Source organism: Cupriavidus pauculus, assembly GCF_002858765.1.
Classification (GTDB): Bacteria; Pseudomonadota; Gammaproteobacteria; order Burkholderiales; family Burkholderiaceae; genus Cupriavidus; species Cupriavidus pauculus_B.
On the sequence record NZ_PJRP01000004.1, the window covers coordinates 193,415 to 250,553 of the forward strand.

Consider the following 57,139-nt stretch of genomic DNA (forward strand, 5'->3'; position numbering starts at 1 on the left):
GGCGCGGCCGTGCCGGCGTGGCGCTGGCCACGGCCGGTATCGGCTCGTTCTTTGCCGGCTGCGTGGCCACGCTGATCCTGGCCGCCTTCGCAGCACCGCTGTCGGAACTGGCGTTCAAGTTCGGCCCCGCCGAGTACTTCTCGCTGATGGTGCTGGGCCTGATCGGCGCCGTGGTGCTGGCCTCGGGTTCGCTGGTCAAGGCTATTTCGATGATCGTGCTGGGCCTGCTGCTGGGTCTGGTCGGTACCGATGTGAACTCGGGCGCTGCGCGCTTCTCGTTCGACGTGCCCGAGCTGACCGATGGCCTGAACTTCGTTTCGGTGGCAATGGGTGTGTTCGGCTTCGCGGAAATCATTGCGAACCTGGAACAGAAGGAAGCCCGCGAGACCTTCACGGACCATGTGACGAACCTGTTCCCGACCAAGGAGGACTTCAAGCGCATGATCCCTGCCATACTACGTGGCACGCTGCTGGGTTCGGCGCTTGGTATCCTGCCAGGCGGCGGTGCGGCGCTGGCGTCGTTTGCAGCCTACTCGCTGGAAAAGAAGACGTCGAAGTACGCACACGAGTTCGGCAAAGGCGCCATCGAAGGCGTGGCAGGTCCGGAGTCGGCTAACAACGCTGCGGCACAGACCTCGTTCATCCCGCTGCTGACCCTGGGTATTCCGCCGAACGCCGTGATGGCGCTGATGGTGGGCGCGATGACCATCCACAACATTCAGCCCGGTCCGCAGGTCATGACCAGCAACCCGGCGCTGTTCTGGGGCCTGATTGCCTCGATGTGGATCGGCAACCTGATGCTGATTGTGCTGAACCTGCCGATGATCGGTATCTGGGTGAAGCTGCTGAAGGTGCCGTATCGCTACCTGTACCCGGCCATCTTGGTGTTCTGCTGCATCGGCGTGTACTCTGTCCAGAACACCACGTTCGACGTGTTCCAGACCGCCGCCTTCGGCCTCATCGGCTACCTGTTCATCAAGCTGAAGTGCGAGCCCGCACCGCTGCTGTTGGGCTTCGTGCTGGGACCGATGATGGAAGAAAACTTCCGCCGCTCGCTGCTGCTGTCGCGTGGTGCCTTCAGCGTGTTCGTGACGCGTCCGCTGTCGCTGGGCCTGCTGATCGCCGCTGCGATCCTGGTGTTGATCGTGGCCATGCCATCGATCAAGGCGAAGCGCGAGGTGGCATTTCAAGAGGAATAGCTTTCGAGGCCACTGCGGGCGGGCATCAATCCGTGTATGAAACCCCAAACGCTCAAGCGCGTCCTGTCGCGCTTGTACATTCTGAAGCTCGTTCAGGCGGGCCCCGCGACTGTCCTCAACCTGGCAGAGAGTTTGCGCGAGCGGGGATTCAACGAGAACATTCGCTCGTTGCGGCCGATTCTGCGCAGCCTCATGATGGCGCGTGCGATTACGGCCCAACTTGTTGAAGGCAGCGGAAGGGTCTACAGCATTACGGACGAAGGACGAAAGGAGCTGAATACCTACTTAGTTCATCTCGAAATACTGCAGGACAGTGGGCGGGAGGTGGACTCCGATCAGAGCGAGAATTCCGCTACTTGATGGCCTTGTCACGTACATTTGCACGTTTGGTGAGATGGAGCGGAATATAGCAATGCAGCTTGCGCAGATCGGCCTCGCAAGTGACCTTCTAGGTTTGTCTACATCAGTGAAGCTTGGCCTGGAAGGTCATCCCTCCGTGTTGTGCGCTTCCATGATACGAGAGATCACCCGATTCCGTCCAAGTGCCTTGGCGCTATAGAGTGCCGCGTCCGCTGCCTGGAAGAACCCACGAAGGTCAGTGAAATCGGTTGGGACAGTCATGGTTGCGGCGCCAATGCTAACCGTAAGGTGTTGGCGTTGTGACGCTACATGGGGAATACGCGACGCAAGCACCGCCGTCCGGATAGCTTCTGCGACGCCAACTGCGCCGCTTGCATTGGTATTGGGCAGAATGACGGAGAATTCTTCCCCGCCATAGCGAGCAGCAATATCGCCAGGGCGCCGGATTGCGCCCCCGATGCATGCTGAAACGGAAGCCAGCGCATCGTCGCCAGCGATGTGCCCGTAGTGGTCGTTGTAGGCCTTAAACTCATCCACATCAATCATTAGCACCGAAAGCGGCATGCCATGGCGAAGAGCTCTTCGCCATTCCATGTCCGCGCGATCGTCCAGCGCTCGACGGCTAGCAAGGCCTGTGAGACCGTCGGTGCCGACCATTTTCTGAAGTTGGCGCTCAGAAGCAACGCGTTGCTCCCACTCCCGCGCAAGTAGCAGGGAGAGCGCAACGATGACAAGGTCCACTGCGACAATCAGTATTGAAAAGGCTGCCGCGCGCTTGCGCCAGGCAAGCAGCACATCGTCTAGGGAGCGACCGACGATAATTTTCAGCGGATAGCTGCCAATCTTACGGAAGCTGTACAGGCGCTCGACCGGATCGATTGCGCCAGTACCAAAACGTGTGCCCTGATCTAGATCCTTAAAAGTCGAAAAGACGGGGGACAACGAGATGTCGCGGCCAATGACGTCCGCTTCGAATGGTCGACGCATAATGACGATGCCGTCGTCGCGAACCAGTGTCAGGACGCCACCATCACCCAGTTCGACGCCTTCGAAGAGTCTACGAAAGAAGTTCAATCGCAGCGTACCGACGACGACGCCCCCGAAACTTCCGTCGGGATTGGCAATGCGGCTGCTAATGCCAATGGATGGCGCATCCGTCGTTAGCCGGGGCTGGAAAGGGCGGCTGACGAAGATCCCCATTTTCGGATCCTGCTTGTGGACGATGAAATAATCGCGATCACTGACGCTAACCGGGCGTGGTGGTGTTGAGCGCGAATCCAGCACGAGATTGCCCTTGTCGTCGGTGGCGAGCATAGACCCCAAATCCTCCGCACTGATGGAACGGTCGAAAAGCACCAGATTTCTTAGCGCGGGAGACAGCGACATGATTTCCGGATCCTTCATGCCGTCGATGACAGCGTGCATTGAGAGTTCGTACGTTTGCAGATTTCTCGCAATGGCTCGCTCAAGTGTCAATGACAGGTTCTCCGAAGCCTGTCGCGCGTTGTCAATGGCATCCCGCCGCATCTGGTACAGCGCGACGCTTCCAATGGTCGCAATGATGAGAGAGAGTGCGATGCCCGTGCCGACAATCAATATGGGCACAGCGCGTGAGGTGCGATCTCCCTTCGTGCCCGTTTGTACAGATTCATGCATGTGGCGTCATAGAAGCTTGGCTGTGCCCCGATAGACGTCACTAGTAGTCGCGGGGGCCGTGGATAGCTAGTTATGGTAGCCGATACGGCAAGACGGGGACTGCGTGGTGGATCGACGCCCGATGTCGTCAGCGCCATCGAGGACTTCTTTCATCGTTGTGAAGAGTCTCTGTCTTGCACATAAAGAAGATCATCCGACTGGCGCGCTCAAGATAGAAGCTCGCCTCTCACTTGATCGAGACCGTTCTCGCACGAGTTCAGCGTATATCGCCGTTACTGCCGCAGTACGAACGCGGAGCCGGGCTTTGCCAGGAAAACCGTCGATTCGCTGATCGGTTTGCCGGCGCCGGATTCAAGTTCTCGCGCCAGGTTCAGAAGAGCGCCAATGGTCGGATGAGTTCCCCCTTTCGTTATGGGAACCCTACGATAACGACAACCAGCAAGTGTGTCCGTCTCGCTGGCGAGAGAAGTAACTTCCGGAAAGATAGCGGGTTGTCCACTACTCAACTGTTCGTCCACGGGACTTGCCAAATGCCATTCGCGTTTAGCGAGAAGGGGTGTTCGGGCGGTTGAAGATGCGAACACACTTCTTCGGAGGCGGGAACCCGCTTTCCGTCGCGCACCGGCCGGATGAAATTCAGCACTTTTTTCTTCCCGCGCTTCAGGAAGAAGGGGCAAAGCGACAGCTTTCGCTACCCGGATCCGAAGCAGATTATGATCTCCTACGCCGTAGGTGCGTGATCTCCTCTTAACATTTTCACCAGCGCGTGTGCAGCGGGGTTGCCGCAGCTATGCGACCAGACGCAATGCAATATCGCCTCAATCGGGGCGGCTCGCGTGTGCTTCATGGGCGCGATGGGCCGATAGGCGACCTGGGATGCGCGCATCTCCGCTGCCGAGGCTGGTACCAAGGCCACGCCGATTCCGGCCTCGACGAGGGCAAGCATCGTGGGTAAAACACTTTCTTGCTCGATGCGAGGCTGCACCCCGGCTCCCAAAAATACGCGTGAGCACAAATTCCGAAAGTAAGGCGAGAGGCGCGGGCTAAATCCGACCATGCTGAGTCCATCAAGCTCGCGCATCGGAACCGCATCGAATCGCACGAGGGGATGCTCGCGCCCCATTGCCAACAGCATCGGTTCGCGCTCCAGCTCGAAGCTTTCTAGCGCGGGTTCGGCGATTTTCTGATCAGCGCGCACTATGGCCACATCGAGCTTGCCCGATCGAAGGTCAGCCAACTGGATGTCCGTGGTCAACTCGCGAAGAACCGTCTCGACTTCGGGGAATTCTCGGCGGTAGTTCGCCAGGATGCGTGGCAATACGCGATACGCGGCACTACTTGTGAAGCCTAGGGCGATGGCACCCACCTTACCCTCAGCGACCTGCCGGATCGCTCTTTCGGCCGCCTGCGCATCTGCCAGAAGTTGAGCGGCTCGCTCCAATAGCACTCGACCTGCCAACGTCAGCTCGACAGTTCGCGTTGTCCGCGTGAACAGGCGGGTACCCAAGAATTGCTCCAATTGCCGGATTTGTTGGCTAAGTGGCGGCTGTGCCATATTCAGCCGGGCCGCCGCACGGCCGAAGTGCAGTTCTTCGGCGACGACTACAAACAGGCGCAGCGCGTGGAGCGAGAGCATATTGATATGCGATATGTATGAATTCGCGTGAATTTTATATTGGATCGTTCTAATCGGTGGACCTAATCTGTGAGCATTCTCAACGTCTGGAGCAACGTCGTGCGCCTGATAAGCCTTCTACTCGCTGGTGGTATAGCTGCGTCTTTATTCTCGATTTCCGTGGGCGCACAAGCGCAGACGACGTATCCCACTAAGCCGATTCGCCTCGTTGTGCCCTTCGGCGCGGGAAGCGTCACCGACACGTTGGCACGCATTGTGGGCAACAAGCTGGGCGAGGCGTGGTCCCAGCCGGTCATCGTGGATAACCGTGCCGGTGCGGATGGGAACATCGGCACTGGTTATGTCGCTTCAGCCGAGCGCGACGGATACACGTTGCTCTTCGGCGCAGCCAGCACGAATGCCGTTAACCCCAGCCTGCACCGTAACTTGAAGTTCGACGCCATGCGGGACTTTGTGCCGGTCATTAACGTGGCAAGCGTGCCCAATGTGCTGGTCGTCCATCCCAGTGTGCCGGCTAAGTCGGTGAAGGGTTTGATTGAAATCCTTCACAAGCAGCGCTACGCCTTTGCTTCGGGCGGCGCCGGTGGTAGCCAGCACTTGTCAGCGGAACTATTTATGTCCATGACGAAGACTGAGATGCTGCATGTTCCATATAAGGGCGGCTCGCCTGCATTGACGGATCTATTGGCAGGCCGAGTGCAAATGATGTTCTGCAACTTGCCACTGTGCCTGCCGCAAATCCGGGCCGGAAAGCTGGTTGCCCTGGGCGTCACGTCTGCGCAGCGTACGCCTTTGCTGCCGGATGTGCCGACGATTGCGGAGGCCGGGGTGCCAGGATACGTCGTGGACGGCTGGTTCGGACTATTTGCTCCGACCGGTACCCCGGACGCTATCGTGCGGAAATTGAACGCCGAAGTCGCGCGCATCCTGCAAGAACCCGAGGTCCGTAAGCAGCTGCTCGATCAGGGTGCGGTTCCGGTCGCCGGTTCGCCTGACGCTTTCGCGAAGTTCGTGCGTTCAGAGCACGATCGCTGGGCCGAGGTCATTCGGCGGGCGAACATCACAGTGAATTGACGACATGACACAACTGAATCAGCTTGGCGCGCGGGAGGCTGTGCGACGTATGGCCGAAGGCTCATTAACGTCGGAAGCCTTGGTCAGGGCGTGTCTGGAGCGGATCGCCGAACGTGATGCCGCCGTCGGAGCGTTTGTTGACCTTGACCCTGAAAAGGCGCTTGCTTCAGCACGCACCGCCGATCGTTCCCGGGCCGGAACACTGTGTGGGTTGCCTTTCGCCGTTAAGGACATCATTGAAACAGCGGATCTCGGGACCGCTTATGGCTCGCCCATATATCGGGGGCATCGTGCCGTCGCCGATGCCGGATGTGTAGCGTCGGCGCGGGAAGAGGGCGCGATCCTGCTTGGGAAAGTGGCAACAAGTGAGTTCGCGACACAAACGCCCGCCAAGACGCGTAATCCATTGGACCTGGAACGAACGCCAGGGGGGTCATCCAGTGGGTCTGCTGCTGCCGTGGCTGACTTAATGGTGCCAGTGGCTTTTGGCACGCAGACCACGGGCTCCATTACACGTCCGGCATCATATTGTGGGGTGGTCGGGTACAAGCCAACATACGGGTTGATCAACAGCGCGGGAGTAAAGCATCTAAGCCATTCGCAAGACACGGTGGGTTTGCTGACCCGCTCGGTCGAGGATGCACTCTTCTTTGTCTTCGGTGAGCCGGCCGTCAATCGATTGGTGCGCGATGACCGGCTCCCCCGTATCGGGCTAGTGCGTTCATCGCAATGGGGTCACGCAAGCGCGGCGGCCATCAGCGAGATCGAAGCCTTTATCACCCGGATGGCCGCCCTCGGCGCGCAGGTTCACAACATCACCTTGCCGCAGGAGCTGGAGTTGCTTGCTGAAGAGCAGGGGCGTCTATTTGCCTACGAAGCGAGGCAATCGCTTAAGCATGAGTGGCTCACGGCGAGGGACCAGATGAGTCCACGTCTTATCCAGCGCTTGGCAGGGGGCGAAGGCATCACGGCGGAGGAATATCTCGAGATGCGTCGGCGAGTCGAAGAGGGGAAGCGGAAGACTGCCTTGCTTTTTGCGGATGCAGATGTGTTGCTGTATCCCGCCGCAGATGGTGAGGCGGAGAGAAGCATGATCGATTCCGGTTCGCCAAGGTTTGGCGCGCTGTGGACTGTTTTGCAACTTCCGACGCTCGCACTCCGGGTCGGAACGGGGGCAGACGGGCTGCCAATTGGTGCGCAGGTGATTGGCCGGCACGCAGATGACGTGTCGCTGCTGCACGCTGCGCATCTGCTGGCGTCGAAGGCGGGCTTCGGTCAATAGGGATCACAAGGAAATGGGGTCGAGGGAGGCGCTCGTCACCTCTCCCCATTCCGAGATCGAGTTCGCGTAGCGGACACGCCGTTGGCTGCAAAGTCTTCCATGACCGAAGTCGCGATCGGCTCTAGTCAAAGGGGCCGGGCGCCGCCCGTTCCACGCTCTCCGGGGCCTGGACGTCTTACGCGGCCAGTTTCAGCGCTTGCGAGAAATCTGCGATCAGGTCATCGATATCCTCAATGCCAGCCGACAGTCGCAGCATGCCATCGGAAATTCCCATTGCCTTGCGGGTCTCGGGGCCGGCTTCGAAGAAGATCGTAGGTGCTACGGGAATGATGAGCGTGCGCGTGTCGCCGAGGCCGGTTGCCTTGATCGGCAGCTCAAGCGCGTTGACGATGTCAATCATGCGCTCCGCTTTCTGCAGTTCGAACGACAGGAGCCACGATGCGCCAGAAAAAAGCGCTTGCGCGATTTCGTACTGCGGATGGCTCTTCAGGCCAGGGTAGTACACGTTTCCGATAGCCTTATGCCCCTCCAGAAACTGCGCGAGCGCGAGCGCGTTGTCGCTGCTTTGCTTCACGCGGAGCGCGAGCGTTTCGGCCCCAAGGGCAATCGTGTGCGCCTGCTCGGACGACAATGCCGCGCCCATGTCGCGCAGGCCCTTCTTGCGGATCTGCAGGAGCCCCTGTTCCTTGGCCGCTGAACGCCGATATTCCTCGGCAATGTTGGGATATGTGCTCCAGTCGAACAAGCCGGTATCGGTGACGGCGCCTCCAAGCGCAGTGCCATGACCGGCAATCGTCTTCGTCAGCGAGTTAATGACGAGGCTTGCCCCGACTGCCTTCGGCTTGAACAAGGCGGGCGAGGTGATCGTGTTATCGACGACATACGCGATACCGCGCTCGCGACACACGTTGCCGATGCCTTGCAGATCAGGAATTTGTGTGCCCGGATTCGCGATGGTTTCGACGAAAACCATGCGGGTGTTCGGGCGGATTGCTTGCTTCACATCCTCGACGTTGCACGCATCAACAGTCGTCACGTCTATGCCGAGCGTACGCAGCGTACCGAACAGACTGTTGGTGTTCCCGAACACGTAACGGCTCGCAACGAGATGATCTCCAGCACGCAAGAGCGTGAGAAACGTTGCTGTGATTGCGGCCATGCCGGTGCTGAAGCAGATCGTACCGACGCCTTCTTCCAGGCTCGTGATCTTGCGCTCAAGCGCCGCGGTCGTAGGCGTGCCCTGGCGCGCGTAGTTGAAACCACCCTTCTTTGTGCCTTGGAATACGCCGATCAGATCCTCGACGCGATCGAAACCATACTGCACAGAGGTATGAATCGGCTGGTGAACGCCACCATGCTCGGTGCCTGTGTTTCTGTCGCCGTGAACAATGGCGGTGGTGAAGCCCTGCTTTTCCATTCCTTGTGCCTCTTAATTCGATCAGTTGAGCCTCATTATCGCTGCTAACCCTTACTCTGCGAAAGCCTTATGCATCGTGGATCGGACGAGGCAGCTGTCGGGTGAACACGGGGCCGTCAGCGGACTATCTTGGTCATGAATACGCTATGTGGGTCCTCCGTGTATACCCCAAAAGGGCCACTGACTACGTAGCCACACCTCGCGTATAAAGCGATGGCATCCCGCTGCAGATAACCCGTCTCGAGCACGAATTTGCCGCATTCGCGAATCTGAGCCTCCTGCTCAAGGAACTGAAGCAGTCGTTTGGCTACGCCCTTTCCACGATGGGTCGGTTTGATGAACATTCGCTTGAGTTCACCGTAGGTGGATTCCAATACCATTGCGCCGCAACCCACTGCGCTTCCATCATTGTCCCGCACCACCGCGAAGATAACGTTCGACTTCGACAGGACGGCAATGTCGACGCCGTGATGGCTTGCGGCTGGATAAAGCGGCACCTGATACGCGTCCAACTCTTGAATGAGGGCATGTACTTCGGGCTGGGCGGCGGATTCTAGAGCGATGTGCATGGATAGCGTGAGGACTCTACGGAATGGGCGTGAACTGTAGTTCGTTCGATAAAGGTACGACTGAGGCCGGTGAGCCGGTTTGCACACGCGTCGCAATGCGCGACTGAGAGCGGCAACAAGGTGGAGGCCGTGCGGGGCACGTGCCCCTGTTTAGCCCCAATTTTAGCGATCTCGGAGAACCGCCGGTCAACGTCCAGGGCGTTACCTACGGTCGCTAGTTGAGTTGCCCCGGGGTATCATGCTGCGAGATTGCCACGGCTTCCACCTCTACCTTCAGCCCGAAGTGAAGCGGGCCGGTTGGTACCACCGCTCTTGCAGGCCTTGCCGCGCCTGCCCATGCCGCATAAATATTGTTAAAGGCGGGCCAGTTCTCGATGTTGTCAATGTAGACGCGAACCTGGGCCAGTTCCGATATGCCGCTGCCAGCGGCAACCAACGCCGCCTCCACGTTTGCCAGCACCTGCTGTGCCTGGGCCTCGAACGATGCGTCGACGAGCTTGTGGCCGTCGGGATTGATTGGGAGTTGTCCGGACACAAAGACCAAGCCGTTGGCGACGGTAGCGTGACTGTAATGGCCGCCCGGTGCGGCCACATTTGATGGTTCAATGGTGCGCACCAAGTTATTCGGTTCCTCGTGATTACCAACCATGCAAACGGCTCCATTCGGTGATCCCACCTTCTTCGTCAAGAGCCTGGTACGCAGGGAACTGCGCGCCGGTGGCGCACGCGTGGTTGGGCAGGATGCGCAGTAGCGTGCCGATCGGGAAGCGCGCGGCTATGTCTGTGTCCGGGGCATCTTCGCGCGAAAGGATGCCATGCTCTTGGTTCGCGCCGCTAAGGATGTACCCCGGAATCACCGCGCCATCGATCCCGCACACCTGACCGTAGCCGAAGTCGCGTTGTTGCTTCTGCGTGCCACGGTCGCGGCTCATGGCCATCCATCCGGCGTCGACGATAGCCCACCCTTTTTCGGCCTGGTGTCCGATCACGGTGGTCAGCACACTGAGCGCGACGTCCTCGGTAGAACACACACCGACATTGTGCATCACGAGGTCGAAGAAGACATAGACTCCCGCGCGCACTTCGGTCACGCCCTGCAGGTGCTCTGCACGGAGGGCCGTCGGTGTCGATCCCACGCTGACTACCGGGCATGGCAGTCCGGCTTCCCGCAGGCGTTCGGCCGCCCGCACGCAGCCGGATCGCTCCTGTTCGGCCATTGCGGCGAGCGCTTCGCGGGTATTAAGTTCATAGCTCGAACCGGCGTGCGTCATCACGCCACCCAGGCGTGCGCCGCCTTCATGCAGTACGGTCGCAACATCGAGCAATGCCGATTCATCCGGTCGGATGCCGGAGCGATGACCGTCGGTGTCGATTTCGATCCAGACTTCGAACACTTCGCCGTGCTCCGCTCCGAACGAGACAATGGCGCGAGCGGAATCCACACTGTCAGTCAGGATCTTGAGATCACAGCCCCTGCGGCGCAGCGCCAATGCTTGCAGTAGTTTGTTGGCCACCATACCCACGCCATATAGAATATCCGTGATGCCGTCGTCAAAAAAATGCGCGGCTTCCTTAAGTGTGGAAACGGTGATGCCGTTGGCGCCAGCCGAAATTTGCGCCTTAACGACAGGGGAACACTTGGTCGTTTTGACGTGCGGGCGGAAGCGTACGCCAAGCGCATCCATGCGTGCTTGCATGCGCTGGATGTTGTGTTGCATGCGATGCATGTCGATGATCGCTGCAGGCGTGTCGACGCCCGTTAGAGATTTGGGGTGGTTGGTCATATCGTCCCTGTTGTTCTTCAGTCCAGCAACTGACGCTTGGACTTAAGCGCCGGCACATCGTCGCGCAGGCCGCGCGTAATAAGTTCGGATACCACAGCGGGCACGGTCTCGCCAGCGGCAGGCAGGTCTACGCCAACCGCCTGCATCTGATGGCGAAACTGTGGATCCGCTGCTGCGCCCGCCATCGCTGTGTTTAATCGGGCCACGATGGCATCTGGCGTGCCCTTTGGCACAAACAGCGCGTTCCATGACCGTAGGTCGAGGGGGTAGCCGGCCTCCTTGGCGGTGGAGAGATTCGGCAATTGCTTCACGCGCTCCCCCGATAGAACGGCCAGTGCTTTGATCTTGCCCCCAGCCAGTTGCGGAAGCGCCGTGGTGGTCTGGTCGCACATGAAATCGATCTGACCGCCCATCAGATCGCTGATGGCGGGGGCGACGCCGCGGTAGGGCACATGGGTGACGTTTTGCCTCATGGCCGCCAGTAGCATGACACAGCCATAGTGCGAAACCGAGCCTACACCGGCACTGCCGTACGTTGCCTTGCTGGCGTTCTGTTGTAGCCAGGCATTGAAGTCCTTCAGATTGTTGGCGGGCATATCGGCCCGCACGAGCAGCAGCAATGGTGCGGAACCCGCCAGGCCGATTGGTCTAAAGTTCATCACCGGATCGTAGGGCAGTTTCTTGTACAGGGCCACGTTAGCTACATGCGTGCCGATGGTGCCCAGGCCAAGCACATAGCCATTGGGCTCGGCTTTGGCGACCTTACCCAAGCCAATGGTTCCGCCGGCGCCGGCAAGATTTTCGATCACGACCGGTTGGCCAAGCGTGTCGCTCATCTGTTTGGCGTAGCCTCTGCCCAGCGCGTCGCTGGGGCCACCGGCGGGGAACGGTACCACGAGCGTAATGGGACGTATCGGGAAGGCGGGGCTTTGTGCCATTGCCTGCGTTGCCACTGCGAACGCGGCTAGCGTCATCATTTGCGAAAGGCGAAATGCTAGGGAGGGCATACGGATCATGGCGGATCGCTCCTAGCGAGTTGCGGCGTGGAATGACCGCAGCCAAGGCAACGCCGTTTCCAGCGTCGCCGACTGGGCTTCCGGCATCGGTGCACCGGAAGGCATAGCGAGACCGACGCGGTTGTGCCAGTACGTGCGTAACCCCACTGCCGATGTGCCGAACATGTCGTAGCCCGAGCCGGCGACGAAGGCGGCCTCCGCAGCCTCGGTGCCGAGCTCTGTTAAGGCTAGCTTGTAGGGGCGGGGATCCGGCTTGTAGTAGCCGGCGGCTTCGGACGTGATAACGACATCCCAGTCGATCCCGAGCAAGGCTGCCGCCCGCCGGCCCAGGCGCTCCGAGCAGTTGGTCACGACCGCCAGTTGGCAATGCGGCCGCAGCGCATGCAGCAGTTTGCGCGCGCCGTTCCACGGCGGCAATTCGTCCCAATGCGCTTCTAGCGCCTCGGGCGCGGTTCTCGGCAGGCCGACCTGCTCGGCCGCTTCCCGCACCAATTGCTCATAGGGCACATAGCTGCCGCAGCCGTATGTTCGACGCAGGTACTCGGCGCGCCAGGCGCGGCCCGCGGCCTCGGAGCCGGCGGCCGCATTCCAAACGGTCCACGAATCCAGTAGCGCAGTGAGCAGGTCGAACAGTACGGCACGGGGCCAGGCGGGCGACGGGAGAGGGGCGAGCGAGTCCATAGGATCCCTTTTGCTAGTCGATTTGCGCCGAGGCGCACGGTTGTCTGAGGTTCTCAATGTAGAAACGATAAGGCGGCTTGTGGTTAAATTTGAGAACATCAATCGTTAAGCTGAAGTGAATGATCCAGATCGAGGACCTCCGGCTGGTCGAAGCGTTGGCGCAATCGCCTTCGCTTAGCGCGGCGGCACGCGCCCTGAATGTGACGCCTCCGGCCTTGTCGGCGCGTCTTCGTAAGTTGGAATCGACCCTGGGACTCGCGCTTGCCACCCGTACGGCTCGGCGGCTGAGCCTGACGGCCGAGGGTGAACGCTTTGCACGCGAGGGTTCGGCGCTACTGGCGCAACTTGAGGCACTGCCCGAATCGTTCCGGCGGGAGGACAGCCGACTAACGGGAACGTTGCGTATCGCCGCGCCCTTTGGCTATGGACGACACCATATTGCACCGCTGCTGGCTCGCTTCGCCCAGATCCACCCGGATTTGCGTCTGCAACTCGATCTGCGCGAGACACCCTGGCCGGATCGGCATGATTCGGATGCCGTGATCCACATCGGCACCGTGCGGGACTCATCGTGGATCGCCCGTACGCTCGCGCCTAATGCACGCTGGTTATGTGCAAGTCCGGCCTATTTGCGCAAGCACGGCACGCCTACCGAGCCGCGTGACTTGCTCGCGCACGCCTGCATCTGCATTCGTGAAAACGATGAGGATGTGACCCTATGGCGCTTTCGGCGGGCCCAAGGCGGTACAGGGCGACGACAATCTACGCGCGAGACCGTGCGTGTGATTTCGACCTACACCAGCAACGACGGCAGTATTGCGCGTCAGTGGGCGGAGCAGGGATTGGGCCTCGTGCTGCGTTCGGAGTGGGACACGGCCGAAGCGGTTTCGCGTGGTCGGCTAGTGCGGATAATGGCCGACTGGGAGTTCGACAGCGCGCCGGTGACCTTGCTCGTGCCGACGCGGCGTGGACGGACTGCCCGCGTGCAGGCGCTCATGCAGTTTTTCGAAGAGGCGCTCGGAGGACAAAGATAGGAAAGGGGATAGGGCAGGTGAGAAACAGTATGAGGCGGTCGAACTAAACTACACCGTCCTCGATTGACTTGGGGAGTCGTTTCCCCTGTCAGATTCTCGCGTACCGGCGAGCCATTGACGGTTTTTCCGACCCCGTTGATCTTCCTGGTTCGGCAAGACCGGTGGCATAGACGATACCACCCGGCGCGGACGTCTGGTGGAAACCTCCTTCTGCGCTTGCGACTTGGACCTACATGGTAAGGTGATCGGGTGCAGTTATTTTTGCATCAAGCGTTGGCCGAGGAGGAGACCACCCATCGGCTACGTAAACTCACCAAAGAAGAAAATGAAGATCCATCACGCTATCACTGCGGCAGCCCTTTCTGCCTTTGTCTGTAATGTATTTGGTGCGGATGACCGTATGCCGCCGATACCTGCAGAGAAGCTCACCGAAGCACAAAAAAAATCCATTGAACTGCTATCGGAAGGGACTCCTGCCGGAGGTGCTCCGAGGAACGTCAGTGCCGGTCCGTGGGTGCCGTTGCTGAGGAGTCCGGAATTGCTGAACCGTCTGCAACGCATGGGCGCTTATCTCCGCTATGAGAGTGCCTTCGAGCCTCGATTGAGTGAGTTTGTGATTCTTCTGACGGCGCGGCAGTGGAGCAACCAGTATGAGTGGCTCGCACATCAAAAGCTGGCATTGAAGGCGGGCGTCTCGCAGCCAGTGGCGCAAGCTATTGCCGAAGGGCGGCGGCCGACGGGGATGAGCGCTGACGAGGAGGCGCTCTATGACTTCATTGATGAACTGGACCGCAACAAGAGCATTAGCGATCCGACTTATGCGCGTATCAAGGACAAGTTCGGTGAGCGCGGTGTGATTGACCTCATTGCCATCAATGGCTACTACAGCATGCTCGCGGCCGTTCTCAACGTCGCGCAGTCGCCGTTGCCAGGAAACGCGCCGCAGCAGATTCCGACACTGCCCCGATAGCATATTCAGGCAACCCAAGAAGCGGACCTTGCCGATTCTGAATGCAAGACTATGCGAGTAGGTGGGATCGATGTCGGTGGAATGCGGAAAGGATGCCATCTCGTCGTCCTGGACGGCCGCAACGTCATCTTGTCGACTAGAAGTACGGACCCTGAAGTCCTGGTGCAACATTGCGTTCACTATCAGGTCGGTATTGTTGGTGTTGATGCCCCATGTCGATGGAGTGTTGAGGGGCGAGGGCGGAAAGCGGAGAGGGAGCTTGCCAGGGAGCGAATTTTTTGCTTTTCGACGCCGACGGCTGAGCGCGCGACAGCTAATCCAAATGGCTTCTACGGTTGGATGCTGAACGGCCAGAGAATATACGAGGCGTTATCCGATCAATACCCGCTAATGGTTGACGGGAAATACGCCGGCATGCCGGCGAGTTTTGAAACCTTCCCTCACGCGATCGTTTGCGCGCTTCTTGGCAAGCACGTCGCTTCGGCAAAGCAGAAGCGTTTGCAGCGTCGCGCATTGCTGGAGGATGTTGGAATCGAGACGACGACCTTGGGCTCCATCGACGCTCTTGACGCGGCGCTATGCGCTCTAGCCGCGCGATTGCTCCTGCTAAGCGAGGCGCGAACGTTTGGCGATGCCGCTAGCGGGCACATCGTCATACCAAAAGTCGATTTAGCGGGTGTTCAGAAGCTGTTTGACGTGACCTAACTCTGAGTTGCCGCCCGCAGGCGCGATTCACCCGGGCGGCGTGTTCTATTTTTCTCGATCGTTGGGGTGCGAACCGGCGGGAAATCGCCGGTATCGACGTCTTGAATTTAGGCGAAACAGCAGTCTTCGAGCCGCAGAAGTTTTCCGGAGGGCGCGCGACTCAATTTGGGGCTCGCTCCAGCGATGGCGTAATGCCTGATGGGAAGAGGGTGTGCGCTGGCCCCGGGGTCGGCCGACGAATGCTGGCGCTGACGCGTTGCAAAGAGTTCACGTACACGTGGCATGCCTATTTTCCACCGCTGTTATCACTTTGCGTCGAGAATGGGACGTATTATCATTTTGCGGAGGCGAGCAGGTCAAGCTCGCGAGAGTCCCGTGATTTCAGGCGGGCACACGGTAAGCGAGGCAAGGAGAACAGAATGCAACCCTTATCTGAACTTCAGGGAGCTGGTCTTCGACGTACGACGCCTAGGCTTCGAATACTGGCGATATTCCAGGCGAACCGGCACCGGCATATGAGTGCCGAAGAGGTCTATCGAATCCTCTTGGAGGAGAACACCGAAATTGGCTTGTCGACCGTTTACCGCGTACTGAGCCAATTGGAGCAGGCGCATCTCCTTGCTAGCCGACAGTTCGGTCCTGGCCCGGCCCTGTATGAACTCAACGAGGGGGATCACCACGACCACCTGGTTTGCGTGGAGTGTGGGCAGGTCGATGAATTCAGTGACGAAGGTATAGAGGCCCGGCAGCAAGAGGTAGCACAGGATAAGGGTTTTGTATTACGCGACCATTCGTTGGTGCTTTACGGGCGCTGCGCCCGCTGCCAAGCAGAGCGAGCTAGCTCGGGAAGCCTCTAGCGCGCCCTGCTCGTCGTGATCGGGGGAGGCGGGCGTCGCGCGCAAGCGTACCGAACCGCTATTCCGACACGCTGGCGCCGCGTAACAGGTCGAAACAACCTGTGAGCAAGTGGGACTGCACATACGCACAAATCTCCGCTATGCTGCGCGGAATCCGGCAATTGTGCTGGTAGTTCTGCGATAGGAGCCATATGGCAACGAAGAAGACGGCCGCCCCGAAGACTGCGGCAAAGAAAGCGGCAGCACCGGCGAAGAAGGCTGCTCCCGTAGCGAAGAAGGCCGCACCGGCGGCCAAGAAGGCGGCAGCAGCGCCGGTGGCCAAGCCGCTAAAGGACACGTTCAACAAGTCGAGCCTGCTGGCCCATCTGGTTGCCCAGACTGAGCTGGACAAGAAAACGGTGCAAACGGTGCTGTCGCACTTGGAGAACACCATCGTGAGTTCGATCCACAAGAAGGGCGCTGGCGAATTCACGCTGCCTGGCCTCTTCAAGGTTTCGGCGATCCAGGTTCCGGCCACGAAAAAGCGCTTCGGCAAGAATCCTTTCACGGGCCAGGATCAATGGTTTGCTGCAAAGCCGGCTTCCGTGAAGGTCAAGGTTCGTCCGCTGAAGAAGCTGAAGGACGCTGCCCTGTAAGTTTGGGGCTTGCAAGACGGAAAATGGGAAGCGCGGAGCTTCCCATTTTTTATTGGACTTGAGGATGTATTTGCCTCGTCGGCGTAGTTAATTCGGGCGGCCGTCCGCCCAGCACGAGATTGAGGGTGGCGGGGCGCCCCGTAACCAAGCAAGCGGGTGCGGAATCAGTGGAGCACTGACATCCGGTTCCGTGGGTGCACGTTACATTGGGGCGGCGCGTTTCTCCAGGGCCGTGCCTTCTTCAACTCTGTGGTTTGAGCAAAGCCTGTCATCACATTTGATGGGCTTCTTTAAATGAAGTCTCGGATCAGCCCGCAGCACCGGCCATTACGGCTGGAAGAACGAAACCGGCGACATCAGCCGGTTCTCCTGGCTGACGAGATAGCCGGCCTCGGCACTCATCTTGAGATAGTCGGCCCAGGCGGGGTCTTTCTGCAGTGCCTGGCGCCTGGCTTCGCGATCGGCTGCACTGTCGTAGACCCAGATGTGCATGTAGCTGTTCACGTTGCCGGTCTCGGTTTGCATGTAAGCCAGCGGCTTGCCCAGATGCTGGCTCTGGATCGCAAAGCCGTACTCGGCATACAGCGCCAGGTGTTTCTTGATCGTGCCGGGGCGGCAGGTGTAGGTGCGGACGTCATACAGCATGGGTATTCCTTAAACGATGCAGAGGGGAATCAATCGACGGTGGCGCCGGACTGCTTGACCAGCACGGCCCAGCGCGTCACTTCCTGGTTTACGTATTTCTGAAAGGCGGCCTGGTCGTCGCCCACGGGATCGGCGCCGAGTCCCTTCAGCCGTTCCTTGACGGCGGGGTCGGCCACGCTCTGGACGATGGCCTGCGAGAGCTTTTGGACAGCCGCTGGCGGCGTGCCGGCCGGCACGAACAGGCCGAACCACGAACGCGCGGTCATGCCCGGAAACGGCGTCTCCGAGAAGGCCGGTACGTCCGGCAGGGCGGCGTGGCGCTTGTTGCCGGTCACCGCCAGCGCCTTGAGTTTGCCGGTCTGTACCTGCGAGAGGACTTCGGGCAGGTTGGCGAACATGACTTGCACCTGGCCGCCCATCACATCGTTGAGCGCCTGCGATCCACCCTTGTAGGCCACGTGCGTCATCTTCGTGCCGGCCAGCGTGCTGAATTGCTCACCAGCCAGGTGGGACGCGGTGCCGGTGCCGCCCGACGCATAGTTGACGCGCCCGGCATTGGCCTTGGCGTAGGCCGCGAGTTCGCTGGCCGAATTGGCCGGTACCGACGGATTCACCACCAGCAGCAAGGGCACCGACGCCAGGTTCGACAGCCCGACAAAATCGCGCGTGAGGCTGTAGTTGAGCTTCTGGTAGAGCGACGCATTGATCGCGTGGCTGGAAGTGGCCATCAACAGCGTGTAACCGTCGGGGTCCGAGCGCGCTGCCGAGACGGCGCCGATGTTGCCGTTGGCGCCAGCCTTGTTCTCCACCACGACCGACTGGCCGAGCCGGGCCGACATGGCCTGGGCCACGGTGCGCGCGATCACGTCGGTGGCGCCGCCGGCGGCAAATGGGACGATGACGCGCAAGGGGCGATCCGGATAGTCGGCCATGGCATGGAAGGTTGTGACGGCCAAGGCGGTGGCCACGGCAAGGCCGCGCAATCGGGCGATTGCTTTGTGCATGTCTGTCTCCTGTATTTTTTTCTATTCTTCGGGCATGCCGGCGGCATTCCGGCAAGACCGGGCCTGGCAACACCATTCAGGAGCACTCTACGCAGAGGCGTGGCCGTGGCGTTAGGACGGATCAGACGTTGTATTGGACTTTTTCGCGCGTCATTCCAGCGGACGGCAATGCTTGCGACGGAAGTCGCCCGGCGTCAGCCCGGTCTGCTTCTTGAAGAAGCGCGCAAAGTACGCTGGGTCCTCGATATTGAGGCGAAATGCAATCTCCGCGATGCCGGTTTCGGTATTGCTGAGCCAGCGCTTGGCTTCCAGGATTACGCGCTCCTGTACCACCTGGCTGGCCGTGCGTGCCACGGTACGCTTGACGGCGTCGTTGAGCTGACGCTCGCTGACGCAGAGCGCCTCAGCATACTGCCCGATCGTCCCGAAGCGCAGGTAGTGCGTTTCCACAAGCATCGTGAAGCGACGCATCAGGGCCTGTTGTGGACCGACGCCGCTGGCGGGCTCGTTGTCGGGGCATAGGCGCCGCAGTCGAGTAAGCAGGATCAGCAGGCAGGCCTGCACCACTTCGGGATAGCCCGGCTGGCGGTCGTGGGCCTCGTGCTCCATCTCGCGTAGCAGCGGCAGCATGTCGTCATGCTGGCTCTGCGTGAGATAGAGCGCGCTATTACCGCGCGAGGGATGGAAGAACGGAAACCTGGCAACATCTTCGGCGCGCGGAAACATCCGGGCGAAGAAGTCGGTGCTGAAGTTCAGCACGTAGCCGTGCGGCTTGATCGATGACGTCCAGGCATGCACCTGACCCGGCGAGAGGAAGAACACCGAGTGGTCGCGCACATCGAAATGCGCGAAGTCGAGCATGTGCGTGCCGCGCGCCCGGGTCATCCAGAGCAGGTGGTAGTAATTGTGCCGGTGCAGGAAGCCGCGCGGGATGTCGTCGCGATCCTGCAGGCGCACGAGGTCGAAGTAGAACGACCCCTCGCTCGCGAAATCCGACGTCTCGAAGGTGGGGAACTCGCCGGCTAGGCTGGAATGGAGGGCTTCGGGCAAGCGCAGGTTCCTTGCGATTCAGGTTCTGGTGACCAGCGCCATGCTATCTCAAAACGATCGGACGACCATCCGGACTGCCTGATCCATGACGGTGCCGGTGCGACAGGTGGCAAGGTGCTTCGACTCTCGGGGCAGGACCCAATTTCACGGCAGCGGCGAAGCTCGCTACTACCTGCGCTCAACGGGCGGGATTCGCCGCATCAGCGGACGACTCGTCTACGAAGCCCAGAATCACACACTTGTCAGTAGCGCCGCTCCGCCTCCCAACCAGAGCCCACCAGGTGACCTTAATGTCGTGCAAGGCTGCCTCCAATGCATGTCGAAGCTTCGAGTCCCGTTGAGTTTCCACAGGGTCTAGAAGTCGGCGCCTGAAAGGCACTCTGCTTACCGACGCCGATCCCGGCAATTCGCGGTTTTCGAAAACAGGGCGGTCATGCACCGAAAACGCCGGTCATGCACCGATATGCATCCGGGCCGTGGCGGCTTCTGGGCCATTGTCATGGCCCAGCCCTTCTCCTCCCCCCAAAAGACCTACGGGTTAATGCTCGTTGCTCCCTGGCATGTCTGTTGCATAGCATTCAAGTGACTTGAATTTGGTGCAGAGAACTTTCACCGATGCTCTCGGGCGCGCGGTCGGCGCCTTGCACCCGTTCGGTCCGGACGCCGGGCCTGCCGCCCGTTGGACATCTCTATTAAGGGGAACAGAGTGCTGAAGAAGAGAACTGTGGCCACGGCCGCGATTGCCGCCGCTGCCACTGGTGTGGTGCTGATGTCCGCGCCGGCGCAGGCAAAGGACGTCGTCAAGATCGCGTTTGTGGGCCCCCTGACCGGTGGGGTCTCGTCGATCGGTTTGGGCGGACGCAACTCGGCAGACTTGGCTGTGCGCCTGCGCAATGCCGATCCGAAGGCCAAATACACGTATGAACTGGTCGTCCAGGATGACGAGTGCCGGCCCAATGTAGGCGTACAGGTTGCCACCAAGATTGCCGCGGACAAGTCAATTGTGGCCGGTGTCACGCACTTCTGTTCGGCTGTGGCGATGGGCACGGTCGGTGTCTACAGTCGCTTTGGTATGCCGGCAGTCGTGTGGGGCGCGGTGCTGCCTGAAGTCACGTATGGCAACAATTTCAAGGAGATTCATCGTGTCAACGGCACGATGATCAACCAGAGTGAAGTGGCCGCAAAGTTCATGACCGGCCTGGGCTACAAGAAGTGGGCGATCATTCATGACACCACCGATTACGGCAAGGGTCATAACAAATACTTTAGTGAATACCTGAAGAAGGACGGCGGCACCATCGTCGGCACGTTTGGCGTCACGGCCGACCAGCAGGACTTCACGACCGAGTTGACCAAGATCCGCGAACTCAAGCCCGACGTGGTCTATTTCGGTGGTCTCACACCACTTGGCGTACGCATCCGCACCCAGATGGAAAAGCTGGGTATCAAGGCCCAGTTCGAAGGCACCTCGGGAATCAAGTCAGATGCCTATATCGAAGGCGTAGGCAAGTCGCTCTCCGAGGGCTCGCTCGCCTTTATCGAGGGCGCGCCAGTCGAAAAACTGGCCGGTGGCCAGTTCTTCATGGAGCGCTATACGCAGCAAAAGTATGGCGAGCCGCCTGAAGCATACGGCCCATTTGCCTTTGCTGCTGCCAACCTCATCATGGACGCCGTCGAAAAGGTCGGCCCGGATCGCAAGAAGGTACGAGACGTGCTGAATGGCACGAAGAACGTCGACACCGTCATTGGCAAGGTCACCTTCGACGAGCACGGTCAGAACGTCGTGCCACTGATCACCAAGTACGTCGTCGAGGACGGTAAATGGGTGATCTGGGAAGACAGCGCCTACGGCAAGGGCACGAAGAAGCTGAGTGGACTGTAAGCGTAGAGCTGGCGACCTGGCGGGGCGAACGGTTCGCGCTCCCGGGCGCCAGCGCTGCTAGACGGTCTAATCAGGCCATTCTGGGGATACCGATGAGTGTATTGGGACAGTACGTCTTCAACGGGCTGATGCTCGGCATGATCTACGCCATGGTGGCAGTCGGCTTCACGCTGTTCTTCGGCGTGCTGGACGTCATTAAGTTTTCTCACGGCGATGTATTGATGGTAGGAGCATTCGCAGGGCTTGCCGCATCGGCTGGCGTGCTGGCGCTGCACGTAGATTCGCCGTGGCTGCAGTTGCTGGCCATCGTGGTATGCGCGGTGATCGTGACGGGTTTGCTGGGTGCCGTGATTGCGCGACTGCTGATCTTGCCTCTGCGCAAGGCGCCACCGCTCAACACACTGCTGGCAACGCTGATGCTGGGTACGGTATTGCGCGAAGCCGTGCGCCTTTTTTATCCGGATGGCTCGAACCCAAAGCCATTTCCGGCGCTGCTCCCAAGCACGGAGTTCACGCTCGGTGCGTTCACGTTGCGCGCGGACAACCTGATCTTGCTGGCCGCGGGTGTGGCCATCATTATCGGCGTCCATTTGTTGATCACACGCACGCGGTTCGGCATGGCCATCCGAGCTGTGGCGCAGGACGGTGAGACTGCGCGCCTGATGGGCATCAACTTCGAGGTAGTGGTGCTGGCCACGTTCGCGCTTGGCTCGGCCATGGCCGCATTGGCCGGCGTGATGAACGGTCTCTACTACAACGAGATCAATTTCAACGTTGGCCTGCTCCTTGGTGTCATTGGGTTTGCTGCAGCCATTCTTGGCGGCCTGGGCAACCTCTATGGTGCCATCCTCGGCGGCTTTCTGTTTGCTGCCCTGCAAGTACTGGGCAGCGCGACGCTGCCGGCGCTGGTGCCCGATATTCCAAGTGCTTACAAGGATGTCTTTGCATTTTCCGTGGTCATCGTGCTGATGGCCTTCAAGCCGACCGGACTCATTGCGGAGAAAACCAGTGAACGTGTCTGAGAACGTCTCGAATCCGCTGCCCCCGACGACCGCCGGTGCTGGCGGCAAACCGCGCAGCCCGGCGTGGGTGCTAGGTATTGCGGCTATCGCCATCGTGGCCTATCTCTATCTGTTCCTGCATGCGGAATCGCAAGTCGCCGTGGGCGTGCTGCTGGCGGTGGCCGTGGTTGCTTTGGTGATTGCCAGCAGGTTTAAGGTCACGCAGGCCGTGGAGCAAGCCGCGGCCCGGCGGCCCGGCATGTCTCGACTTTGGTCGATCATGGGCACGCTTGTCCTGATCGTATTGTTCCACGAAAGCCATTTTGTGTTGCTGATGCTGTGCGCGGTGCTGCTCTATACCACCGCCTGTCTGGGCCTCACGGTGCAGTTTGGCTATTCCGGTGTGTCGAATTTTGCGGGGGCAGCGTTTTTTGGCATTGGGGCATACGCTACGGCCGTTCTCGGCGCGCATACGCCGATTCCGTCGATCCTCGTGATCGTGCTGTCTGGCATCGCGGCAGCCGTCATCGGCTCGCTGCTGATTGCGCCGGTACTGCGTACACGAGGTCACTATGCGGCGTTAGTGACCATTGCGTTTGGCATCCTGTTCAAGACCTTTCTCGAAGTCAATGACGTGCTCGGTGGTCCGCAAGGTCTGCAAGTGCCCGGTATGACGCTGTTTGGCTTCCAGTTCAATGAGGGTGTGACGCTGTTCGGCATCGACGTGTCATTTTATGCCAGTTACGCGCTCTTGAGCCTCGCCCTGTGCGCGGGTACGTTCGCGGTGGTCAAGGCGCTGGAGCGCTCATGGGTAGGGCTGGCGATGGATGTAGTGCGAACCGATGAGACTGCCGCGGCGACGTTTGGCCTGCATATTGCGCGCTGGAAGGTTATCGCTTTCATGCTGGGTAACTTCTTCGCAGGCGTGGCCGGGAGCGTCTACGGCATGGTGACGGCGTTTGTGGCGCCGAATAACTTTACCTTCGCGGACTCGCTGCTGTTGCTGTCGATTGTGATTCTGGGCGGGCTGGGCAATGTCGTGGGCCTGATCCCGGCCGCCATCATTGTGTTGGTGCTCCCGGAGAAGCTGCAGTTCATTCAGGAATACCGCTTCCTCTTCTACGCGGCGCTGGTTATCGCGATCCTGCTGTTTCGCCCGGAGGGACTGTTGCCGCGCAAGATCCGTTTGTTCTTCCCGACCAAGGACGCCCAATGAGCGATGCGATGATCGAGGTGCGCAATCTCACAATGCGCTTTGGTGGCCTGACAGCGCTGGACAATCTCCAACTCGACATCCGTCGCGGAGAGGTTCTCGGGTTGCTCGGCCCGAATGGCTCCGGAAAGACCACGTTCTTCAACGTACTGACGGGCCTATATAAGGCCAGCGCGGGCACCATCACGTATAACGGCGAGAACGTCATTGGGAAAACGCCGCAGGACATCTATCGCAGCGGCGTGGCACGGACCTTCCAGCGCTCGCGACTGTCGCTGCCTCTGACGGTGTTTGACAACATTGTCATCGGCGATTACCAGCACATGCAGCACGGGCTCGTGTTCAACCTGTTTCGACGCCAGGCCTTCCGCGCGGAGTACGAGCGTTATGTGGCGTCCGTACGCGAGTTGCTGGGTATCTTTAGTCCCCCGCTGGTAAATCGGCTATTTGAGCCAGTCGAGTCGTTCACGATGATCGACCGTCGCCGGATCGAGGTCTGCCGCGCGCTGATGAGCAGTCCCCGACTGTTGCTGCTCGACGAACCGTCGGCGGGGATGACGCACGACGAAACTCACGAATTGATGGACGACATTCTGCAGGTGCGCGGCAAGCTGCAAGACCTGTCGGTCGTGCTTATCGAGCACGAGATGAACGTGATCGAACGCATCACGGACCGGTGCGTGGTGCTGAACTATGGCAAGAAGATCGCCGAAGGCACGTACGCCGAGATCACGGCCGATCCCGATGTGCAGACCGCCTATCTCGGGGAGGAAGCGGCATGAGCGCGAATACACTGCGGGTAGAGGGCCTGAGCACGGGCTATGACAAGGTCAACGTGCTGCATGACGTCTCCCTCGATGTGCCGCCAGGCAAGATTACCTGCATCCTTGGCGCCAATGGCGCAGGCAAGAGCACGCTGATTCGCGCGATTCTGGGGCTCACGCCAGCGCGCAAGGGACGCATCCTGTGGGATGGCGTCGATATTGCGGCGGAGAAAACGCACAATATCACCGCGCGCGGTATCTCTTGCATTCCAGAAGGGCGCAAGGTCTTCCCGCGCATGACCGTCGCCGAGAACCTGGCGCTCGGAGCCTTTCTCGAGGCCGACCCGGACAAGGTACGAGAGCGCATCGCCCGAGTCTACGAAATCTTCCCACGTCTGCGGGAGCGGTCTGCGCAATTGGCCGGGACGATGTCGGGCGGTGAACAGGCCATGGTGTCGATTGGTCGTGGATTGATGGCGCAACCACGGTTGCTGGTCATCGATGAGCCATCGCTGGGATTGTCGCCGCTGTACGTAAAGGAAAACTTCAAGGTTATCCAGCAGATCAACGAACTTGGCATGACCGTGCTGTTGGTCGAACAGAACGCGCGGCAGACACTGGCGATCGCGCACCAGGGCTATGTCCTGACGCAGGGGCGGGTAGTGGCGCAAGGTTCGGCTCAGGCATTGCGCGAGAACGATGAAGTGCGTGCGGCGTATTTTGGCTAAGTCGAGTTGGTAAATCCATTCCGGAGACCCTAGTTTTGGACCCATTTCTCGATCTACCCGTGCGCGAACTGGTCGCGCGTATGTCCCGTCGCGAATTGCGCGCCGAAACCATCGTGCGGGCGACGCTTGATCGCATCCAGGCGCAGGACGCTGTCATCCGTGCTTGGCAGCATGTCGGGCGGGACGCTGCCATCGAGCTGGCGCGTCGGCTGGATGCCGGGGCAGTATCCACGCCTTTGCACGGCATTCCGCTGGGTGTGAAGGACCTGATGGATACCGCCGACTTGCCAACCACCTATGGTTCGCCAATCTACGCGGCGCATCGCCCTGGCTTGGATGCCGCCGCCGTCGCGTTGGCGCGTAGTGCCGGTGCGGTCGTGGTGGGGAAGACCGTGACCACAGAGTTCGCGACGTTCCAGCCGGGGCCTACCGGCAACCCGCGAGCCCCGGTGAACGCGCCTCGCACACCGGGCGGCTCCTCCAGTGGCTCGGCAGCCGCCGTGGCGGCCGGCATGGTGCCGCTTGCATTTGGCACCCAGACTGCAGGCTCAATTATCCGTCCCGCAGCTTACTGCGGCGTCGTGGGCTACAAGCCCACCCACGCCACACTGCCGCTGGCAGGAATCAAGCCGTTGTCGCCCACTTTGGATACCGTCGGTGTACTCGCTCGACGAGTGGATGATGCGGCGCTTTTCATCGGCACCCTGGCACGTGATGTGTCAATGGCAGAGGCGTGTGCCCGGACGCCTGCCTCGCCACGCGTTGGGATCGTCCGGACACCGCACTGGGATCGCGCCAGTGCTGGGGCGCGTGACGCGCTGGAGACCGCCGCGCGAGCATTGGAAGGCCTTGGCGCAGTGGTGCAGGAAATCGAGTTGCCCGCCATTTGCAATGGATTGACCGAGGCGCAGATGGACATCATGGCTTTCGAAGCAGTTGCGGCGTTCGCCCCAGAGGCGCGTGAAGCGGCAGCGAGCTTTAGTCCGGCGTTTGCCCGCCAACTCGAAGCGGGGCGCGCGGTAACGGGAGAGCGTTTTCGCGCCGCACTTGTGCTGGCCGAAGCGGCACGGATGTCCGTGGCGATGACGCTCGAAGGGTTCGATGTTGTGCTGGCACCTAGCGCCGAAGGCGAAGCACCTGAGGGCTTGGCGGCCACCGGCGATCCCATTTTCTGCCGGATGTGGACGCTGCTCGGTACGCCTTGCGTTCATGTCCCGACAGGTTTGGGTGCCGCAGGCATGCCCTTGGGCGTGACAGTCACCGCGCCACGCCACGCCGACGTGCGCGTGCTGGCCGTGGCGCATCGTTTGCAGCAGGCGTTGGCAGACCTGGTCTGACTTGAGGAGAAGACGTTGAACCAGAAATTTCAGGCCGAGAATTTCAACCGCGCGGATCAGGCTGATCACGCAGCGCAAGCCACGGCGGAACGGGCACAGGATCATGTAGACGCCGGGCGCCTTTCCGCATCGCTCGCTGCCTTGGCGCAATTCGGCGGCAGGGACGACGGCGGGGTATCACGCGAAACGCTGACCGAAATCGATCTGGCGGCACGCCGTCACCTAGTGGATCAGGCGCGAGCCTTGGGCTGCGAGGTTAGCATCGATGATTGCGCCAATCTGTTCTTCCGGCGCCCAGGGCGGGTGGACTTGCCCCCCGTGCTGACCGGGAGTCACGCCGATACGCAGCCGGTGGGCGGCAAGTACGACGGCGCATACGGCGTACTGGCGGGCCTGGAAGTGATTGCGGCGCTCAACGCGGCGGGTATCGAAACGCTGCGTCCGATCGAGGTCGTGTCGTGGACCAACGAAGAGGGCAGCCGCTTTGGGCCGGGAGCGATGGGCTCCAGCGCGTTTGTCGAGGCAGCGCGACTGGCCGGGTATCGTGATGCCACCGACTCGGCTGGCATTCGGTTTGGAGATGCGTTGGATGCCGCGCTGGCTGCCTGTCACGACGTGACCCGGGTGCCAATGGGGCGAACCATGGCCGCTTGCGTTGAGCTCCATATCGAGCAAGGTCCCGTCCTGGAAAGCGCTGGGCTGCCGCTCGGGGTGGTGACCGGCATTCAAGCCGTGCGCTGGTTCCGTGTCGAATGCACGGGCACCATGGCGCATGCGGGGACCACGCCCATGGCCGTGCGTCGCGATGCGATGGCCGTGGCCGTCGCCATCGCGCAGGATCTCTATGCGTTGGCCCCGCGTGCGTCTCGCGATCCGAACGCGGCAAGCGAGCCGGAACTGCGCCTGACGCTAGGCCAATGGACGGTGACGCCGAACTCTGTCAACACCATCCCGGGCAAGGTTACGTTTACGGTCGATATGCGCTGCTTGGATGATAATGTCCTGGACGGTGCCGAAGACGAACTGCGGCTTGCCTGCATGCGGCATGCGCCGGCTACAGACGTGGCGGTGACGCGCTTCTTTCACCGGGGGCCGACGTATTTTCCTGAATCCATGCTGGGCGGTATCGAACGCGCCTGCGCGCGGGCCAGCCACGGTGCGGGCCGTGGACAGCCCATGCGGCTGACATCGGGCGCCTTCCACGACGCCATGTACGTGGCCGATCATTGCCCTACGGCGATGATCTTCGTGCCGAGCAAGGGGGGCATCAGCCATAACGCCGCCGAGGACACCGATGCCGCGGACCTGTTTCTTGGCACGCAGGCACTGGCGTACACTGTCGCCGAACTCGCCTGCCGCCAGCCGTGAGTGAGCAGAATACGTGGCGGCAGCTCCTTTGAACGACTAACGATAAGCCCGCATGGCGAAGACCGCGAGCCCAATCCCGCAAGAGCCCGTCGACAGCAAGTCGGCCACCCTGACGCTTGGTCTCAAGCTGCGCCATGCGCGGCTGGTGGCCGGCTATACCTTGCTGCAACTGGCGAACAAGGCGGGCTGCTCCGAAAGCCTGATCTCCAAGGTCGAGCGTGGCCTGGCCACACCGTCCTTCACCACCCTCCATCGGCTGGCCGTGGCGCTCGATACGAACATCGGAGCGCTTACCAGCGATGACGATACGCATCAGTCTCCCATCTTGCGCCATGGCGAACGTCCAGTCATCCGCGTAGGTGGGGTGGCGCTCGAACGCGTGGTGTTGCCCAAACGCGGCGGCTTGCTGCAGGCCAACATCCATATCGTCTGGCCAGGAGAGGCCAGTGATGGCCAGATCGAGCATCAGGGCGAAGAAGTCGGCTACGTGCTGGAAGGCAAGCTCGAGTTGATGCTTGGCGACGACATCTACCTGATTGGCCCGGGGGATGCCTTTACGTTCTCCAGCCAGGTACCGCATGGCTACCGCAACGTCGGGAATGTCGTGGCGAAGGTGCTTTGGGTGAATTCGCCGGCGACGTTCTAGGAAACGTTGGGTCACGCCCATCCCGGTTTGCGCGTCATCGCTCGATCGCTGGAAAGCTGCTCCCGCTGCCCCCCTGAGGCGTGGGGAAACGACGTAGAAGTGCCGATTTCATGATGGCGTTGCACACTGGTTAAAAAGCGGTTAAAAATGCACCTGTCGTCGCCGTGGTCTGGCGAGGCCTCTGCGCATATCCGATGACCCTCTATCAGATCAAACCAAGATTCCAGGGGTGGTTGCGGCCGTTCGTACAACGGCTGGCCGACCGTGGGGTGACGGCGAACCAGGTGACCACCTTCGCGGCGCTAGGATCGATTGTGGTGGGCGGCCTGGTCGGGGCACTGGTTTGGCTGCCGGGCATTTTTCTATTGATGCCATTGTGGTTGTTTGCCCGGATGGCGCTGAACGCCATCGACGGCATGCTGGCGCGCGAGCACGGCCAGCAAAGCGCGCTTGGCGCCTATCTCAATGAACTGGGCGACATCCTGTCGGATCTTGCCCTCGTGATTCCATTTGTCCTGCCATACGGAAGTGTCGTCGTGCCGTTCGCAGTGCTCGCCGTGGTGGTGGAGTGCGCAGGTCTGATCGGGCCGCTAGCGGGCGCCAGCCGCCGCTACGACGGCCCGCTGGGCAAGAGCGATCGCGCACTGGTGCTGGGTGCGCTGGGCCTGTGGCTGGGCCTGGGATTCGGCCCTGGCCACTACGGCGGCTGGATATGGGGAGGGTTGTGCCTGCTGTCGATCGTGACCATCGTGCGGCGGGTGCAGCGTGGCGTGCAGGAAGCTCGTGCCACCCAATCTGCCTAAGCTGCCCAAGCAGCTGGAGGCGGCCAACAGAAGCCAAACATGGAGTGAACTCACGTGGTCCGTACCCCGATCGAGTCGCAGTTCCAGACCCACGATGGCCAGACACTGTTTTATCGATTCTGGCCGGCTTCGACCTCACTTCCCAATCCCACCCCGATGCCCACTTCAAACCTGGCGTCGGGTGTCACTTCCCGCGGCGCCGTGTTGTTGTTTCACCGGGGACACGAGCATTCCGGACGCGTTGCCCATCTGGTCGACGAGCTCAATTTGCCTGACCACGCGTTTTTCGCGTGGGATGCGCGCGGCCACGGCCGCTCGCCCGGTGAGCGCGGCTACAGCCCAAGCTTGGCCACGTCCGTGCGCGATATTCAGACCTTTGTCGACCATATCGCCGCCACTCATGGCATCGCGGTGCGCGACATGGCCGTGGTGGCGCAAAGTGTCGGAGCGGTGCTCGCCACTACCTGGGTTCACGACTACGCGCCACCCATCCGCTGCCTGATCGCGGCGTCGCCGGCGTTCAAGGTAAAACTTTACGTGCCCTTCGCGCGTCCCGGTCTCAAGCTGATGCACAAGGTGCGTGGCAAGTTCTTCGTGAACAGCTATGTGAAGCCGAAGTTTTTGACGCACGATCCCGAGCGGATCGCCAGCTACGAGCGCGATGCGCTGATCACGCGCCCAATCGCCGTCAACATACTGCTTGACCTCTATGAGACCGCAGAGCGCATCGTGGCCGATGCCGCTGCAATCACGGTGCCGACGCAATTGCTGATCTCGGGCGCGGACTGGGTTGTGCATCGAGCCCCGCAGGACACGTTCTTCGAACGCCTTGGCGCGCGCGTCAAGGAAAAGGTCGTGCTTGAGGGTTTCTATCACGATACGCTGGGCGAGCGGGACCGTGCGAAGGCCGTCGCCGCGGCGCGTCGCTTTATCGTGCGCGAATTCGATGCGCCGTCGGCGCCGGTGTCGCTGCGCCATGCGGATCATGAGGGTCCGTTCAAGGAAGAGTCGGACCGCCTTGCGCAGCCCTTGCCCGCCGGTAGCCCCGCCGCGATTTACTGGGCGCTCACGCGTGCCGGCCTGCGCTTGGGCGGCAGGCTGTCCGAGGGCTTGCGGCTCGGGCATGCCACCGGCTTCGATTCCGGTTCGACCCTGGACTACGTGTACCGAAACCAAGCCACTGGCAATCTTGGCGTCGGAAAGTTTGTGGACCGGAACTACCTGGACGCGATTGGCTGGCGCGGCATCCGACAGCGCAAGCTGCATGTCGAGGAGCTCATCGGCGAGGCTGTGGCGCGACTTCATGCGGCCGGCGCGCCAGTGCGGATCGTCGATATTGCGGCGGGCCATGGCCGATATGTGCTGGAGGCACTGGCGTCGCAGAAAGGGCGGTTCAATGGCGCGGCCGTCGCGTCGATCCTGCTGCGTGACTACAGCGATATCAATGTGGAGCAGGGCCGTGCGCTGATCGCGGCAAAGGGTCTTGGCGCCGTGGCGCGTTTCGAAAAAGGCGACGCGTTTGACGCCGACAGCCTCGCCACGCTTGCGCCGCAGCCGACGCTGGCCATCGTCTCCGGGCTCTATGAACTGTTTGGCGACAACGATATGGTGTCGCGCTCGCTCGGTGGGCTGTCGCGCGCTGTACCACCGGGCGGCTTTCTGGTCTACACGGGGCAGCCGTGGCACCCGCAGCTCGAGTTCATTGCGCGGGCGCTGACGAGCCATCGTGCCGGCTCTGCGTGGGTGATGCGTCGCCGTTCTCAGGCCGAAATGGACCAGCTCGTGCGTGAGGCCGGATTCGAGAAGATTGTCCAGCGCATCGATCCGTGGGGTATCTTCACTGTCAGCCTGGCCCGCCGCGTCGAGGGCGCCACATGACGCCCGTGGATCGCGCTGCCGCGACGGCGTCAGCCGACGATGTCGCCGACGATGGACCAGTCGGGCGTCCATGGTGGCTCGCCGCGCTGCTGTTGGCGGGCATGGGCACGCTGTTCTTCAGCTCCTACGGCTTGGCAAACTGGCTTGCCAGTCTGCGCACGGACGTGCCGTATTTCCACTATGGGTGGGAGCACCGGATTCCGTTCGTGCCTTGGACCATCATCCCCTATTGGTCGATCGACCTCCTGTATGGCATCTCGTTCTTTCTCTGGCGCACGCGCGCCGGATTGCTCACGCACGTCAAGCGTCTGTTGGCGGCGCAGCTCATTTCGGTGGCCTGTTTCATTGCTTTTCCGCTGCGGTTTGCGTTCGAGCGCCCGGTGGCTGATGGATTACCGTGCCAACCGGTTGGCTGGTTGGCTGGCTCTGTGTCTTCGCGTTTCCGCTGTCCGCCGCGCTGGCGCGTCCCGAGCATGCGCAAGTCGTGGTCGGGGTGACATCGCCTTTGCGGGACCCGCGCACACGCGCGCTGGCGCTGCGCTACGGCATCGGTGCCGGCGTGGCATGGCTGTTTTCACTTGCCGTGCTGACGTGGTCCGTCACCGCATGGCTTGTGCTTACCTGGATCGCCTTGGCACTGCTTTGTGTGGCGCTGGTGTATCGCGCCGGACGCCCGGCATTATTCGGGAAAGCTGACGATGGATCGCTACCAATGGCCGCGTGGTGGCTCCTGGCGCCATACCTTGGCGGAGCGTTCCTGAATTCGCGCTGGTGGACGCGTCACCACGATGCGGTGAGCCATGTCGTGGATGGCGTATGGATTGGGCGCCTGCCCGGACGCGATGAAGTGCGATTGACGGGCGCCGATGCGCTGCTCGACCTTACCGCCGAGTTGCCGCGGCTAGTCCATGTGCGCGACTATCGCTGTATCCCGGTGCTTGACCTCACTGTTCCAACGCAGTCCCAACTGCGGGCGGCGGTTGGCCAGATCGCTGCCTGGCATGCCGATGGTCGGACAGTGCTGGTCTGTTGCGCGCTGGGCTACTCGCGTAGCGCGCTTGTGATTGCCTGCTGGCTCGCCACACATCGCAGGATCACGGATCCTGGTGTGGTACTCGCGCAGCTACGTGCCGCACGGCCAGTGGTGCTGGCCCCTGCTAGCATTGCCGCGCTCGAGCAGTTTATCGCGGAGGGGGCGGTATGACCGGTGCGAATTTTATTGGTACCGGGTGGCTTGCGCATGCCACGGCGGCATCGCTGCGCGCGGCGGCGCGGTTGAATCTGGCTGGACTTGTGTTGGCACTAGTCAATACCGGGCTGGCGGGCATCATGGCGCCAGCCGGCAAGGTGTGGTTGGTGATCGGTATCGTTGGCGCGCTTGCCGGCGCTGTGCAGTTATGGCTGCTGGTGCGGATAGAAATAGATCGAAGACTGTTCGACGTATTGTCCACGGCGAGCACGTCCGATGAACTGGCCGCGCTCGATACTGCACTGATTTCTCTGGGCTGGATGCCACACGAGCGTGCGGGACGGGCAATGCCCGAGCGCGCGCGGGGAGCCGGCCGGTTCCTGGTAATAGCAGGGGCGCTGGTCGCGCTGCAATGGCTGGTGGCCGTCGTGATTCTTTTCCTGAGATAAAACGGATTCCCATGCACTGGATGGCAAGCGTTGTGGCCCGCGCGATCGTCGGATTCGCGCGTTTGCTGACCGGCATGCAGGCGCGCTGGAACGGCTGCCTGCCGCTGGCCAGGCAACGGGTCTACTACGCCAACCACAGCAGCCACGGCGATTTCGTGCTGATCTGGGGCAGCCTGCCGCCCGACCTGCGCCCGCTCACGCGGCCCGTGGCCGGCGCGGACTACTGGCTCAAGTCTGGAGTGCGGCGTTTTATTGGCCGTGACGTGTTCAACGCCCTCCTGATCGACCGCACCGGCGGGCGCGACGGCGTCGTGCAGGACCCCGTGTCGCAGATGGCCGACGTGCTCGCGGCCGGCTCGTCACTGATCATCTTTCCGGAAGGTACGCGCAACACCACGGACGAACGGCTGCTGCCATTCAAGAGCGGCATCTATCACCTGGCGCGCAGTTGCCCGGTGGAGGCCGACGTCGAATTCGTGCCTGTCTGGATCGATAACCTCAATCGTGTAATGCCAAAAGGGGAGATCGTGCCGGTGCCACTGCTCTGTACGGTGACATTTGGGCCACCACTGCGGCTGGAAGCCGAGGAGTCCAAGGAGTCGTTTCTGGCCCGCGCGCGCGACGGGCTGCTTTCTGTTGCCCCGCAACTGGATTGAAGAAAGGACAGATGCGCATGCCTGAGGTGCACATGATTCGTGAATCGCAACTGCTGTTTGCTGGCGCCTTTGCCGTGCTGGTCTTCGCGTCGCTGCTCGCTGCGCTGCTGCGCTGGCGCGTAGCAAAGGGGGAACCGCATAGCGTGATCGACAACCTGTCGTCGCGCATCACCGCGTGGTGGTGGATGATTGGCATTCTTGGGGTGGTGTTCGCGATGGGGCGCGGCGCCATTGTGGTCCTGTTTGCGTTGCTGTCGTTCTACGCGCTGCGCGAGTTTGTGACGATCACCACCACACGACGAGGCGATCATCGCGCGATCGTCGCCGCCTTCTTTTTCTTCCTGCCGTGCCAGTACATTCTGGTCTACATCGGCTGGTATGGATTGTTCTCGATCTTCATCCCGGTCTACGCGTTCCTGTTCCTGCCGATCTTGTCTGCGTTGTCCTCAGAGACCACGCGTTTTCTCGAGCGGTGCGCAGGCGTGCAATGGGCGGTGATGGTCTGCGTGTTCTGCATCTCGCATGTCCCGGCACTGCTGACGCTGCCGATCCCGGGTTTCGCCGAGCGGAACTTGCTTCTGATCGCGTATCTGGTCATCGTCGTCCAGGGCAGCGACGTATTGCAGTATGTCTGGGGCAAGTTGATCGGCAAGCGGAAGATTGCGCCTCTGCTGTCGCCATCGAAGACGGTGGAGGGATTTGTTGGCGGCGTATTGAGTGCCACGGCGCTCGGGGCGTCGCTCTGGTGGATCACACCTTATGGATCCCCGCTCAAGGCCGGCGCGGTGGCGCTGGTTATCGCACTGATGGGGTTTCTGGGCGGGCTCGTGATGTCGGCCATTAAGCGCGACCGGGGTATCAAGGACTGGGGCCATATGATTGAAGGGCATGGGGGCATGCTCGACCGACTGGACTCGGTGGTCTTTGCCGCGCCCGTGTTCTTCCATATGACGCGCTACTGGTGGGTACCTTAGCTTGCCGCCCTCCGCCCTCCGCCACTTCCAGAATGCGTCTCGTGAAGTCCCTACGTCGGCATGCCACCATGGCGGCGGCGGTTGTCTACGTAGGATCGTGACGGGTTGACCGTCGACGGCTTCCGTCAGTAGCTGGGAAGAAAAGTCTTCTTTAAGGCATTTATAAAGTCACGTTATAGTGATGTTATAGGGCGAATGATCCATAATGTCGCGATAGCGGGACATTATGTGACCGCTGTCGGCAACTATTCCTTGACGCGTCATAACGTCACGCTATAGTGACATCAGACTGAAATTTGGACTTTATGTCCCTAATGCGTGACATATGGATCTCATTGAGCTCGGTGTGGCTTTCAAGGCGGCTCGCATACATTCCAGGAAAACCCAACAAGAGGTAGCTGATCTGACCGGCGTTTCACGGGCTCGGATCAGTGCGTTCGAGAATGGGGCATTGCCGGAGCTTGGTGTGGTCAAGGTCCTGGCACTTTTCGAGGTTGTTGGCCTCGAAATTCTTGCGCGCCCCGCAGGGCAAGGACGAACACTTGATGACCTTGTGGCAGAACAGACGTCTGCGGCGCACAGCTCGAACTTGGAGCCCACTGGAAAGCGGGTCCGACATATCAAAGGCGTCCAGGGGAAGAGGGCAGGGGCGATCGCCTGGCTGGCCGGTACAAGCGCGTCAGGCAAAGGCGGGCCCACCAAATGAAGCTCGATGTATATGTTGCAGGTCAGTTGGTTGGCGCCTTGGGGGAGGAGCCGGCCTCCATGGGTGTATTTACATACGCCCCACATGTCGCCCCGGAACAGTTGGTATCGCTCACGATGCCGGTGCGAAACCGGTCGTATGAATATGGACGAGGTCCGCATCCGGTCTTCCAGATGAATTTGCCGGAAGGCTACAGGAAGGACTTGTTGCGCCAGACAGTCGGTCCCCATGCGGATACCAGTGATCTCGGGCTCTTGGCGCTCACAGGCGTCAATGGCATTGGGCGCATCCAGGCGGTCCCGCATGGGCACGCACTGTCGTCCGTTGATGCTCAGGAGGACATGGCCAGCGTGCTGGCGTCCACCGACTCGCGTGAAAGCTTGCTGAAGTTGCTACGGTCTGATCTCTATGAAGGGGTCTCAGGCGTCATGCCGAAGTCGTTCGCAGCAGAGAAACCGGCCAAGCCTGACAGCAAAATCACGACACAGACCCCGGGCTGGATCCTCAAGACGGGTTCTGAGAATCTGCCATGGATCGCGATCAACGAGTACTTGTGCCTGGAGGTGGCGCGGGCAGCGAAATTGACCGTGCCGGAGACACAATTGTCTGACGATGGTCAGGTCCTGGCGGTGAAGCGCTTCGACCGGCAGGATGGCGGCCGAATGCTTGCGTTCGAGGACTTCTGCTCGCTCGCCGGCTTGCTACCCGCGGACAAATACAACGGCTTTGGGCATCGCAAGGCATCGATGGAGTCGATGCCCGTGATCCTCAAGGAGCGCGTCGCGCTGGATAACCGCAGTGAAGACATGGCGCGACTCTTTACGCTGCATCTGATTAACTATGCACTGCGCAACGGGGATGCCCATCTCAAGAATTTTGGACTGCTTTACACGAATCAGCGTGATGTACGGCTGTCGCCAGCATTTGACATCGTCACTGTCACGGTCTACCCCCACTTGCTTCGAGATACACCGGCACTGACGCTGGCGGGAAAAAAGACGTGGCGTTGTGGAAAGGACCTCCATGACATGGCAGCGAGGACCATGCAACTGACGCCGATAGTGAGGAATGGCTGCCTGGAGATAGTTCAACAGGCGGTCCAGGCGGTGTTGCCTGAAGTGCAGCGGAGAGTTGAACAGTTTCCGGGTTTCCGGGAGACGGCAAAGCTGATGCTCGCCGAATGGGCGAAGGGCTTGGATGACATCAAACCGACGGCGAAACCTGGCACGACCGAGGCGCCGGTGTCGTTCGTCGAGCAGCTTGGTCTCTCAGGGCCGAAAGGTAGCGCGCGCAAGGTCGCCAACCCCTATAAAAACCAAGACGGGGCCTTTAGTCACAAAGCGCGGTGAGCGCTACAAAGGCGCAACGTCTTGATGCTGCTGAGGTGACAGGTGTCGATCCAGTGCCGCGCCGCATCGGCAGGGCCGGAGGCCAGCGCCTATTCAGAAAGCGGGGCGTCCACAAGAAGATTCGCGCTTAGTCGTCGAATGCGCGGATCGACGAAGTAGCCACCGCCCTCGACGTAGCGCAAATACGCGCGTTGGCAAAGCTTGCAAGTTGAGACGGTACAGCGATTGGCCGGAAAGTAGCGGGGGGCAATCGGTGCCTCAACGGACCAGAATGTCGTGCCTTGCGGGTGATATTCTTCGAAGGTTGCCTCGGCGTAGATGTCGCGAACTAGTGTGCCGATGACGCCAAGCTGTTCTTCGGGAAAGGAAACAGGCACGGAGGACCACCCCTTGAGATCTGGGGCGTTACACGCGCAAACGGCAGTGACGGCATCCGAGCAACGGGCGAGGGTTTGCAAGGCGTCAAACTGCAGGTAGGTTTCGTTTTCCACGGGCGAAATTCTCAGGGCCAAGCCCCACATCATACAGTCGTGGCGAATATCGAGTGGCCCACGGTGCCTCGAAGATTGCGACGCTGCAGCGGCACTCATTTTGCCGGCATTGGGACTGCTACACTACTTGCTATCGTCAGTTGCCAGCGAGTGTGCGCCGTGAACCTATCTAGCCTGGAACACCAACTTTCCTTCCTCCGCGAGATAGACCGGCTGAAGAGTGTTGTGCGGATGTCGCCGCTCCTCGATCAATCTCGCCGAGAGAATAGTGCAGAACACTCCTGGCATCTCGCCATGTACGCATTGGTACTCGCGGAGCATGCGGCAGCGCCAGTCGACGTGTTGCGCGTCGTGAAGATGCTGCTTATTCACGACATCGTGGAGATTGATGCCGGCGACGTGCCTTTTCATGTCCCCTCGACCCACGTGGGGCAAGCCGAAAAGGAGCAACTTGCGGCTGAGCGGATCTTTTCGCTGCTACCTGGCGCACAGGCTGCCGAGTTTCGCAGCCTGTGGTTCGAGTTCGAGGCGGGACAGAGCGATGACGCCAGGTTTGCCAAGGCGCTCGACCGATTCCAGCCGATGCTGCATAACGCCGCCACGGAAGGCGGCACGTGGGTGGAGCTTCAGGTGACCGAGGAACAGGTCATTGCACGGTGCCAACCGCCAATCGAGCGCGGCGCCCCCGCCCTGTGGGACGCCGCTGCCAAGCTCATGCGGGAGCACTATCACAAGGCTCAGTCCGACTGATAGGACGGAGGAGTGAGGGCGCTTCCCTGGCCAGGCTCAATCGAGCTTGATACCGGCGTGCGCCACGATTTCCTTGGACTTGAGGTTGTCGCCTTTGACCATGGCGGCGAATGCCGAGCGCGATTCGACCCGAGGGTCTTGGCCTTGGGCGATGAGCGCATTGCGCACCTCCGCTTTTTGCAGCACCTTGTTGATTTCCGCATTCAGACGCTCTGCAATGGCGGGCGGCAGGTTCGGCGGCGCAAATACCCCGTACCACTCCACCATATGGAAGTTGGCATACCCGAGTTCGGCCAGCGTGGGCACGGCAGGCAAGGCTTGACTGCGTTTCTGGGATGTAACGGCAAGGGCGCGCACTTTGCCGGACTGGACGAGGCTCAGGGCAGACGCCACGGATGTGCCAGCGAGTTCGACGTGGCCGCCCATGAGATCAGCGATGGCAGGGCTCGAACCTTTGTATGGCACGTGCTGAAACTTGATGCCGGCGGCGTCCTGTAGCATGACGCCCGCCACATGAGCCACGCTGCCCGTGCCGGATGTCCCAAAGGAAATCGGCTTGCCACTGGCTTTTGCCGCGTTCACAAAGTTAGCCCAGGTCTTGTGGGGCGAGGACTCATTGACCAGCAGCACCATCGGAGCTTCAACGGCTGAGGCGATCGGCGTCAGATCCTTGATGGGATCGAACGACAGAGACATCAACCACGGCGCCAATGCGACGTTCGCCGTCTGGCCGATGACCAGCTCGTACCCGTCCGGTCGTGCCCGTGCGGCTTCCGACAACCCAAGCGTGCCGGCTGCTCCGGGGCGATTTTCGGGTACCACCCGCCAGCCAGGCAACTCGGATAGCTTGCTGCTGAGGATGCGGCCAATAAAGTCCGTGCCGCCGCCAGGGGTGGACGGAATCACCATCCGGATGGGTTTGGTGGGTTGCCATTCCTGGGCGGCAACGTCAGGAACAAGTTTGACGAATGCCGCGACGACAAGCAGTGCGGGAACGATGAGTTTTTTCATACGTTGTCTCCTCAGTCGGTGGGGCTTCAGCCCTCGATGAAGCGGGCCTCTTGTGCGACGGCCTCGCGCAGGCCCACGAAGTCGTTGTATTTCTCAAATGGTGTGAGCATGTGGGTGATGGAGCGGATGTCGCCGCCGCTGCCCAGGAAGGTTTCCATCATTTCCTTGACCGCCTTGTGCATGGCAAGAAGCGGCTCCACTGGGCACAGGGCGAAATCGAATCCGAGTTCGCCGAGTTGTGCGAGCGTGAGTTGAGGGCTCTTGCCCGACGTGACCATATTAAAAAGCAGCGGCTTGCCGAGCGGCTTCAGATGGCGGCTGATCTCCCGCATCTGCTCCGTATTTTCGACCGCGTCTGCGTAAAGACCATCGGCCCCGGCCTCGGCATAGGCAATCAGGCGTGTGATGGCGTCATCCAGGCCGTTCACGGCAATCGCATCGGTGCGGCCAACGATAAAGAAGTCGGGATCCTGCCGCGCCTCGACCATGGCACGGAGCTTTTGCACCATCTCTTGGCGGCTCACGAGTTGCTTGCCTGCGAAGTGGCCGCACTTCTTTGGAAGCGACTGGTCTTCCAGGTGCAGGCACGAAGCTCCGGCTTCTTCCCACAGCCGGATAGTGCGCTGCACATCCAGCATGCCACCGTAGCCCGTATCGGCATCCGCGAAAACGGGCAGGGTGGTGGCGCGACACACGCGCCGAATGTGCTCGAACATGTCTCGTTGCGAGAGAGCCCCCATATCCGGCTCGCCGGCCTCGACGCCGCAGGCGACAAAGCCGCTCACGAACAGCGCCTGTGCGCCAGCGGCTTCAGCCAGTTTCGCGGTGATGGCGTCGAAGGCTCCCATGCATACAAAGGGAGCGCCTGGTTGGAACAGGGCTCGAAAGCGCTGGTTGCGGGTCACGGCGTGTTTCTCCAAGACGGTGGATGGTATCGATATCATAGGAAATCATGGTATCGATACCATATTAGTGATATTACTGATGTGTGCTGCTACACTGGCTCCATATCGCGGGGTCCATTCGTCACTATTTCTATGCCCGATTCGCTCGGCACCAAGCCGCCACCGTTCGTGGGTCAAGTCTCAATGAAGGAGGTCGCGCGCCTGGCTGGTGTGTCGCCTATGACTGTCTCGCGGGCGCTAAGTACGCCCCATCTGGTCAAGCCCGAGACCCTTGAGCAAGTTCAATCCGTGATCCGCGCGGTGGGTTATGTCCCCAACCGCGTGGCGGGCAGCCTGTCCTCCCGGCGCACCAGCCTGGTCGGACTCATCGTTCCCAGCCTTCGAAACGCGTTGTACGCCGAGACCATCCAGGGCATCTCTGACGTATTGCAACGGCACGGTCTGCACCTGATGATTTCAGACAGTGGCTATTGCCTGGAGCGCGAAGAAGCCTTGATCTCCGCCTACCTCGCGCAGCGGCCCTGCGGCCTCATCTTGCACAACACGGTGCACACGGAGGCGGCACGGCAGATGCTCCAAGGCGCCGGAGTGCCATGCGTGGAGACAGGTAACCTCGCGCCACACCCGGTTGACATGACAGTCAGCTACTCCAATCGTGCGGCAGGGCGCGCCATGGCCGAACATCTGGTATCGCGCGGTTATCAACGTTTTGGGTTCGCCAGTCTTCGCATCGGAGACAATGAGCGCCTGCGCGAGCGGCGTGACGGTTTCTTCGAAGGACTGCGCGCTGCGGGCATCGCGATCGATCCAGCAATGGTGCTGGAGGTTGGGGAAGGACTCGAGAGCGGCAGCCAGGCGTTCGCCGAGCTGATTGGCCGGGATGCCTCTGTGCAAGCCCTTTTCCTCGCCGGAGATGTACTCGCGGCTGGCGCGATCTTCGAGTGCGCACGTCGGGGGTTGCGCGTGCCGCAGGACATTGCCATCGCTGGATCCGACGACAATGACCTCATGCAACAGATGATTCCCCCCATCACCACGGTGCGCTTTCCGCGCTATCGCATCGGGGTCCGGAGCGCCGAACTAATCGTCGGTCGGCTCGGGGACGAAACCCTGCAACCGGCGTCGGAAGATCTTGGTTTTGAGGTGGTGCCGCGTGGCAGCACCTGACCGGACGTTCTAATTTACGCCGTTGCCCCCTTTGCGGCTTACGCCAGCCAAACCCGATCCAGCGCGCCCAGGGCTTCCACGATCACGGCCTCTTCCAGTCTGGACGCGAGACAGACGCATTGCAGTTCGCATCCAAGGCTGACCCGATCCGCCACGGCGAGCCCGGAAATCTGGCTTTCCCGTATGGCGATAGCATCGCGCACAAGGCTGAGCCCGACGCCCGACTTGATCAGGTCCAGCATCGAAGACTCCTGATCCACCAAGGCGGTGTGTCGAGGGGCTAGTCCCCGTGGGCCGAATACGCGCGCAAGCAGCCGGGAATGCACGGATTCCGGTGGGGTAGCCAGCCACGGCAAGGTCGCCAGCGCCTCCCAGTCACAACCTGTCACCTGCGGGCCCCAGCCAGCCGGTGCGACGACCCGGTATTCAAAGCGCGTCAGCGTGCGCACCATCAGATCCGGTTGCAGCAGGTGCGTGGCCTCCCGATCGGGACTTAGATAAAAGCAGACATCGAGACTACCGTGTTGCAGCTGGCCCATCACGCTACCACTCATGCCATGGCGCAGTTCGGTCTCGATCTCGGGCGCTGACTGGACAAGTTGCCCAAGCCAATTGCCCAAGCGCAGGAACGATGGCTCTAGGATGGTGCCGACACGGAGCTTGCCGCGCACGGTACCGTGCAGCCTGCTGACGGCATTGGCGAAGTCCTGGGCGGCGTGCAATGCCCGCTCGGCTTGGGAAAGCAGCGCCGCGCCATCGGCGCTCAGTATCAGGCCGTGGGCGGAGCGATGAAATAGCGTGAGGCCGGTCATCTCTGCCAGGCGTTTGAGTTGGAGGCTGACGGCAGGCTGAGACCGATGCATCTGCTCGGCCGCCCTGGAGACACTGCCTTCTCGCGCGACCGCAACAAATACCCGAAGCGTTTGCAGATCAAGGTTGGCTGGGTTCATATTTGCCTAGCTTATATCTCGGATTGTGCAAACTCAATGGATTGAGGTCGGTTTCGGAGGGACACTGCGCGCACACACCATACAGATGAGCACCCAACGCTCACCTTGGAGACGCCGCATTGTGACCGAGAGCACTGCCACAGTTTTCGACTACATCGTCATCGGTGCCGGCACGGCCGGCGCGTTAATGGCCAACAGGCTCAGCGCAGACAACAACCGACGCGTACTGCTCATCGAGGCCGGCGGCAAGGACAACTATCACTGGATTCACATTCCGGTCGGGTACCTCTACTGCATAGGAAATCCACGCACCGACTGGCTCTACCAGACCGAGCCCGATGCGGGCCTGAATGGCAGGCAATTGCGTTATCCACGCGGGAAGACCCTCGGTGGTTGCTCGAGTATCAATGGCATGATCTACATGCGTGGCCAGTCGCGAGACTACGAGCAGTGGGCGGCGCTTACCGGCGATGACACCTGGAGTTGGGCCAATACCCTGCCTGCCTTTCGGCAGCACGAAGACCACTACCTTGGAGACGGTCCGGATTCCGACCCTGACTTCGCCGCGTTCCATGGTCATGGCGGAGAGTGGCGGGTGGAGAAGCAGCGCCTGCGCTGGGATATCCTCGACGCTTTTGCAGAAGCCGCTGTGCAGGCCGGCGTTCCGCATACGGGCGACTTCAATCGGGGCAACAATGAGGGCGTGGGGTACTTTCAGGTCAACCAGAAGGCAGGCTGGCGCTGGAACACTGCCAAGGCCTTTCTGCGTTCTTGCTATCGTCGGCGAAACTTTACGCTGTGGACCGGCGCCCAAGTATCGCGTCTGCTGGTTGAGCGCCAACCTGACGGCACGATGCGTTGCACTGGCGTGGAGGTTTGGGATGGGCACCAGTTCATCACTATACGCGCCACGCACGAGGTGATACTGAGCGCGGGCAGTATTGGCACGCCGCAGATCCTGCAATTGTCGGGCCTCGGTCCCGGTGCGTTGCTGCAAAGGCACGGCATCAAGGTCCTGGCCGACCTGCCTGGCGTGGGCGGAAATTTGCAGGATCATCTGCAAATTCGTGCCGTCTACCAGATCGAGGGCGCACCGACCCTCAATGTGCTGGCATCCAGTCCTTGGGGGAAGGCGCGCATTGGGCTGCAATACCTGCTCTCACGCAGCGGTCCGATGAGCATGGCTCCGTCGCAACTGGGCGCCTTCACGCGTAGTTCGCCGAACCAAACCTGGCCGAACATTCAATACCACGTCCAGCCGCTCTCCTTGGAGGCATTCGGTGATCCGTTGCACGCTTTCCCGGCCTTCACCGCGAGCGTCTGCAACTTGAACCCAACGAGTCGCGGCGCTGTGAGTATCCGCAGTACCGACTTTCGGCACGCGCCGTCCATCGTGCCTAACTACTTGTCCACAGAAGCGGATCGGCAGGTCGCGGCGGACTCGCTGCGGGTGACCCGCCGTATTGTCGAGCAGCCGGCGCTGGCCCGATTTCGCCCGCAAGAATACAAGCCCGGGCGACAATACCAGACAGACGAAGATTTGGCGCGGCTCGCCGGTGATATCGCCACCACCATCTTCCACCCAGTGGGTACCGCTGCGATGGGGCGCGACGACAACCCCATGGCCGTACTCGACAGTCGGATGCGGGTGCGTGATGGCCTTGGTGGCCGCATCGGCGGCTTGCGCGTGGTTGATGCCAGCGCGATGCCGACGATCACCAGTGGCAACACCAACAGTCCCACCCTGATGATGGCCGAGAAGGCAGCGAACTGGGTGCGATCCGAGACCGTCCGCTCGCGGTAGATCGGTGGCCTAACTTTCGTTGCCCTTTGCCCCGGGAGAATCGCCGCAAGGATCCAGGCTCCTTGCACGGGAAGACGTGCCGGTATGCCGCGTGTTGCTGTTCAACTAACCCAATTGACCGCAGGAAACGCGGTGGCAAAACTCTCCGGCATAGGCACGACGCACTTACGCTCGTAGTCGAAGAAAACGAATCCTGATTTGGCCATGGCGATCAGCGCGTCATCGGCCGGTCGCGTGATCCGGAAGATGATGTCGCCGCCGTACTTGTTGAAGTCCATCACCCCCACTTCGAACAGAAGGTGGTCGCGCGCGTGGGCTTCCTTGCAATACGTGGTGGCCAAATCCGTCACGATGATGCGGGCGCTGCCAATCAGTTCCCCGCCGCCGTGCTCGAACAGGAAGCGGGCACGCGCCTCCGAGATCATGGAGATCATCGAATCGTTGGCCAGATGATTCGCCGAGTTAATGTCGGTGACACGGACCGTGAGGTGGGTCGAGTAACAAAGTTGGCTGAGCGGGAGATCGAGCTTTAGACGGGCCATGACAGAAATTAAGCATTGCGATGTGTTGGAAAGAGGACCGCAATCTTAGTGGATCTGGCTCTGCGCATAAAGGCACCTTGCGGCGTGCCCGAACGCAGTGTAACGACCCTGGTAGTCACCTTGCACACGATGGAATTGACTACGGACGTGGCGCCTCTTCCGAGTAATCGTACAGATGGGTATTGTCTGGTGTCTCACCGATGCTTTTGCCAAGTGGTCGAAACAACGTATGTCGGCGAAAGTTATCACTGTCCGATTTGGCGCTACCTTTCGCAAGCTTAGCGGCGGCAGGATAGTCCATGGGTTCCTTGTCTCTCTCGATCTCAAGCAACCGGGTGCGGCCGTCAAGGCGCACGCTGTAACGCCCCAGGTTGTAGAGCAGGTACATGGCGAAAAGATTATCGAAATCTCGGTAGGCCCCTTGTTCCCTCCGAAAATCCAGAGAGAGCACCGAAGGGAATCGATTGGGTAAGTCCTTGAAAGCGATCTTTGGATCCTCGCGAGGCTCCACGTAGGAGGAGTCGCCGTACTTCTTGTAGAGGACGACATCCATGCGATACCCGCGCGCATTCCATGCAGACATCAGCTGCAACGCCATCTCGGTCGGTATATTTGCGGTAGCGGCCGCCACGACCCGCCGTCCCTGGAGCGCTCGTGGGCTCTTAACCTTCAGATCCTGGTAGCCCGCGCCGTATTTGAAAGCTGCTCCGATCGCTTTTGCGCAGTTCAACCGAAAATAGTCGTACTTGACTTCACCCCGGTGGTACGCGACGTCCGTCGCACGCCGGTGGTAGTCGGCATTGACGCGCTGGAAAAAGGCAACGAGTGACTGCCTATCCTGGGCGGGGACGCCGAATACCCGCACCCCGATGACCGATCGCTTGTAGATTTCGCCAAAGTCCAGACCAAATACGGTCGTTTCTGACAAAGACGAGGTTGTCTCGAATAGGTACTCTCGTTTGGGAATCGCCAGAATCAGATCCGAGGTATCGAAACGGGTCTCATGCCCGACGGTGCGATCTGCATAGAAATTTGCGGAATACACCGTGTCGTCATCGGATGCGCCATCACCACGCACGGCAAGAGCGATATGTCCTGCCGAGCCGCCCTTGGAAGTCCCGAAGCTGATCAGCAACTCCAGATCATTGGAATCCTGGTGAAGGACGGCAGCGATCTGGTTGATATTCGCAGGCGGGGGACCGCCTTTGCTGCCAAATTCAGCAGCGAGTGCGCTGCCTGAGATGCATGCAATGACGAGAGCAAGGTAACCCAGAAGTCGTGATGTCATGGCTGTTTGCGAACCGCTGAGACGTACACACTGAAATCAGGTGATTTCTGCAACCTTAGCGTGTCGATGGGGCCAACGACATATGGGCAAGGCAAGTAGTCTAGTGCTGAAAGGCAATAAACCGAACCCACAGAGCTCTTGAAGTGATGTATGGGGCGCAATGCGGGGCAGCAAACGGCGGCCAAAGGCCTTTGCAATGTCTGGGGGGGCGGGCTGCGAATCACGGGTCACCGAGCGGCCACCATGCAGCCCCAACCTCGCGATCTTCGAGGTTGGGGTTCGGTCACGGTCTCGTCGACCGTGGTCAGCGGCGCCGTCTTACCGGCCAGAGGCCGGCACCAAATTCTGTTACTTGGCCGTCGGCATGGCAAATTCCGGGCCGCGAGCGGTGTCATTGGGCCAGCGCTGCATGATGCTCTTCTGCCGGGTGTAGAAGCGCACCCCTTCTTCACCATAGGCATGCATGTCCCCGAACAGGGAACGCTTCCAGCCGCCGAAGCCGTGCCATGCCATCGGCACCGGGATGGGCACATTGATGCCGACCATGCCCACTTCGATGCGACGCGAGAACTCGCGTGCGATTTGACCATCTCGCGTATAGCAGGCCACGCCGTTGCCGAATTCATGATCGTTGACCAGCTTGACCGCCTGGGCAAAGTCTTCGACACGTACGCAGGCAAGGACGGGGCCGAAGATTTCTTCCTTATAGATCCGCATGTCCGGGGTCACGTGATCGAACAAAGTGCCGCCAGTGAAGAAACCTTGCTCATGACCCGGGACCTTGTAGTTCCGACCGTCGACCAGCAGCGTCGCGCCTTCCTCTACACCGATGGCAATATAGTTCTCGATGCGTTCCAGAGCTTGCTTCGTGACGACCGGGCCCATTTCCGCATCGGCTTCCATGCCATTCTTGATGACGAGTTCCAACGCACGCGCCTGCAGCTTCGGGATGATCGTGTCGGCGACATCGCCGACGAGAACCGCCACCGAAATGGCCATGCAACGCTCGCCGGCCGAGCCATAGGCCGCACCGATCAGACCGTCCACGGCCTGGTCAATATCCGCATCCGGCATGATGACCATGTGGTTCTTGGCGCCGCCGAGTGCCTGGACGCGCTTACCCAGCTTCGCGCCCGTTTCGTAGATATAGTTGGCGATAGGGGTCGAACCAACGAAGCTTACCGCCTTGACGTCTTCGTGGTGCAGCAGGGCATCGACCACCGTCTTGTCGCCCTGAATAACGTTAAAGACGCCGTCGGGCAGACCCGCTTGCTTGAGCAGTTTCGCCATGAAGAGCGAAGCCGACGGGTCGCGTTCGCTGGGCTTCAGGATGAAGCAGTTGCCTGCGGCGATGGCGACAGGGAACATCCAGCACGGCACCATGCATGGGAAGTTGAAAGGGGTGATGCCTGCGACCACGCCCAGGGGCTGGCGCAGCGTCCAGTTGTCCATGCCCGTGGAGACCTGGTCAGTGAAGTCGCCCTTGAGCAGTTGGGGAATACCGCAAGCAAACTCGATGATGTCGATGCCGCGGCTGACTTCGCCGGCCGCGTCGCTCAAGACCTTGCCGTGTTCGGCCGTGATGATCGCCGCCAAGTCGTCCTTATGCTGGTTCATCAGTTCGAGGAACTTCAGCATGACGCGCCCACGCCGGATCGGCGGCGTATCGGCCCAGTTCGGAAAGGCGGCCTTCGCGCTTTCTACCGCGGCCGCCACATCCTCCACGGTACCCAGACGAACCTGGCGTGCAACAGCACCGGTGGCCGGATTGAACACATCCTGGGAGCGTGTGCCGGAGCCGCTGAATTGCTTACCAGAAATGTAGTGGATGACTTCGGCGGAATCGTTGAAAGGCACGGTCACGGGCATCTCCTGTTCGTTGTGCGGTTATACGGTCAACGCAGTATATGAACGCCCACCCCGCCGAGGTAGCCGTCCTTTTCTAAACATATTGTTCACGTTTTTGTACTGGTACCATACTATTTTTACGAAAGATGGCTTAAGGGTGGGGGCGTGCAGCATGCGGCAAGGTGGCGTCGAAGAGCTTTGGGAGCATCTCCACTGGCTTGTGGTGTTGGAGCAGCAAGGTAGTTTCAGCAAAGCGGCAGCGCGTCTGGGCGTCAGCAAGGCGTCCATGAGCCAGCACATTTCGGCGCTGGAAACGGCCGCTGGCGTGATGCTTGTCCAGCGCACGACAAGAAGTGCGATGCTGACCGCGGCGGGGCGCGAACTGGTCGATTCGGTGCAGGGCGCCTTCGACCAGATTGCGACAAGCTTCGCCAACGTCCGCGATTTGGCGGGGGCACCCCGAGGACGGTTGCGCGTCACTGCCCCCGTTGCGTTTGCTCGCCAGCAACTTGTTCCGCTGTTGCCGGCGTTCCTGCGACGGTTTCCGGACATTCAGGTCGAGTTGGATATGTCGGACAGAATCAGGCCGCTGGCCCAGGAAGGCTTCGACCTGGCCGTGCGACACACGGCGGCGCCTCCCGAGACGCACGTCGCATGGACGCTGGCTTCCACGCGGACGGTGCTTGCGGCTAGCCGCTCCTATCTCCGCGCCAACGGGTTGCCGGAATCACCGATGGAGCTCGCAGGGCACGCGTGTCTGCACTACCCCCGTGCGCAAGGCGCGTCGACGTGGACCTTTGTTTCGTCGGATGCCAAGTACGCTGACCCCGTGACGGTTCCGGTGGCAGGGCAGTTAGCCGTCAACAACAGTGAAGCGTTGCGCGATGCTGCCATCGCGGGCCTCGGCATTGCGCTGCTACCAGATTTCAGCGCACAGTCTGCGCTTCAAAGTGGTCGCCTGGTAGAGGTCTTGCCCGATTGGCGATCCACTGGAGCGTTCGGCGAATGGCTGTATGCCATTCGGCCCTACGCGGCCCACGCGTCGCGCGTATCTCAGGTCTTCGTCGAATTCTTGCGAGAGGCATACGCCGAGGGGTTTGCACCGCGAAAGCCGGACTAATGTGTTGAAAATCTCGCCGATGTGAGATCAAGCGACAGACATAAGGCAACCGGAAGGCCGCAACAAGCGTGCAAAGAAATTTGCCGACGATTGCCGACGTTGCTCGGCGGGTCCTTTCGAGTGAGAGCGCTCCAAATGCGCCGATTTCGACATCGTCTTCGGATTTTTGCGGGATGCTGGCACAACGCGTTCCTTGTCGATGCAGGGCGCACGTTTTTTGCGCTGGCGCAAATCCGTCGCAATGCGATGGGTGGCTGCAAGCATGTGATGGGCTTACCATTCAGCCCAAGCACTAAGCGCATTGCATATGAACAAGATGTTCCATGTTTTCCGGGCGGGTGAGCATAGTGGCACCGTCTATGCATCTGACCATGCAGAGGCAGAGCGGCAAATCCGCGATCTCTACGGCCCTGCGAAATGGGTGGTTGCTGTGCCAGACAGCGCAGGGCCAAAAGGCCGCGAACTTGCCCGGATCCGCAGCGCCGCCCTTGCCGATGCCTACCACCGAACTGCCGGGCGTGGCGTTGCAGATTTCCGCAAAGAACATGTCTGTCTCAGCTTTGACCCGTACGTGCTGGAGTATTTCCGTCGCGCTGGCGTAGGCTGGCAGCGACGCATTCACGAGGCACTCGCCGAACATGTGGCGCAGGCCAAATTGAAGGGCGTAGAGACCAGCGTCCCAAAGGAACCGTAGCCCCTTCTCATTGGGCCGGCATCCATTTCAGGGAGTATTCCCCTTGGCACGTCATTGTTGTCACTGTAGCGGGCTACGCTATGGTGCTTGCCATCGATTGCGAGGCACGGCGTCTCAGGGGCATGATGTCCCTGGTGAGCATCGACACCGACACAATCCAAACCGACACGTCTGAGCCCGTGGACGATGGGACGTTACCGCTGCCAATTTACCCAGCAATGGCCATCAGAGGTGGGCTGGAAAATCAATGACGCCTACCAAGGCTGGCGCGTCGGGAGAGGGAAGCTGTGCGTCGGTGGCTGGGCTATGTGGGAAGTGCGACGCTCGGGCTAATCCTGTTGGAGCAGGACCGCCCTCGGCAGCGCGAACTCATGAAACCTTGAAATGTTCCGCAGACTGGCCGGCATTTACCGCACGTTGGAGCCACGCTGGGAGGTTTCCATTGCCATTCCAGGTATGACCCTCCGCATCTCGATACAGCGCAGGATTTTGGGTTGACGATGAACCCGGCTCGGTGGATGTCTCGAAACAGCCGGCTGCCAAGAGGTCGCCCGCGGAAATTCCATGCTTTGCCATTTCTGTGCGCACCCATACGATGGCTGAAGCGCGTTCACGCAATCGCTGCGTTTCAGAAGCCTCCGCGTTCCCTGGCAAATTTTGCTCGTGCAAAGGATACATTGAAAATCTTTCTCATAAATGGGGATGACCAGCACGTGTCGAGACTGCGCGTTGTGGTCTTGTCTATTGTTGGACTGGCGCAGCAATAAAGAACGCCGCCTTCAAACAGGCTGTCAGGCAAACCATTGTCCCATAGCAAGCTGTCGCAAGAGACGTGCCACGCAGCAGGATTGTCATGGATCAAGGCGCCACCGGGAACCGGTATCTTCTGCGAACGCCATCGCAACTTCGCGTCTTCGTTGGAGCTTCCCGTCGCGGTGAGTCGAATTCCTTGTGTCATGCCAATGCATGGTCAGGTCCGGATACCGGGACGTGTCGCCTACCTTTGCATGTGATTATGAGGAGCGCATTTGTCTGCGCCGGGTACTGGCGAAGTCAGCATTGTGCACTATGGCCTCAATGCTCGACATGGCGCAGCCGTCGTTGGCTGGAAGTAACAGAGCAAGAATAGCGCAACTTCCGGGGCAATCCATAAAGTGCCGTCACACAATCCGCCGGTCTGATTGTTCTGCAAGGTATCGATGGGCGGTGGCATTAGGTGCGGGGAGGTGAGGCTGCCCGTGAACGCTTAACTCTGCCGGCCCGAGCACCACGCGTTTCGCCACTGTCGCTCGATATTGCGCAGACGCTGTTGCCCCCGCGCCTGTAAGCCATAGTCGATTGGGCGAATGTGTGGGCCAGAACAGCCTCCTAAGTGCCAGGAGCGCCAGCAACGAGAGTTGCTGACGTTTTCACCATGCTGCGAATAGGGATGATCTTGTGCATTGAAAAACGGTTCTTTCAATTGGCTTTCTTGAGGGCTAGTGCGAGCGGTTCGTCGCCATTAAATAATAGAAACTTCGATGAAGAGGAAGTAACATTGAAGGGCAACAACACCAAAAAAGGAATCTCATGGCAACCTACAAGCAACTGCTGGCCCAGAAAGAATCGTTGGAAGCGCAACTCGCGGAAGCGCGATCGAATGAGGTAGCGGGCGTCATCCAGAGGATCCAAGCGTTGATGGCGGAATATGGTTTGTCCGTGGAAGATGTTGTTGGCAAGCGCCGCCGGGGGCGTCCCGCAGGAAGCGGTGCTCCAAAGCCCGTAAAGGAGGCGCTGCTTCCCAAGTATCGCGACCCGAAATCCGGCAAGACTTGGTCCGGTCGGGGGCGCGCGCCGGCATGGCTGGGCAAGAATCGCAATCGATTCTTGATCGCGCAAGAGTAATTTATCCAGAGAGAGACGTAGGGCTATCGCGCGTCGATGTGTCGGTGGCCCGCGGACTTTTTCGCTCGGAGTACCTTGTTTCGGAACTGTCTCGATCTGCGTGGCGCTTTCAATAGCGTTGCCGTTGCAATTTGTCAGGCACGGCGGGACGTCGGAGCCCACGCAGAGCGCGCGTAGTCAGCGCGTGTATCTTAGTGCCGATGAAGAATGTTTCGGAGCAGTGCGATGGTCTATCCGATTGGACCCAAGGTCGCTGATGTCGGCGATGATGTTGGTGTGCAGTTTGACTATTTGATTGCCGGCAGCAGCCAGGCTTTCGTAGTGACACGGCAGGCGTTGGAAGAGCATTTCAAGCTTAATGTGGCCGGGCTTGGCGAGGACCTGCGCGACGCGGCGCTATATGAGGCATTTCTCCAGGGGTGGCAGCGGATACGAAACGTGGCTGCCCGGCGAAGCGCAATGCCGAATGATGGCCGCATTATTCTGGACACAGGCGACTTTTGAGGGAAGCGCGGCGCGCAACCCTAATACTTGCCTGGGCATCCGGAAATGATGCGCTCCGTGCCAGCATCTGTTCCGTAAATTCAAAAAGAACGCGCCACAGTGGGGCAGTGGCGGGCTGGTAGACGTTCTGAGCGGGCGCCCAACGAGGATTTCTATCGCGACGCCCACGCCAAAGGTAGTGACCTGCCCACGTTTTGCCCAGCCGGCAAACGGATCATTTGTTGGGATGGTGGCGGTTTGCGCGCATGCGCCAGCAACGCAGTTAACCTGACTGGACAAGTGCACAAGGCAGTCCGCAAGCCCAACCCTCCGCCCGGACCGTATCTCACTGAACCTGGCAGGGCAGACAACACCTGCGCCCACCAAGGCATGGCCACGTTCCGTCTTCGCGATTGCAACGGTTTCGTCGGTGGTCGCGCCACAATGCGCTGCTGGCCGCTCCTAGCTACCGTCGGCAGAAAACGCGTCATTATCCCCACAAAAGTGAATGTTTAGGATTCCAAACCACGTGCTTTAAGGCCTGCGGACAGGCAGATGCAAGCGAGGTTCAGGTGTCCGATGTGGCATCGGATGTCACGGCACCCTAACGTCAGGGAACTGCGTGCAGTCACGTAGCCGTCGATCTCAATGGCCGACGACTTGTCGCGCGTTCGCCATCCCAGCAGTGTCGCGCATCGTAGATGCAAATCAAGGCAGCGGGGCGGTTCTTCCCTCACAGTGGGCGCGATACACGCGCAGCTTCTGGACTCGCTCTGCCTGAGAGGGCGAAACACGCGAAGTCGACATGTGCGCGTGCGCGGCAATATTGCCCAGCCTTCCTGACGTGCCGATGTCTGCCACTCCGCTACCCCCCAGCCATTCCGAGATCCATCTTCTGCGACACCACCAACGCTGGCTATTGGTCGCCGGCGGCGGCTTGCTCACGCTGGCCCTGGCCGTGGCGATGGGGATCGCCATCTGGACTGACATCCGCGATTACATCGGGGAAGGGCGCACCGCCTACAGCGCCAGCAAGGCGATGCTTGTGCAGGAGATGCACAGGCGCCAGGCCGCCATGCACAGCAACGTCGTCCGGGCCGAGTTGGTCTGGGCAGCCACCGACCAGACGCGGCGGACCGACGATTTCAAGCAGGGTCTGTTGCTGTCGCGTCGTGACCCGGCGTTGGTAGAGCAACTCGTGCTCGGCGTCGTTTCGCCGACGCAACCCGCCGACCGTTTCGCGCGGTATCTCGCATTTAGCGAAAGGCTGGCGTACACGATGACGGCAAACGCGCGGGAGTACGGCATGCCGTTTGCGGGGTACTTTATCAACCCGCAGCATTCTTTTGTGTCCATGGCCTGGCCGCAGTCGGGGTGGGCACAGTCCGGATTGCCGTCAACTGCCCCAGCACGGGCGGGCGATATCGTTGCCGTCATGCGCCGGCTATCCGTTGATATGCAAGGGTTGCACCGGCGCGCGGCTGAGGCGCGATCGCGGGGAGACCGTCCGATAGTTTGGGATGGGCCGTTTGACGATCTCCTCAGCGGCCAGCGTGCCGTCAAACTGGTGGCACCCGCTTTCGATCGCGGGCAGATGTTTGGCATTTTCGTAAGCAGTGTTCCCGTAGCACAGATTGCGGGCTGGCTTCACGCAGGCAGCCACGACGGCAGCTTCATGGTGTTCGACGCGTCAGGCGGTCTGCTGGGTAGCGCCGCAGGCCGTCATGGCGTCGATGCCGGATTGCCGACGCGGGTGTGGATGTCCGGTGTCTGGAAGGAGCGTCTGGAGTCTTCCGATTATGTCTTTCGCGACGGGGTATTCAGCATCAGCGAGTCGCTGCCCAACACGGATTGGTCTGTCGTCTATGCCTTCTCATGGAAGACAATACTCCTCGCACGCGCAGGTTTTCTCGCCAGTCATATCGCCGGGGCTGCGCTGCTGCTGGCATTGCTATGGATACTGATCTTTGCGTATCTGCGCAATGTCATGAATCCCCTTTTGCTTCGGTCCCAGGAGGTGTTTGACAGGGAGGCGCTCAATCGCACGATCGTCGACGCGGCCCCAAGTGGCTTGTGCCTGATCTCCAAGGAAAGCGGCCAAGTGCTGCTGGGCAACCGCGCGCTTGCCGTCTACGCCTGCAAGGATCGGCCGATAGAGCGCAAACTCCTGGACCTGGGCGGCGGCGCGTCATGCGAACGCCAGTCCGATGCTGGGCGAGTTGGCCAGGCGCAAGAATTGACGGTCACAACCGTAACGGGCGAAGTGCGACATCTACTAGTCAACGCGGTCCACACGCGTTTTTTGTCTGAAGCGGCATTGCTTTGCAGTGTGACGGACATTACCGAGCACAAGCAATTGGAAGAGAGTCTGGTGCAGGCGCGCCGCACCGCCGAGATGGCCAGCCGCGCGACATCGACATTCCTGGCGACAATGAGCCACGAAATCAGAACGCCGTTGAACGGTATGCTGGGCAATCTCGAGTTGCTGGGTCACTCTTCACTCGATGCGTTGCAGCGAGATCGGCTCGCTACCATTGATCGCTCTTCGCGGGTGCTGCTCGAACTCGTGGGCGATATTCTCGATTACTCGAAGATCGCTGCAGGACAACTGCAACTCGAGCGCGTGCGCTTCGACCTTATCGAACTGCTTGAAGAGACCCTCTCCATGCTGCTGCCGGCTGCACGTGAGAAAGCGCTCAAGGTGGACTACGAGATTGGGCGACATGTGGCCCGGCACTACATCGGGGATCCTGTGCGCGTGCGACAGATCCTTGCGAACCTGCTGAGTAACGCTGTGAAATTCACGGAGGCAGGCCATGTCATGGTCGGCTTGCGCGTGGATTCTCCCCACCCTTCAGGTCTGCCGGTGGTTGTCCTGAACGTATCGGATACCGGTATCGGTATTCCGGCTTCCTTGCAGACAAAGCTATTTCATCCGTTCGAGCAGGGTGACCCCTCAATGACCCGGCGGTATGGCGGCACGGGCCTGGGTTTGGCGTTGTGCCACCGGCTTTGTCAGGCGATGGGTGGGTCCATTGAGCTGGAAAGTCAACCGGATCACGGTACGTCTATCGTTGTATCGCTGCCGCTTGACGTGGCAGGCGACGGGGAACTCGTAGAGCGGTTGCCGTCGATCGACATTGGCATCGCCTGCGAGGATCCGCTGTGGCGCGCCCATCTGCAGGGTCATATCAATTCGTGGGGGCCTATATGCCGTGCCCTCCCTGCAATGCAGGCAGCGCACGCCCACGGGCCAGCCCTGATGGTGATCGATCGTGGCTCGCTCAACATCAGCGAAGCCGAATCCAGTCCGGAGCATCCAACGTCTCGAATATTGCTGTTGGACAACGGACCGCGTGAGCCGCTCGTTCAGGGCGGAGACATTCTGGTCTCGCGTTATGCCCTGGCTGGGTTGTATCAGGCCATACGGCTTGCGCAGGCGTCGACGACGCAGTTGGAGGCTCCGGATGTGTCGCGGGCACCCGATATTCCGGCCGCGCTTCGGCGCTTCGATGCGCCATCCAACCCGGAAGACATCCGCGTGTTGGTCGTCGAGGATCACCCCGTGAATCGTGTGTTGCTTGGGAATCAGCTTGAAATGCTTGGTGTCACGCCCGTACTCGCCGCAGACGCCCGTGAAGCGTTGCAGTATTTCGCCCAAGGGGCGTTCGACGTGATGCTGACCGACCTTTCCATGCCGGACATAGACGGCTACATGTTGGCGAAGATGCTGCGCGCACAGGGCGCGACGTTGCCCATCATCGCTGTGACGGCGCACGCGTCCCGGGAGCACACAGCGCAGTGCAAAGACGTGGGGATCGATGATGTGTTGGTGAAACCCGTCGCGTTGCAATTGCTCGCGCGCGCCATTGAGCGCTGCACGGGCGGCCAAAGCAAAGCGCTGCGAAGACGCCCGACTTCGGACGGGCAGGACACGTCGGGACGTGTCTTGCCGCTGCTAAAGGCAACGACAGAAGCCTCTTTGTCAAAACTGCGATCGAGTTCGTTGCCTCGGGACCTGGAGCGTGTCCTAAGTGAGTTGCATTCCATCAAGGGGGCTTTCGCGATGCAAGGGCAAGAGGACGTTGTTCGCGCGTGCCAGGATCTGGAGAACGCGTGCCGGGCGCGAACGATGGTTGGGTTTGACCAGCGTATCGCTGCCTTGCAATCACTCGTGGCGAACGCTATGGAGCGACTTCGCCAACAGTCACACGAAAATCCGTCGTGCTGCTGACGCGCGGGGAGATGTCTCCTTTTTAAAAGTGATGTATAAATAACATAAATGCGAGGTCTTTGTGTCTTTCCAATAGAAACCCTGTAAAAACAGCGGGTTAGTCTAATGCTCGGGCTGTTTGAATCGAGTCTGGATCATCCTTAGAAGGGGGTTGGGCTAGGTATTTGAGTGCTATCAGCTTTCCGGATTTCGTATAAAAGACAATTAACCGCCGGCGCTTTGGTGCATCATTCTTGATGTTTGTGCCTAACGATGCACGTTGATGTGCCAGTCAGCTTGCAGAGCATTGTCCGGATACGGGGTGCAATCCGTCCTGCGTACCTATCCGCCTTTTGGAGGGCATCCGAGCCGACGCCTTTGTGCGTTAAGAGGGCGCAGCCTCATCATTGCTTTCGCCATGCCCAAAATAATGCTCTCGGCCGAGCAGGCCTCCAGACTGCTTCCACGTCGCAGGAAGATCCACACCTTTGTCCGAGTTTTTGGTTGGCTGGGCGGCTATGTTGAGCGCGAGCGTCTACTCAAGGTGTTCAGCGCTGCGAGTAGCGTGGAGCTTTGTCTTGAGGCCGCGTGTTTCGATCATCTTCTGGTTGTGCAGCTCGATGGCGCAAGAACATACATCGAGACGAATCCCAAAGCCGTAGCCAAACTTGGCGTATTGCCAGGCGCAACAGCCTAGGTCTGCCTGATCTCGTCCTGGGATCATTGCGCACCCCTCCCGCCGCGGCAGTCATCGCCATTTCCTAACAACAGGCAATCATGCCGGGTGGGCCGACAAGGGTTGCGTTTGCAGTGCGCACGATTACGCAAATCTGCTAACAGGTTCTGCCATGTTGCCCTCAGGATAGGCGCTGGCATGACTTTCTCATGCCAGATGCGGTCGATTTTGGGTATCTGGCAATAGCGCGGGCGTTCCGTATCAGCGTCGAATAGAGGTCGCAAACGCTCATGCATGGCAGTGCCGTTCTGCGAACGAGGTCGGAGGAGTGCAGGCATGCCGGTGCCGTCAGCGCAAACGCATGGCGCGCGAGTTTTTGGCGTTCGCGACAGGCTTTGGCTTAGCCTACGGTTGTCGTGTCCCTGCAATCCAATGCGGGCGGCGTCCCGCTGCACCGCTCAAGCTTTCGAGTCATTCCCTTTTTTGATTTTGGCGCTCATTTCTTTGGAGGAAAACCGATGTCGCCCGCCAATCTTCATTCCCAACCGACAAAATCTGTCAGTCGCATTCAGTCTGCGCCGTTACCGGCCTGGATCTCGGATCGGATGGCGACCCATTTCGTCGACAGAATGGAAAACCTTTGGGGAGGCGATCACCTGCTGCACGGTCGCGTCCCGGGGCCCGATGCCTTGCACCTGAGCAGTAACGACTATCTATGCCTGTTGGGGGAGTCGGCGCTGGTCCAGGCGCAGGCGCGGGCGCTACTCAACGAGGCGCCAGAACTGCTGATGTCGTC

General features: G+C 60.3%; 53 protein-coding genes and 1 pseudogene (1 of these 54 only partly in view). 35 read left to right on the forward strand and 19 right to left on the reverse strand.

What is annotated here, in order from left to right:
* The coding region (locus CYJ10_RS11960) for a tripartite tricarboxylate transporter permease (protein WP_101681852.1) at positions 1-1,199 on the forward strand (1,199 nt) is incomplete at its 5' end.
* A gap of 36 nt (positions 1,200-1,235) precedes the next feature.
* Positions 1,236-1,559, forward strand: coding sequence for a PadR family transcriptional regulator (locus CYJ10_RS11965; protein WP_101681714.1), 324 nt, complete (start codon positions 1,236-1,238; stop codon positions 1,557-1,559).
* 126 nt (positions 1,560-1,685) lie between these two features.
* Here CYJ10_RS11965 and CYJ10_RS11970 read toward each other — a convergent pair whose 3' ends face one another.
* Both CYJ10_RS11970 and CYJ10_RS11975 read right to left on the reverse strand, forming a co-directional pair.
* Entirely contained in the window at positions 1,686-3,215 is a 1,530-nt protein-coding gene (locus tag CYJ10_RS11970; protein WP_101681715.1) for a sensor domain-containing diguanylate cyclase, read from the reverse strand.
* A 721-nt stretch (positions 3,216-3,936) separates the two neighbouring features.
* The gene (locus tag CYJ10_RS11975) at positions 3,937-4,851 is read right to left on the reverse strand and encodes a LysR substrate-binding domain-containing protein (RefSeq protein ID WP_101681716.1); all 915 of its coding nucleotides are present in this window, start codon (positions 4,849-4,851) and stop codon (positions 3,937-3,939) included.
* Positions 4,852-4,920: 69 nt separating this feature from the next.
* Here CYJ10_RS11975 and CYJ10_RS11980 point away from each other — a divergent pair, with 69 nt between their 5' ends.
* A complete protein-coding gene (locus CYJ10_RS11980; RefSeq protein WP_308302970.1) occupies positions 4,921-5,925 on the forward strand; it encodes a Bug family tripartite tricarboxylate transporter substrate binding protein in 1,005 nt (334 codons plus the stop codon).
* A gap of 4 nt (positions 5,926-5,929) precedes the next feature.
* On the forward strand, positions 5,930-7,207 hold the full coding sequence (locus tag CYJ10_RS11985) for an amidase (RefSeq protein ID WP_101681718.1): 1,278 nt from the start codon (positions 5,930-5,932) through the stop codon (positions 7,205-7,207).
* A 175-nt stretch (positions 7,208-7,382) separates the two neighbouring features.
* Here the strand turns inward: CYJ10_RS11985 and CYJ10_RS11990 are convergent, their stop codons facing one another.
* The 6 genes from CYJ10_RS11990 to CYJ10_RS12015 all read right to left on the reverse strand — a co-directional run bounded on the left by CYJ10_RS11990 (position 7,383) and on the right by CYJ10_RS12015 (position 12,674).
* Complete coding sequence (locus CYJ10_RS11990) at positions 7,383-8,624, reverse strand: cystathionine gamma-synthase family protein (protein WP_101681719.1); 1,242 nt, start codon at positions 8,622-8,624, stop codon at positions 7,383-7,385.
* Positions 8,625-8,740: 116 nt separating this feature from the next.
* Positions 8,741-9,193, reverse strand: coding sequence for a GNAT family N-acetyltransferase (locus CYJ10_RS11995; RefSeq protein ID WP_101681720.1), 453 nt, complete (start codon positions 9,191-9,193; stop codon positions 8,741-8,743).
* 214 nt (positions 9,194-9,407) lie between these two features.
* Positions 9,408-9,842, reverse strand: a complete 435-nt coding sequence (locus CYJ10_RS12000; RefSeq protein ID WP_101681721.1) for a RidA family protein — start codon at positions 9,840-9,842, stop codon at positions 9,408-9,410.
* The gene (locus CYJ10_RS12005; protein ID WP_101681722.1) at positions 9,832-10,977 is read right to left on the reverse strand and encodes a DSD1 family PLP-dependent enzyme; all 1,146 of its coding nucleotides are present in this window, start codon (positions 10,975-10,977) and stop codon (positions 9,832-9,834) included. The genes CYJ10_RS12000 and CYJ10_RS12005 overlap by 11 nt, the downstream gene beginning before the upstream one ends.
* Before the next feature lie 17 nt (positions 10,978-10,994).
* Positions 10,995-11,993, reverse strand: a complete 999-nt coding sequence (locus tag CYJ10_RS12010; protein WP_101681723.1) for a tripartite tricarboxylate transporter substrate-binding protein — start codon at positions 11,991-11,993, stop codon at positions 10,995-10,997.
* Between the two features lie 12 nt (positions 11,994-12,005).
* Positions 12,006-12,674 (reverse strand): HAD family hydrolase, encoded by a 669-nt coding sequence (locus tag CYJ10_RS12015; RefSeq protein ID WP_101681724.1) that lies wholly within the window; start codon positions 12,672-12,674, stop codon positions 12,006-12,008.
* Positions 12,675-12,793: 119 nt separating this feature from the next.
* Between CYJ10_RS12015 and CYJ10_RS12020 the strand changes: the two genes are divergently transcribed.
* The 5 genes from CYJ10_RS12020 (at position 12,794) to CYJ10_RS12040 (ending at position 16,875) form a co-directional block, all read left to right on the forward strand.
* Complete coding sequence (locus CYJ10_RS12020) at positions 12,794-13,708, forward strand: LysR family transcriptional regulator (RefSeq protein WP_101681725.1); 915 nt, start codon at positions 12,794-12,796, stop codon at positions 13,706-13,708.
* A gap of 325 nt (positions 13,709-14,033) precedes the next feature.
* On the forward strand, positions 14,034-14,678 hold the full coding sequence (locus CYJ10_RS12025; RefSeq protein WP_257993264.1) for a carboxymuconolactone decarboxylase family protein: 645 nt from the start codon (positions 14,034-14,036) through the stop codon (positions 14,676-14,678).
* A 51-nt stretch (positions 14,679-14,729) separates the two neighbouring features.
* Positions 14,730-15,383 (forward strand): DUF429 domain-containing protein, encoded by a 654-nt coding sequence (locus tag CYJ10_RS12030; RefSeq protein WP_101681726.1) that lies wholly within the window; start codon positions 14,730-14,732, stop codon positions 15,381-15,383.
* A gap of 419 nt (positions 15,384-15,802) precedes the next feature.
* Positions 15,803-16,240, forward strand: coding sequence for a ferric iron uptake transcriptional regulator (gene fur, locus CYJ10_RS12035; RefSeq protein WP_101681727.1), 438 nt, complete (start codon positions 15,803-15,805; stop codon positions 16,238-16,240).
* A 191-nt stretch (positions 16,241-16,431) separates the two neighbouring features.
* On the forward strand, positions 16,432-16,875 hold the full coding sequence (locus tag CYJ10_RS12040; RefSeq protein ID WP_101681728.1) for an HU family DNA-binding protein: 444 nt from the start codon (positions 16,432-16,434) through the stop codon (positions 16,873-16,875).
* Between the two features lie 327 nt (positions 16,876-17,202).
* Here CYJ10_RS12040 and CYJ10_RS12045 read toward each other — a convergent pair whose 3' ends face one another.
* The 3 genes from CYJ10_RS12045 to CYJ10_RS12055 all read right to left on the reverse strand — a co-directional run bounded on the left by CYJ10_RS12045 (position 17,203) and on the right by CYJ10_RS12055 (position 19,574).
* Positions 17,203-17,520 (reverse strand): NIPSNAP family protein, encoded by a 318-nt coding sequence (locus CYJ10_RS12045; protein ID WP_101681729.1) that lies wholly within the window; start codon positions 17,518-17,520, stop codon positions 17,203-17,205.
* Between the two features lie 29 nt (positions 17,521-17,549).
* Positions 17,550-18,524 carry a Bug family tripartite tricarboxylate transporter substrate binding protein gene (locus CYJ10_RS12050; protein WP_101681730.1) on the reverse strand — a complete coding sequence of 325 codons (975 nt, stop codon included), beginning with the start codon at positions 18,522-18,524 and terminating at the stop codon, positions 17,550-17,552.
* Positions 18,525-18,674: 150 nt separating this feature from the next.
* Entirely contained in the window at positions 18,675-19,574 is a 900-nt protein-coding gene (locus CYJ10_RS12055; RefSeq protein WP_101681731.1) for a helix-turn-helix domain-containing protein, read from the reverse strand.
* Positions 19,575-20,280: 706 nt separating this feature from the next.
* Here CYJ10_RS12055 and CYJ10_RS12060 point away from each other — a divergent pair.
* The 16 genes and pseudogenes from CYJ10_RS12060 to CYJ10_RS12135 all read left to right on the forward strand — a co-directional run bounded on the left by CYJ10_RS12060 (position 20,281) and on the right by CYJ10_RS12135 (position 36,517).
* Positions 20,281-21,456 carry a branched-chain amino acid ABC transporter substrate-binding protein gene (locus tag CYJ10_RS12060; protein ID WP_101681732.1) on the forward strand — a complete coding sequence of 392 codons (1,176 nt, stop codon included), beginning with the start codon at positions 20,281-20,283 and terminating at the stop codon, positions 21,454-21,456.
* Positions 21,457-21,548: 92 nt separating this feature from the next.
* A complete protein-coding gene (locus tag CYJ10_RS12065) occupies positions 21,549-22,478 on the forward strand; it encodes a branched-chain amino acid ABC transporter permease (RefSeq protein WP_101681733.1) in 930 nt (309 codons plus the stop codon).
* A complete protein-coding gene (locus CYJ10_RS12070; RefSeq protein ID WP_101681734.1) occupies positions 22,465-23,673 on the forward strand; it encodes a branched-chain amino acid ABC transporter permease in 1,209 nt (402 codons plus the stop codon). Before CYJ10_RS12065 ends, CYJ10_RS12070 begins: the two co-directional genes overlap by 14 nt.
* Positions 23,670-24,452, forward strand: a complete 783-nt coding sequence (locus CYJ10_RS12075; protein WP_101681735.1) for an ABC transporter ATP-binding protein — start codon at positions 23,670-23,672, stop codon at positions 24,450-24,452. Before CYJ10_RS12070 ends, CYJ10_RS12075 begins: the two co-directional genes overlap by 4 nt.
* The gene (locus CYJ10_RS12080; protein WP_101681736.1) at positions 24,449-25,162 is read left to right on the forward strand and encodes an ABC transporter ATP-binding protein; all 714 of its coding nucleotides are present in this window, start codon (positions 24,449-24,451) and stop codon (positions 25,160-25,162) included. Before CYJ10_RS12075 ends, CYJ10_RS12080 begins: the two co-directional genes overlap by 4 nt.
* A 35-nt stretch (positions 25,163-25,197) precedes the next feature.
* On the forward strand, positions 25,198-26,499 hold the full coding sequence (locus CYJ10_RS12085) for an amidase (protein WP_101681737.1): 1,302 nt from the start codon (positions 25,198-25,200) through the stop codon (positions 26,497-26,499).
* Between the two features lie 15 nt (positions 26,500-26,514).
* On the forward strand, positions 26,515-27,867 hold the full coding sequence (locus CYJ10_RS12090) for a M20 family metallo-hydrolase (RefSeq protein WP_101681738.1): 1,353 nt from the start codon (positions 26,515-26,517) through the stop codon (positions 27,865-27,867).
* A 52-nt stretch (positions 27,868-27,919) separates the two neighbouring features.
* Positions 27,920-28,513: a helix-turn-helix domain-containing protein gene (locus CYJ10_RS12095; RefSeq protein ID WP_101681739.1), complete on the forward strand. Its 594-nt coding sequence runs from the start codon at positions 27,920-27,922 to the stop codon at positions 28,511-28,513.
* A 194-nt stretch (positions 28,514-28,707) separates the two neighbouring features.
* On the forward strand, positions 28,708-29,316 hold the full coding sequence (locus tag CYJ10_RS12100) for a CDP-alcohol phosphatidyltransferase family protein (RefSeq protein ID WP_101681740.1): 609 nt from the start codon (positions 28,708-28,710) through the stop codon (positions 29,314-29,316).
* A 54-nt stretch (positions 29,317-29,370) separates the two neighbouring features.
* Positions 29,371-31,194, forward strand: a complete 1,824-nt coding sequence (locus tag CYJ10_RS12105; protein ID WP_101681741.1) for a bifunctional alpha/beta hydrolase/class I SAM-dependent methyltransferase — start codon at positions 29,371-29,373, stop codon at positions 31,192-31,194.
* A pseudogene (locus CYJ10_RS12110) lies at positions 31,191-32,398 on the forward strand (dual specificity protein phosphatase family protein). Before CYJ10_RS12105 ends, CYJ10_RS12110 begins: the two are co-directional and overlap by 4 nt.
* Entirely contained in the window at positions 32,395-32,832 is a 438-nt protein-coding gene (locus CYJ10_RS12115; RefSeq protein WP_101681742.1) for a hypothetical protein, read from the forward strand. The pseudogene CYJ10_RS12110 and the gene CYJ10_RS12115 overlap by 4 nt, the downstream one beginning before the upstream one ends.
* An 11-nt stretch (positions 32,833-32,843) precedes the next feature.
* Positions 32,844-33,488 carry a lysophospholipid acyltransferase family protein gene (locus CYJ10_RS12120; RefSeq protein WP_101681743.1) on the forward strand — a complete coding sequence of 215 codons (645 nt, stop codon included), beginning with the start codon at positions 32,844-32,846 and terminating at the stop codon, positions 33,486-33,488.
* Between the two features lie 32 nt (positions 33,489-33,520).
* Positions 33,521-34,462, forward strand: coding sequence for a phosphatidate cytidylyltransferase (locus CYJ10_RS12125; protein ID WP_374703259.1), 942 nt, complete (start codon positions 33,521-33,523; stop codon positions 34,460-34,462).
* A 325-nt stretch (positions 34,463-34,787) separates the two neighbouring features.
* Entirely contained in the window at positions 34,788-35,168 is a 381-nt protein-coding gene (locus CYJ10_RS12130; protein WP_101681744.1) for a helix-turn-helix domain-containing protein, read from the forward strand.
* The gene (locus CYJ10_RS12135; protein WP_101681745.1) at positions 35,165-36,517 is read left to right on the forward strand and encodes a type II toxin-antitoxin system HipA family toxin; all 1,353 of its coding nucleotides are present in this window, start codon (positions 35,165-35,167) and stop codon (positions 36,515-36,517) included. The genes CYJ10_RS12130 and CYJ10_RS12135 overlap by 4 nt, the downstream gene beginning before the upstream one ends.
* An 89-nt stretch (positions 36,518-36,606) precedes the next feature.
* On the opposite strand, the gene CYJ10_RS12140 is transcribed toward CYJ10_RS12135, so the two are convergent.
* Complete coding sequence (locus tag CYJ10_RS12140) at positions 36,607-37,008, reverse strand: hypothetical protein (RefSeq protein WP_257993267.1); 402 nt, start codon at positions 37,006-37,008, stop codon at positions 36,607-36,609.
* Between the two features lie 159 nt (positions 37,009-37,167).
* Here CYJ10_RS12140 and CYJ10_RS12145 point away from each other — a divergent pair, with 159 nt between their 5' ends.
* Positions 37,168-37,758 (forward strand): HD domain-containing protein, encoded by a 591-nt coding sequence (locus tag CYJ10_RS12145; RefSeq protein WP_101681856.1) that lies wholly within the window; start codon positions 37,168-37,170, stop codon positions 37,756-37,758.
* A 36-nt stretch (positions 37,759-37,794) separates the two neighbouring features.
* Here the strand turns inward: CYJ10_RS12145 and CYJ10_RS12150 are convergent, their stop codons facing one another.
* Entirely contained in the window at positions 37,795-38,769 is a 975-nt protein-coding gene (locus tag CYJ10_RS12150) for a tripartite tricarboxylate transporter substrate binding protein (protein ID WP_257993268.1), read from the reverse strand.
* A gap of 26 nt (positions 38,770-38,795) precedes the next feature.
* Entirely contained in the window at positions 38,796-39,674 is an 879-nt protein-coding gene (locus tag CYJ10_RS12155; protein WP_101681746.1) for an isocitrate lyase/PEP mutase family protein, read from the reverse strand.
* A gap of 132 nt (positions 39,675-39,806) precedes the next feature.
* Between CYJ10_RS12155 and CYJ10_RS12160 the strand changes: the two genes are divergently transcribed.
* Complete coding sequence (locus CYJ10_RS12160) at positions 39,807-40,841, forward strand: LacI family DNA-binding transcriptional regulator (protein WP_101681747.1); 1,035 nt, start codon at positions 39,807-39,809, stop codon at positions 40,839-40,841.
* A gap of 38 nt (positions 40,842-40,879) precedes the next feature.
* On the opposite strand, the gene CYJ10_RS12165 is transcribed toward CYJ10_RS12160, so the two are convergent.
* Positions 40,880-41,791 (reverse strand): LysR family transcriptional regulator, encoded by a 912-nt coding sequence (locus CYJ10_RS12165; RefSeq protein WP_101681748.1) that lies wholly within the window; start codon positions 41,789-41,791, stop codon positions 40,880-40,882.
* Between the two features lie 121 nt (positions 41,792-41,912).
* On the opposite strand from CYJ10_RS12165, the gene CYJ10_RS12170 reads away from it, so the two are divergent.
* Positions 41,913-43,595, forward strand: coding sequence for a GMC family oxidoreductase (locus CYJ10_RS12170; protein WP_257993269.1), 1,683 nt, complete (start codon positions 41,913-41,915; stop codon positions 43,593-43,595).
* Positions 43,596-43,696: 101 nt separating this feature from the next.
* Here the strand turns inward: CYJ10_RS12170 and CYJ10_RS12175 are convergent, their stop codons facing one another.
* The 3 genes from CYJ10_RS12175 to CYJ10_RS12185 form a co-directional block, all read right to left on the reverse strand.
* On the reverse strand, positions 43,697-44,137 hold the full coding sequence (locus CYJ10_RS12175; protein ID WP_101681750.1) for a thioesterase family protein: 441 nt from the start codon (positions 44,135-44,137) through the stop codon (positions 43,697-43,699).
* Between the two features lie 139 nt (positions 44,138-44,276).
* A complete protein-coding gene (locus CYJ10_RS12180; protein ID WP_101681751.1) occupies positions 44,277-45,425 on the reverse strand; it encodes a hypothetical protein in 1,149 nt (382 codons plus the stop codon).
* Positions 45,426-45,773: 348 nt separating this feature from the next.
* Positions 45,774-47,288, reverse strand: a complete 1,515-nt coding sequence (locus CYJ10_RS12185) for a CoA-acylating methylmalonate-semialdehyde dehydrogenase (protein ID WP_257993270.1) — start codon at positions 47,286-47,288, stop codon at positions 45,774-45,776.
* Between the two features lie 157 nt (positions 47,289-47,445).
* Between CYJ10_RS12185 and CYJ10_RS12190 the strand changes: the two genes are divergently transcribed.
* Together CYJ10_RS12190 and CYJ10_RS12195 are read left to right on the forward strand one after the other, a co-directional pair.
* On the forward strand, positions 47,446-48,393 hold the full coding sequence (locus tag CYJ10_RS12190) for a LysR family transcriptional regulator (protein WP_101681753.1): 948 nt from the start codon (positions 47,446-47,448) through the stop codon (positions 48,391-48,393).
* 307 nt (positions 48,394-48,700) lie between these two features.
* The gene (locus tag CYJ10_RS12195; RefSeq protein WP_101681754.1) at positions 48,701-49,087 is read left to right on the forward strand and encodes a BrnA antitoxin family protein; all 387 of its coding nucleotides are present in this window, start codon (positions 48,701-48,703) and stop codon (positions 49,085-49,087) included.
* A 369-nt stretch (positions 49,088-49,456) separates the two neighbouring features.
* Here CYJ10_RS12195 and CYJ10_RS12200 read toward each other — a convergent pair whose 3' ends face one another.
* The gene (locus CYJ10_RS12200; protein ID WP_101681755.1) at positions 49,457-49,765 is read right to left on the reverse strand and encodes an H-NS histone family protein; all 309 of its coding nucleotides are present in this window, start codon (positions 49,763-49,765) and stop codon (positions 49,457-49,459) included.
* An 891-nt stretch (positions 49,766-50,656) separates the two neighbouring features.
* Between CYJ10_RS12200 and CYJ10_RS12205 the strand changes: the two genes are divergently transcribed.
* From CYJ10_RS12205 to cqsA, 5 genes are all read left to right on the forward strand, one after another.
* On the forward strand, positions 50,657-50,971 hold the full coding sequence (locus CYJ10_RS12205; protein ID WP_101681756.1) for an H-NS histone family protein: 315 nt from the start codon (positions 50,657-50,659) through the stop codon (positions 50,969-50,971).
* A 225-nt stretch (positions 50,972-51,196) separates the two neighbouring features.
* Positions 51,197-51,475, forward strand: coding sequence for a hypothetical protein (locus CYJ10_RS12210; RefSeq protein WP_101681757.1), 279 nt, complete (start codon positions 51,197-51,199; stop codon positions 51,473-51,475).
* A gap of 829 nt (positions 51,476-52,304) precedes the next feature.
* Positions 52,305-55,688 (forward strand): hybrid sensor histidine kinase/response regulator, encoded by a 3,384-nt coding sequence (locus tag CYJ10_RS12215; RefSeq protein ID WP_180862909.1) that lies wholly within the window; start codon positions 52,305-52,307, stop codon positions 55,686-55,688.
* A gap of 301 nt (positions 55,689-55,989) precedes the next feature.
* Entirely contained in the window at positions 55,990-56,364 is a 375-nt protein-coding gene (locus CYJ10_RS12220; RefSeq protein WP_257993271.1) for a hypothetical protein, read from the forward strand.
* A gap of 395 nt (positions 56,365-56,759) precedes the next feature.
* Positions 56,760-57,139, forward strand: partial view of an alpha-hydroxyketone-type quorum-sensing autoinducer synthase gene (cqsA, locus tag CYJ10_RS12225; protein WP_374703257.1) — the beginning only. The gene runs 1,000 nt beyond the window's last position; only the first 380 of its 1,380 coding nucleotides appear in the window; its start codon is at positions 56,760-56,762; the stop codon falls past the right edge of the window.

What these genes read in the sequence shown, in the direction of transcription:
- CYJ10_RS11965 (WP_101681714.1), top strand. Translation starts at nt 1,236, where the DNA reads ATGAAACCCCAAACGCTCAAGCGCGTCCTGTCGCGCTTGTACATTCTG.
- CYJ10_RS11970 (WP_101681715.1), bottom strand. Translation starts at nt 3,215, where the DNA reads ATGCATGAATCTGTACAAACGGGCACGAAGGGAGATCGCACCTCACGC.
- CYJ10_RS11975 (WP_101681716.1), bottom strand. Translation starts at nt 4,851, where the DNA reads ATGCTCTCGCTCCACGCGCTGCGCCTGTTTGTAGTCGTCGCCGAAGAA.
- CYJ10_RS11985 (WP_101681718.1), top strand. Translation starts at nt 5,930, where the DNA reads ATGACACAACTGAATCAGCTTGGCGCGCGGGAGGCTGTGCGACGTATG.
- CYJ10_RS11990 (WP_101681719.1), bottom strand. Translation starts at nt 8,624, where the DNA reads ATGGAAAAGCAGGGCTTCACCACCGCCATTGTTCACGGCGACAGAAAC.
- CYJ10_RS11995 (WP_101681720.1), bottom strand. Translation starts at nt 9,193, where the DNA reads ATGCACATCGCTCTAGAATCCGCCGCCCAGCCCGAAGTACATGCCCTC.
- CYJ10_RS12000 (WP_101681721.1), bottom strand. Translation starts at nt 9,842, where the DNA reads ATGGTTGGTAATCACGAGGAACCGAATAACTTGGTGCGCACCATTGAA.
- CYJ10_RS12005 (WP_101681722.1), bottom strand. Translation starts at nt 10,977, where the DNA reads ATGACCAACCACCCCAAATCTCTAACGGGCGTCGACACGCCTGCAGCG.
- CYJ10_RS12010 (WP_101681723.1), bottom strand. Translation starts at nt 11,993, where the DNA reads ATGATCCGTATGCCCTCCCTAGCATTTCGCCTTTCGCAAATGATGACG.
- CYJ10_RS12015 (WP_101681724.1), bottom strand. Translation starts at nt 12,674, where the DNA reads ATGGACTCGCTCGCCCCTCTCCCGTCGCCCGCCTGGCCCCGTGCCGTA.
- CYJ10_RS12020 (WP_101681725.1), top strand. Translation starts at nt 12,794, where the DNA reads ATGATCCAGATCGAGGACCTCCGGCTGGTCGAAGCGTTGGCGCAATCG.
- CYJ10_RS12025 (WP_257993264.1), top strand. Translation starts at nt 14,034, where the DNA reads ATGAAGATCCATCACGCTATCACTGCGGCAGCCCTTTCTGCCTTTGTC.
- CYJ10_RS12030 (WP_101681726.1), top strand. Translation starts at nt 14,730, where the DNA reads ATGCGAGTAGGTGGGATCGATGTCGGTGGAATGCGGAAAGGATGCCAT.
- fur (WP_101681727.1), top strand. Translation starts at nt 15,803, where the DNA reads ATGCAACCCTTATCTGAACTTCAGGGAGCTGGTCTTCGACGTACGACG.
- CYJ10_RS12040 (WP_101681728.1), top strand. Translation starts at nt 16,432, where the DNA reads ATGGCAACGAAGAAGACGGCCGCCCCGAAGACTGCGGCAAAGAAAGCG.
- CYJ10_RS12045 (WP_101681729.1), bottom strand. Translation starts at nt 17,520, where the DNA reads ATGCTGTATGACGTCCGCACCTACACCTGCCGCCCCGGCACGATCAAG.
- CYJ10_RS12050 (WP_101681730.1), bottom strand. Translation starts at nt 18,524, where the DNA reads ATGCACAAAGCAATCGCCCGATTGCGCGGCCTTGCCGTGGCCACCGCC.
- CYJ10_RS12065 (WP_101681733.1), top strand. Translation starts at nt 21,549, where the DNA reads ATGAGTGTATTGGGACAGTACGTCTTCAACGGGCTGATGCTCGGCATG.
- CYJ10_RS12075 (WP_101681735.1), top strand. Translation starts at nt 23,670, where the DNA reads ATGAGCGATGCGATGATCGAGGTGCGCAATCTCACAATGCGCTTTGGT.
- CYJ10_RS12080 (WP_101681736.1), top strand. Translation starts at nt 24,449, where the DNA reads ATGAGCGCGAATACACTGCGGGTAGAGGGCCTGAGCACGGGCTATGAC.
- CYJ10_RS12095 (WP_101681739.1), top strand. Translation starts at nt 27,920, where the DNA reads ATGGCGAAGACCGCGAGCCCAATCCCGCAAGAGCCCGTCGACAGCAAG.
- CYJ10_RS12100 (WP_101681740.1), top strand. Translation starts at nt 28,708, where the DNA reads ATGACCCTCTATCAGATCAAACCAAGATTCCAGGGGTGGTTGCGGCCG.
- CYJ10_RS12115 (WP_101681742.1), top strand. Translation starts at nt 32,395, where the DNA reads ATGACCGGTGCGAATTTTATTGGTACCGGGTGGCTTGCGCATGCCACG.
- CYJ10_RS12120 (WP_101681743.1), top strand. Translation starts at nt 32,844, where the DNA reads ATGCACTGGATGGCAAGCGTTGTGGCCCGCGCGATCGTCGGATTCGCG.
- CYJ10_RS12125 (WP_374703259.1), top strand. Translation starts at nt 33,521, where the DNA reads ATGATTCGTGAATCGCAACTGCTGTTTGCTGGCGCCTTTGCCGTGCTG.
- CYJ10_RS12130 (WP_101681744.1), top strand. Translation starts at nt 34,788, where the DNA reads ATGGATCTCATTGAGCTCGGTGTGGCTTTCAAGGCGGCTCGCATACAT.
- CYJ10_RS12135 (WP_101681745.1), top strand. Translation starts at nt 35,165, where the DNA reads ATGAAGCTCGATGTATATGTTGCAGGTCAGTTGGTTGGCGCCTTGGGG.
- CYJ10_RS12150 (WP_257993268.1), bottom strand. Translation starts at nt 38,769, where the DNA reads ATGAAAAAACTCATCGTTCCCGCACTGCTTGTCGTCGCGGCATTCGTC.
- CYJ10_RS12160 (WP_101681747.1), top strand. Translation starts at nt 39,807, where the DNA reads ATGCCCGATTCGCTCGGCACCAAGCCGCCACCGTTCGTGGGTCAAGTC.
- CYJ10_RS12165 (WP_101681748.1), bottom strand. Translation starts at nt 41,791, where the DNA reads ATGAACCCAGCCAACCTTGATCTGCAAACGCTTCGGGTATTTGTTGCG.
- CYJ10_RS12175 (WP_101681750.1), bottom strand. Translation starts at nt 44,137, where the DNA reads ATGGCCCGTCTAAAGCTCGATCTCCCGCTCAGCCAACTTTGTTACTCG.
- CYJ10_RS12180 (WP_101681751.1), bottom strand. Translation starts at nt 45,425, where the DNA reads ATGACATCACGACTTCTGGGTTACCTTGCTCTCGTCATTGCATGCATC.
- CYJ10_RS12190 (WP_101681753.1), top strand. Translation starts at nt 47,446, where the DNA reads ATGCGGCAAGGTGGCGTCGAAGAGCTTTGGGAGCATCTCCACTGGCTT.
- CYJ10_RS12195 (WP_101681754.1), top strand. Translation starts at nt 48,701, where the DNA reads ATGAACAAGATGTTCCATGTTTTCCGGGCGGGTGAGCATAGTGGCACC.
- CYJ10_RS12200 (WP_101681755.1), bottom strand. Translation starts at nt 49,765, where the DNA reads ATGTATCCTTTGCACGAGCAAAATTTGCCAGGGAACGCGGAGGCTTCT.
- CYJ10_RS12205 (WP_101681756.1), top strand. Translation starts at nt 50,657, where the DNA reads ATGGCAACCTACAAGCAACTGCTGGCCCAGAAAGAATCGTTGGAAGCG.
- CYJ10_RS12210 (WP_101681757.1), top strand. Translation starts at nt 51,197, where the DNA reads ATGGTCTATCCGATTGGACCCAAGGTCGCTGATGTCGGCGATGATGTT.
- CYJ10_RS12215 (WP_180862909.1), top strand. Translation starts at nt 52,305, where the DNA reads ATGTCTGCCACTCCGCTACCCCCCAGCCATTCCGAGATCCATCTTCTG.